The organism is Pseudarthrobacter sp. ATCC 49987 (genome assembly GCF_009928425.1).
In the GTDB taxonomy this organism is placed as follows: Bacteria; Actinomycetota; Actinomycetes; order Actinomycetales; family Micrococcaceae; genus Arthrobacter.
Window position 1 is genome coordinate 2,221,301 of record NZ_JAABNS010000001.1, and the last position, 57,671, is coordinate 2,278,971.

General features: G+C 67.3%; 43 protein-coding genes, 3 rRNA genes and 1 pseudogene (2 of these 47 running past the window's edge). 13 read left to right on the forward strand and 34 right to left on the reverse strand.

The genetic code is table 11. The features are described from left to right. Positions 1-1,134, reverse strand: partial view of a cation:dicarboxylate symporter family transporter gene (locus tag GXK59_RS10455; protein ID WP_160666572.1) — the 5' portion only. It extends 222 nt beyond the left edge of the window; the window shows 1,134 of its 1,356 coding nt (coding positions 1-1,134); the start codon lies at positions 1,132-1,134; the stop codon falls past the left edge of the window. Between the two features lie 138 nt (positions 1,135-1,272). Between GXK59_RS10455 and GXK59_RS10460 the strand changes: the two genes are divergently transcribed. Beyond that, entirely contained in the window at positions 1,273-2,985 is a 1,713-nt protein-coding gene (locus GXK59_RS10460; RefSeq protein ID WP_160666574.1) for a sensor histidine kinase, read from the forward strand. Continuing rightward, positions 2,982-3,701, forward strand: coding sequence for a response regulator (locus tag GXK59_RS10465; protein ID WP_160666576.1), 720 nt, complete (start codon positions 2,982-2,984; stop codon positions 3,699-3,701). Before GXK59_RS10460 ends, GXK59_RS10465 begins: the two co-directional genes overlap by 4 nt. On the opposite strand, the gene GXK59_RS10470 is transcribed toward GXK59_RS10465, so the two are convergent. Next, the gene (locus GXK59_RS10470; protein ID WP_160669095.1) at positions 3,698-5,599 is read right to left on the reverse strand and encodes an acetate--CoA ligase; all 1,902 of its coding nucleotides are present in this window, start codon (positions 5,597-5,599) and stop codon (positions 3,698-3,700) included. The two genes, GXK59_RS10465 and GXK59_RS10470, sit on opposite strands and share 4 nt — an antisense overlap. A 175-nt stretch (positions 5,600-5,774) precedes the next feature. On the opposite strand from GXK59_RS10470, the pseudogene GXK59_RS10475 reads away from it, so the two are divergent. From GXK59_RS10475 to GXK59_RS10490, 4 genes and pseudogenes are all read left to right on the forward strand, one after another. Continuing rightward, positions 5,775-6,436 (forward strand): annotated as a pseudogene (locus GXK59_RS10475) (GntR family transcriptional regulator); the annotation flags it as partial. Beyond that, positions 6,432-7,952, forward strand: a complete 1,521-nt coding sequence (locus GXK59_RS10480) for an MmgE/PrpD family protein (protein ID WP_160666580.1) — start codon at positions 6,432-6,434, stop codon at positions 7,950-7,952. The pseudogene GXK59_RS10475 and the gene GXK59_RS10480, both read left to right, overlap by 5 nt. Further along, positions 7,952-8,854 carry a methylisocitrate lyase gene (gene prpB / locus GXK59_RS10485; protein WP_160666582.1) on the forward strand — a complete coding sequence of 301 codons (903 nt, stop codon included), beginning with the start codon at positions 7,952-7,954 and terminating at the stop codon, positions 8,852-8,854. Before GXK59_RS10480 ends, prpB begins: the two co-directional genes overlap by 1 nt. A gap of 64 nt (positions 8,855-8,918) precedes the next feature. Further along, complete coding sequence (locus GXK59_RS10490; protein WP_160666584.1) at positions 8,919-10,058, forward strand: bifunctional 2-methylcitrate synthase/citrate synthase; 1,140 nt, start codon at positions 8,919-8,921, stop codon at positions 10,056-10,058. Positions 10,059-10,151: 93 nt separating this feature from the next. Here GXK59_RS10490 and GXK59_RS10495 read toward each other — a convergent pair whose 3' ends face one another. The 4 genes from GXK59_RS10495 to GXK59_RS10510 all read right to left on the reverse strand — a co-directional run bounded on the left by GXK59_RS10495 (position 10,152) and on the right by GXK59_RS10510 (position 12,978). Further along, a complete protein-coding gene (locus GXK59_RS10495; protein ID WP_160666586.1) occupies positions 10,152-11,045 on the reverse strand; it encodes a hypothetical protein in 894 nt (297 codons plus the stop codon). A 159-nt stretch (positions 11,046-11,204) separates the two neighbouring features. After that, positions 11,205-11,693 carry an 8-oxo-dGTP diphosphatase gene (locus GXK59_RS10500; RefSeq protein WP_160666588.1) on the reverse strand — a complete coding sequence of 163 codons (489 nt, stop codon included), beginning with the start codon at positions 11,691-11,693 and terminating at the stop codon, positions 11,205-11,207. A 35-nt stretch (positions 11,694-11,728) separates the two neighbouring features. After that, complete coding sequence (locus tag GXK59_RS10505; RefSeq protein WP_160666590.1) at positions 11,729-12,472, reverse strand: hypothetical protein; 744 nt, start codon at positions 12,470-12,472, stop codon at positions 11,729-11,731. Further along, the gene (locus tag GXK59_RS10510; protein WP_202129109.1) at positions 12,448-12,978 is read right to left on the reverse strand and encodes an RNA polymerase sigma factor; all 531 of its coding nucleotides are present in this window, start codon (positions 12,976-12,978) and stop codon (positions 12,448-12,450) included. Before GXK59_RS10510 ends, GXK59_RS10505 begins: the two co-directional genes overlap by 25 nt. 150 nt (positions 12,979-13,128) lie before the next feature. Here GXK59_RS10510 and GXK59_RS10515 point away from each other — a divergent pair, with 150 nt between their 5' ends. Then, a complete protein-coding gene (locus GXK59_RS10515; protein ID WP_160666594.1) occupies positions 13,129-13,614 on the forward strand; it encodes a bleomycin resistance protein in 486 nt (161 codons plus the stop codon). An 82-nt stretch (positions 13,615-13,696) separates the two neighbouring features. On the opposite strand, the gene GXK59_RS10520 is transcribed toward GXK59_RS10515, so the two are convergent. From GXK59_RS10520 to GXK59_RS10595, 16 genes are all read right to left on the reverse strand, one after another. Beyond that, positions 13,697-15,268, reverse strand: a complete 1,572-nt coding sequence (locus GXK59_RS10520; RefSeq protein WP_160666596.1) for an HNH endonuclease signature motif containing protein — start codon at positions 15,266-15,268, stop codon at positions 13,697-13,699. 238 nt (positions 15,269-15,506) lie between these two features. Next, positions 15,507-16,556: a site-specific tyrosine recombinase XerD gene (gene xerD, locus GXK59_RS10525; protein ID WP_443094281.1), complete on the reverse strand. Its 1,050-nt coding sequence runs from the start codon at positions 16,554-16,556 to the stop codon at positions 15,507-15,509. Beyond that, positions 16,556-17,218, reverse strand: coding sequence for an NUDIX domain-containing protein (locus GXK59_RS10530; protein ID WP_160666598.1), 663 nt, complete (start codon positions 17,216-17,218; stop codon positions 16,556-16,558). The genes xerD and GXK59_RS10530 overlap by 1 nt, the downstream gene beginning before the upstream one ends. Before the next feature lie 26 nt (positions 17,219-17,244). Beyond that, positions 17,245-19,020 carry a CTP synthase gene (locus GXK59_RS10535; protein ID WP_160666600.1) on the reverse strand — a complete coding sequence of 592 codons (1,776 nt, stop codon included), beginning with the start codon at positions 19,018-19,020 and terminating at the stop codon, positions 17,245-17,247. Positions 19,021-19,108: 88 nt separating this feature from the next. Continuing rightward, on the reverse strand, positions 19,109-20,848 hold the full coding sequence (recN, locus tag GXK59_RS10540; protein WP_160666602.1) for a DNA repair protein RecN: 1,740 nt from the start codon (positions 20,846-20,848) through the stop codon (positions 19,109-19,111). A 3-nt stretch (positions 20,849-20,851) separates the two neighbouring features. Then, the gene (locus tag GXK59_RS10545) at positions 20,852-21,904 is read right to left on the reverse strand and encodes an NAD kinase (protein WP_160666604.1); all 1,053 of its coding nucleotides are present in this window, start codon (positions 21,902-21,904) and stop codon (positions 20,852-20,854) included. Positions 21,905-21,926: 22 nt separating this feature from the next. Continuing rightward, positions 21,927-22,739 (reverse strand): TlyA family RNA methyltransferase, encoded by an 813-nt coding sequence (locus GXK59_RS10550; protein WP_202129110.1) that lies wholly within the window; start codon positions 22,737-22,739, stop codon positions 21,927-21,929. Next, positions 22,726-23,004: a hypothetical protein gene (locus tag GXK59_RS10555; RefSeq protein ID WP_160666608.1), complete on the reverse strand. Its 279-nt coding sequence runs from the start codon at positions 23,002-23,004 to the stop codon at positions 22,726-22,728. Before GXK59_RS10555 ends, GXK59_RS10550 begins: the two co-directional genes overlap by 14 nt. Before the next feature lie 27 nt (positions 23,005-23,031). Continuing rightward, a complete protein-coding gene (locus GXK59_RS10560; RefSeq protein WP_160666610.1) occupies positions 23,032-24,021 on the reverse strand; it encodes an HAD-IIA family hydrolase in 990 nt (329 codons plus the stop codon). Positions 24,022-24,027: 6 nt separating this feature from the next. Beyond that, the gene (locus tag GXK59_RS10565) at positions 24,028-25,980 is read right to left on the reverse strand and encodes a hypothetical protein (RefSeq protein ID WP_237393854.1); all 1,953 of its coding nucleotides are present in this window, start codon (positions 25,978-25,980) and stop codon (positions 24,028-24,030) included. Between the two features lie 374 nt (positions 25,981-26,354). Beyond that, positions 26,355-26,471 (reverse strand): 5S ribosomal RNA (rrf, locus tag GXK59_RS10570). Between the two features lie 188 nt (positions 26,472-26,659). Further along, a 23S ribosomal RNA gene (locus GXK59_RS10575) occupies positions 26,660-29,793 on the reverse strand. Positions 29,794-30,321: 528 nt separating this feature from the next. Next, positions 30,322-31,845, reverse strand: a 16S ribosomal RNA gene (locus GXK59_RS10580). The 16S, 23S and 5S rRNA genes sit together here, the layout of an rRNA operon. A gap of 524 nt (positions 31,846-32,369) precedes the next feature. Then, complete coding sequence (gene tyrS, locus GXK59_RS10585) at positions 32,370-33,683, reverse strand: tyrosine--tRNA ligase (RefSeq protein WP_160666612.1); 1,314 nt, start codon at positions 33,681-33,683, stop codon at positions 32,370-32,372. 110 nt (positions 33,684-33,793) lie between these two features. Continuing rightward, the gene (locus GXK59_RS10590) at positions 33,794-36,022 is read right to left on the reverse strand and encodes a HelD family protein (RefSeq protein WP_160666614.1); all 2,229 of its coding nucleotides are present in this window, start codon (positions 36,020-36,022) and stop codon (positions 33,794-33,796) included. Positions 36,023-36,195: 173 nt separating this feature from the next. After that, positions 36,196-36,747, reverse strand: a complete 552-nt coding sequence (locus tag GXK59_RS10595) for an adenine phosphoribosyltransferase (protein ID WP_202129206.1) — start codon at positions 36,745-36,747, stop codon at positions 36,196-36,198. A 173-nt stretch (positions 36,748-36,920) separates the two neighbouring features. Here GXK59_RS10595 and GXK59_RS10600 point away from each other — a divergent pair, with 173 nt between their 5' ends. Then, positions 36,921-37,538 carry a GNAT family N-acetyltransferase gene (locus tag GXK59_RS10600; RefSeq protein ID WP_160666616.1) on the forward strand — a complete coding sequence of 206 codons (618 nt, stop codon included), beginning with the start codon at positions 36,921-36,923 and terminating at the stop codon, positions 37,536-37,538. Between the two features lie 6 nt (positions 37,539-37,544). On the opposite strand, the gene GXK59_RS10605 is transcribed toward GXK59_RS10600, so the two are convergent. Then, positions 37,545-38,147, reverse strand: coding sequence for a hypothetical protein (locus GXK59_RS10605; protein WP_160666618.1), 603 nt, complete (start codon positions 38,145-38,147; stop codon positions 37,545-37,547). Between the two features lie 53 nt (positions 38,148-38,200). Continuing rightward, on the reverse strand, positions 38,201-38,869 hold the full coding sequence (locus tag GXK59_RS10610) for a DNA-3-methyladenine glycosylase (RefSeq protein ID WP_237393855.1): 669 nt from the start codon (positions 38,867-38,869) through the stop codon (positions 38,201-38,203). Positions 38,870-38,960: 91 nt separating this feature from the next. On the opposite strand from GXK59_RS10610, the gene GXK59_RS10615 reads away from it, so the two are divergent. Both GXK59_RS10615 and GXK59_RS10620 read left to right on the forward strand, forming a co-directional pair. Beyond that, the gene (locus GXK59_RS10615; RefSeq protein WP_160666620.1) at positions 38,961-40,490 is read left to right on the forward strand and encodes an AlkA N-terminal domain-containing protein; all 1,530 of its coding nucleotides are present in this window, start codon (positions 38,961-38,963) and stop codon (positions 40,488-40,490) included. Further along, positions 40,487-40,999: a methylated-DNA--[protein]-cysteine S-methyltransferase gene (locus tag GXK59_RS10620; protein ID WP_160666622.1), complete on the forward strand. Its 513-nt coding sequence runs from the start codon at positions 40,487-40,489 to the stop codon at positions 40,997-40,999. The genes GXK59_RS10615 and GXK59_RS10620 overlap by 4 nt, the downstream gene beginning before the upstream one ends. An 86-nt stretch (positions 41,000-41,085) precedes the next feature. Here GXK59_RS10620 and GXK59_RS10625 read toward each other — a convergent pair whose 3' ends face one another. The 10 genes from GXK59_RS10625 to argC all read right to left on the reverse strand — a co-directional run bounded on the left by GXK59_RS10625 (position 41,086) and on the right by argC (position 51,350). Further along, the gene (locus tag GXK59_RS10625) at positions 41,086-41,826 is read right to left on the reverse strand and encodes a maleylpyruvate isomerase family mycothiol-dependent enzyme (protein WP_160666624.1); all 741 of its coding nucleotides are present in this window, start codon (positions 41,824-41,826) and stop codon (positions 41,086-41,088) included. 53 nt (positions 41,827-41,879) lie between these two features. Next, on the reverse strand, positions 41,880-42,410 hold the full coding sequence (locus GXK59_RS10630) for a pyridoxine/pyridoxamine 5'-phosphate oxidase (RefSeq protein WP_160666626.1): 531 nt from the start codon (positions 42,408-42,410) through the stop codon (positions 41,880-41,882). A gap of 137 nt (positions 42,411-42,547) precedes the next feature. Next, positions 42,548-43,984, reverse strand: coding sequence for an argininosuccinate lyase (gene argH, locus GXK59_RS10635; protein WP_160666628.1), 1,437 nt, complete (start codon positions 43,982-43,984; stop codon positions 42,548-42,550). A gap of 5 nt (positions 43,985-43,989) precedes the next feature. Continuing rightward, the gene (locus GXK59_RS10640) at positions 43,990-45,195 is read right to left on the reverse strand and encodes an argininosuccinate synthase (protein ID WP_160666630.1); all 1,206 of its coding nucleotides are present in this window, start codon (positions 45,193-45,195) and stop codon (positions 43,990-43,992) included. A 47-nt stretch (positions 45,196-45,242) separates the two neighbouring features. Then, the gene (locus GXK59_RS10645) at positions 45,243-45,773 is read right to left on the reverse strand and encodes an arginine repressor (protein ID WP_160666632.1); all 531 of its coding nucleotides are present in this window, start codon (positions 45,771-45,773) and stop codon (positions 45,243-45,245) included. After that, positions 45,773-46,762 carry an ornithine carbamoyltransferase gene (argF, locus tag GXK59_RS10650; protein ID WP_160669099.1) on the reverse strand — a complete coding sequence of 330 codons (990 nt, stop codon included), beginning with the start codon at positions 46,760-46,762 and terminating at the stop codon, positions 45,773-45,775. Before argF ends, GXK59_RS10645 begins: the two co-directional genes overlap by 1 nt. A gap of 32 nt (positions 46,763-46,794) precedes the next feature. Then, the gene (locus GXK59_RS10655) at positions 46,795-48,165 is read right to left on the reverse strand and encodes an acetylornithine transaminase (protein WP_237393856.1); all 1,371 of its coding nucleotides are present in this window, start codon (positions 48,163-48,165) and stop codon (positions 46,795-46,797) included. Further along, a complete protein-coding gene (gene argB / locus GXK59_RS10660; RefSeq protein WP_024367042.1) occupies positions 48,162-49,118 on the reverse strand; it encodes an acetylglutamate kinase in 957 nt (318 codons plus the stop codon). The genes GXK59_RS10655 and argB overlap by 4 nt, the downstream gene beginning before the upstream one ends. A 37-nt stretch (positions 49,119-49,155) precedes the next feature. Further along, positions 49,156-50,322, reverse strand: coding sequence for a bifunctional glutamate N-acetyltransferase/amino-acid acetyltransferase ArgJ (gene argJ, locus GXK59_RS10665; RefSeq protein ID WP_160666634.1), 1,167 nt, complete (start codon positions 50,320-50,322; stop codon positions 49,156-49,158). Then, positions 50,319-51,350 carry an N-acetyl-gamma-glutamyl-phosphate reductase gene (gene argC / locus GXK59_RS10670; RefSeq protein ID WP_160666636.1) on the reverse strand — a complete coding sequence of 344 codons (1,032 nt, stop codon included), beginning with the start codon at positions 51,348-51,350 and terminating at the stop codon, positions 50,319-50,321. The genes argJ and argC overlap by 4 nt, the downstream gene beginning before the upstream one ends. Positions 51,351-51,586: 236 nt before the next feature. Between argC and GXK59_RS10675 the strand changes: the two genes are divergently transcribed. From GXK59_RS10675 to GXK59_RS10685, 3 genes are all read left to right on the forward strand, one after another. Further along, on the forward strand, positions 51,587-52,678 hold the full coding sequence (locus GXK59_RS10675) for a fatty acid desaturase family protein (protein WP_024367039.1): 1,092 nt from the start codon (positions 51,587-51,589) through the stop codon (positions 52,676-52,678). A 209-nt stretch (positions 52,679-52,887) separates the two neighbouring features. After that, positions 52,888-53,853, forward strand: a complete 966-nt coding sequence (locus GXK59_RS10680) for a quinone oxidoreductase family protein (protein ID WP_160666638.1) — start codon at positions 52,888-52,890, stop codon at positions 53,851-53,853. Positions 53,854-53,971: 118 nt separating this feature from the next. After that, positions 53,972-57,671 carry the 5' portion of a Pls/PosA family non-ribosomal peptide synthetase gene (locus tag GXK59_RS10685; RefSeq protein WP_160666640.1) on the forward strand. 275 nt of this gene lie beyond the right edge of the window, so the window shows 3,700 of its 3,975 coding nt (coding positions 1-3,700); the start codon lies at positions 53,972-53,974; its stop codon lies off the right edge, out of view.

The following is a 57,671-nucleotide window of genomic DNA, read 5'->3' on the forward strand; positions in this document are numbered from 1 at the left end:
GACGATCATGCCCACGCCGCCCAGAAGCTGCGGCGCATGCGCCTGGAGTCCCGCGGCCAGCGTGGCCAGGCCGGCACCGGTGACGCCTGCGGCGCCCTTGGAGGCAATGATCATGAAGATCAGCAGCGAGACCTGGGCGCCCAGGTCCAGCGGAGTGCCCATGGCGTTGGCCACGAACAGCGAAGCCATCGTCAGGTAGATGGCCGTACCGTCGAGGTTGAAGGAGTAGCCGGTGGGGACCGTGACGCCAACGACCGGCTTGGACACCCCGAGGTGCTCCATTTTCGCGATCAGCCGGGGCAGCGCGGCTTCGGAGGATGAAGTGGAGAAGATCAGCAGGTACTCGCGGCCCAGGTACTTCATCAGCCGGAAGATGCTGACGCCGGCGACGATCTTGAGCAGTCCGCCGAGGATCACGACGATGAACAAGGCGCAGGTGACGTAGAAGGCGACCATCAGGGTCGCCATGCTGAAGATGGCCTGCACGCCGGTGGCACCGACGACGGCGGCGATCGCGCCGAAGGCTCCGACCGGGGCCAGCCACATGATCATGACCAGGATGCGGAACACGAGGGCCTGGCCGTAGCCGACGGCCTTGAGGATCGGAGCGCCCTGTGCGCCCATCCGCTGCAGGGCGAAGCCGACCAGGATCGCGGCGAGAAGGGTCGGCAGGACCGGGATGTCGCCCGGGATGATGCCCAGCAGGAAGTCGACCGTGCTGTCCGTGGCCGCCTTCTTGTTCGGGTCGTAGGGGGCGAGCTTGAGGCCCTCTCCCGGGTGGATCAGGTTACCCACGACCAGGCCGATGGCCAGCGCGAACGTGGACATCACCATGAAGTAGCCCAGTGCCAGGCCGCCGACCTTGCCGACCGTGGCCGCCTTGGCGATGGAACCGATGCCGAGGACGATGGTGCAGAAGATGACCGGGCCGATCATCATCTTGATGAGTTTGATGAACCCGTCGCCCAGCGGCTTCAGGGACTTGCCCGCCTCGGGGAACATCAGCCCGACCAGGGCGCCGAGGACGACGGCCACGATGACCGCGATGTAGAGATAATGGGACTTGTCGAGCCGCTTGCGCTTCTTGACCGGTGTCGCGGCCAGCGCCGCTGACTCTCCTCGTTGAGAGGTCATGATGTTCTCCTTGGATAGGCTGGACGTCGGTGCGGCACAGGCTGTGGGCCTTTCGCGTCCGTTCTGCGTGTTCCACCATCATTGGGGATTCAGTGACGCGCATCACCGTTGCGTTCATATTGGTCATGGAAGGTATTGATGATCCACCGCTGGAGCATCGCCAGACGGCTGTTTGTGGCCCACCTGCTCTTTATGCTGGCGCTGACGGCCATCGTCGGCACCGCCACCTTCGTTGACGCGCGCGACCACGCGTATGACGAAGCCGGCCGGCGGATGGCCGCCGTCGCGACTGCGGTGGCAGATAATCCCCTCGTGCTGGGTGCGGCGGGCGCCGCAGATCCCACCGCCCTGCTGCAGCCGTATGCCCTGAAGGTGATGGCGGACGCGGACGCGGATTTCATCACGATCATGGCCCCGGACCGCACCCGTTGGACCCATCCCCGGGAGGAGGAACTCGGGAAGCCGTATATCGGCTCCATCGATGCCGCCCTCCAGGGCCGGGTGTTCACCGAGATGACGGCCGGCACTCTCGGCCCCTCGGTGCGCACCATCGCCCCGGTCAAGGATGCGGATGGCACGGTCCGGGCGCTGGTGGCGGCCGGCGTGACCGTCCGCACCGTGGACATCGCCGTCTCCGGCAGGCTGCCGGCGCTGGTGGCCATCGGGCTGGCCCTGCTCGCCGGCGGATCGGTGGCGTCCTGGCTGCTGGGGCGGTATCTCCGCCAGGTCACCCGGGGCTGGGGCCCGGAGCAGCTCGCCCAGCTCTTCGCCTACTACGAATCGGTGCTCCACTCGGTCCGTGAAGGCGTCATCCTGATCGATCCCAAGGGCAAGGTCGTCATGTACAACGACCAGGCCGCCGTACTGCTCGGACTCACACCGCTCTCGTCCGACGTCGGAGGTGCATCGGCCGACGGCGGCCGGCAGGAGGCGCCGTCGCTCGCCGAGCTCCCGCTGGACCCCAGCCTTCGGGAGCTGTTCGAGTCGGGCCGGACCGCGCTGGACGAGATCCACCTGACCGGCCCGCGGATCCTGGTGGTCAACCAGGGACCGGCCGTCGGGCCCGGCCCGGCCGGCGGCCGCGCAACCCCGGACGTCTACGGGACCGTGGCCACGATCCGCGACCGCACTGAGATCGAATCGCTGGGCAGCGAGCTGGAGACCATGCGCACCCTCTCCGATGCCCTGCGCGCCCAGACCCACGAACACGCCAACCGGCTGCATACGATCGTCTCCCTGATGGAACTGGGACGCGGCCCTGAAGCGCTGGACTTCGCCACCCAGGACCTCGAGCTGAGCCAGCGGCTGACCGATGACGTGGTGAGCTCCATCGACGAGCCCGTGCTCGGTGCCCTCATCATGGGAAAGGCCGCCGAGGCCCACGAGCGCGGCGTCGAACTGACCCTCAACACCGTGGGAAACGGGACTGGACCGTCCGCCGTGACCGGCCTGGCCGTGCAGGACCTCGTGGCGATCCTGGGCAACCTGCTGGACAACGCCATCGACGCCGCGGCTGAGGCTCCGGCCCCGAAACTCGTGGAGCTCACGGTGGAAGCATCCGCCGGGTCCCTGGCGATCACGGTGGAGGACAGCGGGCCCGGGATCGACCCGCAGGCCGTGGAGGACATCTTCCGGCATGGTTTCAGCACCAAGACTCCGGGGCCGTTCGGGCGGGGACTCGGCCTGGCCCTGGTCCGCCAGGCGGTGCAGCGGCTCGGCGGTACCATGACAATCACGAGCCCGGCCGGGGCGCTGTTCCGCGTTACGCTGCCAACGGCTTCGGCTGCATCGATGCCGGCATCAACAGCGGCATCGCCGTCTGCATCACTGACCACAGAGGGACAGCTATGACCGACATCCGTGTACTCGTCGTCGAAGACGAGCCCATTGCGGCGGCAGCCCACGCCGCCTATGTCGGCCGGCTGGAGGGATTCACGCTGGCCGGCTCCGCCCCGGACGGACAGTCCGCGCTCCGGCTGATGACGGACTTCGCGGCGGCGGGCACCCCGGTGGAGCTGGTGCTGCTGGACATGAACCTGCCGGACCTTCACGGCCTCGACATCGCCCGGCGCATGCGTGCCGCGGGGCTGTTCGCGGACATCATCGCCATCACCGCAGTCCGGGAACTGACCATTGTCCGCAGCGCGGTGGCCACCGGGGTGGTCCAGTACCTGATCAAGCCGTTCACCTTTGCCACCTTTGCGGACAAGCTCACCAGCTACCGGCTCTTCCGGCAGCAGCTGGCCTCCCCCGCCGCCGGACAGGCCGGTCCCGGTGCGTCGCAGAGCGATGTGGATCAGGCCTTCGCGAGCCTGCGGGCCCCCTCGGAGCTGCCCTTGCCCAAGGGGCTGGCCGTGTCCACCCTGGAATCGGTGCAGGACTTCATGAAGCGGCAGTCCGGGGCAGTGTCGGCCAGCGAAGTGATGGACGCGCTGGGCATGTCCCGGGTGACCGCACGGCGCTACCTGGAATACCTCGCCGACGCCGGCACCGTCTCCCGGACGGCACGCTACGGCGCGCCCGGGCGGCCGGAGAACGAATACCGCTGGACCCGGGCGGGGGCTTAGGCCCCGACCGCCCCGGGCCGCAAGGTCCCGATGAGCTGATCGATTACGCCGGAGTCCTCAATCGTCGAGGGCACCACGTAGTCCTCGCCGTCGGCAATCTGGCGCATGGTCTTGCGCAGGATCTTCCCGGATCGGGTCTTGGGCAGGGCCTCCACCACGGTGACGTGCTTGAAGTCCGCGACGGCGCCGATGTCGCGCCGGACCAGGGCGATCAGGTCCTTGACCAGGATCTCCTCGGGCACATCGACCCCGGATTTCAGCACCACGTAGCCGCTGGGTCGCTGGCCCTTCAACGGGTCCGCGAGTCCGATCACGGCGCACTCGGCCACGGCCGGGTGCTGGCCGATCACCTGTTCCATGGCGCCGGTGGAGAGCCGGTGGCCGGCGACGTTGATGATGTCGTCGGTGCGGCCCATGACGAAGAGGTAGCCGTCCTCGTCCCGGTAGCCGGAGTCGCCGGTGGCGTAGTAGCCCTCGAACGCCTGGAGGTAGGAGGATATGTAGCGCTCGTCGTCGCCCCAGAGCGTTGTCAGCGTGCCCGGCGGCAGCGGCAGCGCCAGGACGATGTTGCCTTCGGTCCCGGCCTCGACGTCGTCGCCTGATCCGTCGACGATGTTCAGCTTGAAGCCGGGCATCGGCACACTGGGCGAGCCCGCCTTGATCGGCAGCCCGTCCAGCCCCCGCGGGTTGGCGCAGATGGCCCAGCCGGTTTCGGTCTGCCACCAGTGGTCCACCACGGGGACTCCCAGGATCCGGGAGGCCCAGTGGAAGGTGTCCGTGTCCAGCCGTTCACCGGCGGCAAACAGGGTGCGCAGGCTGGAAATGTCGTACTGCCCGAGCAGTGCGGCCTCGGGGTCGGCCTTCCGGATGGCCCGCAGGGCGGTGGGCGCGGTGAACAGCACGTTGACCTTGTGGTCCTGGATGACCCGCCAGAACGCGCCGGCGTCGGGCGTGCCCACGGGCTTGCCTTCGTAGATGACGGTCGTGGCGCCGGCCAGCAGCGGGCCGTAGACGATGTAGGAGTGCCCCACCACCCAGCCGACGTCGGACGCCGTCCACATCACGTCGCCGGGGCCGATGTCGTAGATGTTCTCAAGGGTCCAGCTGAGGGCCACGGCATGGCCGCCGTTGTCCCGCACGACGCCCTTGGGCGCGCCGGTGGTTCCCGAGGTGTAGAGAATGTACAGCGGGTCAGTGGCCTTGACGTCAACCGGGGCGGCCGGCGCGGCGGTGGCCATCTCGGCCTCCCAGTCCAGCCAGCCGGCGTGGTCGGCCACCGAGGAGGCGAAGCCTTCCCGGCCCTTGACCAGGACCGGAGTGTCGGGCGTGCCGGCCAGGGCGAGGGCTTCCTTGACGGCGGGGAGGTACTCGATCCGGCGCGAGGGCTCGATGCCGCCGGAGGCCGTGACCACCGCGGCAGGGGCGGCGTCGCGGATCCGGGCGGCGAGTTCCTTGGGGGCGAAGCCGCCAAAGACGACGGAGTGGACGGCGCCGAGCCGGGCCGTGGCGAGCATGGCGATGGCTGCCTCGGGGATCATCGGCATGTAGATGACGACGCGGTCGCCCTTGCCGACGCCCTGGCGGCGCAGGACCCCGGCGAACCGGGCGACGAGGTCCGTCAGTTCGGCGTAGGTGTAGCGCTTTTGCATGCCGAGCATGGCGGAGTCGTAGATCAGGGCATCCTGACCGCCCCGCCCCTCCTCCACGTGCCGGTCCAGCGCGTTGTAGGACGTGTTGAGCACGCCGTCGGGGAACCAGCCGTACAGCGGTGCCCTGCTGGAATCGAGGGCATGCTGCGGCGGGGTAGTCCACGAGATCTTCCCGGCAGCTTCCAGCCAGAATGCTTCGGGCGTATCCAGGCTGCGTGTGTAGCTGTCCCGGTAGTTCTTGGTAACCATGAAAATGAGTCCCGTCCACGACAATGTGATGGAGCTCATGGTAGCCCCGCCGGGGCGGCCGGCACAAGGCTTGTGTATACACAGACACCCAGTCGAACGCCAATATTAGGCAAATGCTGGGCAAATGGACCTTGCGTGTATACACTGGACAGCGTCAGCCAACGAAGGAGTCAGGATGCGCGCGAGCGACAAGGCCTATGCGGCCCTGCGCGACGACATCATCGAGTGGCGCCTCCTCCCGGGGACGGTGCTCGCGGAAGTGGAGCAGTCCGAACGGCTCGGCATCTCCCGCACCCCGCTGCGGGAGGCCCTGAGCCGGCTCACCGCGGAGGGACTGACGACGACGACGGGCGGCCGCGGCGGCGTCGTCGTCACTGACATCTCGTTGGAGGACATCGACGAACTCTTCGAACTGCGCGAAACCCTTGAGGGCAAGGCTGCCGCGCTGGCCGCCGAACGCGGCGACGCCGCCACCTTCGAACAGCTCCGCAACGAACTGCGCCGGGCACCGGCGCTGATCAGCGGCGAGGATCCCGCGCGGCACGACTACTACGGCCTGGTCGGACGGCTTGACGCAGCCATCGACGCCGCAATCCACAATTCCTACCTCGCCCAGGCGATGCGCAGCCTGCGCGTCCATCTGGTCCGGGTCCGCCGGCTGGCCGCCGACGACGCCGAACGGCTCACCGCCGCCGCAGCCGAGCACGCCGCCATCGCCGAGGCGATCGCCGCCGGCAACCCCCGGCTGGCCGAGGCCGCCACGACGCTCCACCTGCACCGCAGTCTTTCCCATGTCAAAGCCACCCACGTACCTCACTAACTAAGGAGCACCATGGTCAAGGAACACCACGTCCGCGTTTACAAGAGCGAGGAAAACCTGCCCCGCGAGGACCAGCTCGCCTTCAAGATTGCCAAGGTGGCCGCGGACCCCGTTGCCGTCTCCGACGAGGTCACCGACATGGTGATCAACCGGGTCATCGACAACGCCTCGGTGGCGATTGCCTCGCTGAACCGCGCGCCGATCGTCGCGGCCCGCGCCCAGGCGCTGACCCACGGCCCCACCACGGGCGGCAAGGGCTCCAAGGTCTTCGGCATCGAAGATCGTGCGGCGCCCGAATGGGCGGCCTGGGCCAACGGCGTCGCCGTCCGTGAACTGGACTACCACGACACGTTCCTCGCCGCGGAATACTCCCACCCGGGCGACAACATCCCGCCGATCCTCGCCGTCGCCCAGCACGTGGGCTCCACCGGCCAGGACCTGATCCGCGGCATCGCCACCGGCTACGAGATCCAGGTCAACCTGGTCAAGGCCATCTGCCTGCACAAGCACAAGATCGACCACGTCGCACACCTCGGCCCGTCCGCCGCCGCCGGCATTGGCACCCTGCTGGGACTCGACGTCGAGACGATCTTCCAGTCCATCGGCCAGGCCCTGCACACCACCACCGCAACCCGGCAGTCCCGTAAGGGTGAGATCTCCACCTGGAAGGCCCACGCCCCGGCGTTCGCCGGCAAGATGGCTGTGGAGTCCGCGGACCGCGCCATGCGCGGCCAGACCTCCCCCGTGCCGATCTACGAAGGCGAAGACGGTGTGATCGCGTGGATGCTGGACGGCCCCGACGCCTCCTACACCGTGCCGCTGCCGACGCCCGGCGAAACCAAGCGCGCCATCATGGACACCTACACCAAGGAGCACTCGGCCGAGTACCAGGCCCAGGCGTGGATCGACCTGGCGCGCAAGCTCCACGGCGAGCACCCGGAGGTCACCGACCCGGCCAACGTGGAGTCCGTGCTGATCAAGACGAGCCACCACACGCACTACGTGATCGGCTCCGGCGCCAACGATCCGCAGAAGTACAGCCCCACGGCGAGCCGCGAAACGCTGGACCACTCCATCCCGTACATCTTCACGGTCGCCCTGCAGGACGGCGCCTGGCACCACGTCGATTCCTACGCCCCGGAGCGCGCCGCGCGCCCGGACACCGTGGACCTGTGGCACAAGGTCACCACCGTCGAGGATCCGGAATGGACCCGCCGCTACCACTCCCTCGACATCGCCGAGAAGGCCTTCGGCGGCACGGTCGTCATCACGCTCAAGGACGGCACCGTCATCACTGACGAGATCGCCGTCGCCGACGCCCACCCGCTGGGCGCCCGGCCGTTCGCGCGGGAACAGTACGTCAACAAGTTCCGCACCCTCGCCGCCGGCCTCGTGGCCGAAGAGGAAATCGACCGCTTCCTGGCCGCCGCGGCCCGCCTGCCCGAGCTGGCCGCCGGGGAACTGGACCAGCTCAACATCAAGGCCGCCGACGGCGTGATCGATCTGGCCGCCGCACCGAAGGGACTCTTCTAATGCTGTATTCGAAGGTCACGCCGGAGCAGAAGCGGATCCGCTTCCGCGAACTCCTGGCATCCGGCACGATCCAGCAGTTCCCGGGCGCGTTCAACCCGCTCTCTGCCCGGCTGATCGAGGAGAAGGGCTTCGCCGGGGTCTACATCTCCGGCGCCGTCCTGGCCAATGACCTCGGATTGCCGGACATCGGGCTGACCACCCTCACCGAGGTGGCCACCCGCGCCGGGCAGATCGCCCGGATGACGGACCTGCCCAGCATCGTCGACGCCGACACCGGCTTCGGCGAGCCGATGAACGTCGCCCGTTCGGTCCAGGAACTCGAGAACGCCGGCCTCGCCGGCCTCCACATCGAGGACCAGTTCAACCCGAAACGCTGCGGCCACCTCGACGGCAAGAACGTCGTGGACCTGGACACCGCCACCAAGCGCATCCGGGCCGCGGCCGATGCCCGGCGGGATCCTAACTTCCTGATCATGGCGCGGACGGATATCCGTGCCACCGATGGCCTCAAGGCCACCCAGGACCGCGCCAAAGCGCTGGTCGAGGCCGGGGCTGACGCCATCTTCCCGGAGGCCATGAAGGACCTCAGCGAGTTCCAGGCGATCCGCGACGCCGTCGACGTGCCGATCCTGGCCAACATGACCGAGTTCGGCCAGAGTGCGCTGTTCACGGTGGAACAGCTCGCCGGCGTCGGGGTCAACATGATCATCTACCCGGTGACGCTGCTCCGTAGTGCCATGGGCGCTGCGGAGCGTACGCTGGAATCGATTAAGGCTGACGGTACCCAGGAGGCCCAGGTCGGGAACATGCTGACCCGGGCGCGTTTGTATGACCTCGTCGACTACGAGGCCTACAACAGCTTCGATACCGGGGTTTTCAATTTCCAGATCCCGGGTCAGTAAGCCCCCGCATCGGACTTCCGGCTCCGGCCGGCTCAACAGGCGACAGGAACAAAGGAGTTTCAGCATGGCTGAACAAGAGATCAAAAAGGGCCTCGCCGGCGTCGTGGTGGATTACACCGCGGTCTCCAAGGTGAACCCGGACACCAATTCACTGCTCTACCGCGGGTATCCCGTGCAGGAGCTGGCCGCCAAGTGCAGCTTCGAGGAAGTCGCCTACCTGCTCTGGAACGGCGAGCTGCCCACGCCGGAGCAACTGGCGGAGTTCACGGCCCGCGAACGCGCCGGCCGGGCGCTGGACCCGGTCGTCAAGCAGGTCATCGATGCGCTGCCGACCACCTCGCACCCGATGGATGTCTGCCGCACGGCAGCTTCAGTCATGGGCGCCCGGCATCCGCTCGCTGAGGATTCCTCCCGCGAGGCCAACATGGCCAAGGCCGCGGATCTGTTCGCTGCGATGCCGGCGGTGGTGTCCTACGACCAGCGCCGCCGCCACGGCCAGGAGCTGGTGGAGCCCCGCGGGGACCTGGACTACTCGGCCAACTTCCTCTGGATGGCCTTCGGCGAGGAGCCGGTCCAGGAAGTCGTCGAGGCCTTCAACGTCTCGATGATCCTGTACGCCGAACACTCCTTCAACGCCTCGACGTTCACGGCCCGCGTGATCACCTCGACCCTCTCGGACCTGCATTCGGCCGTGACCGGGGCGATCGGCGCGCTCAAGGGCCCGCTGCACGGCGGCGCGAACGAGGCCGTGATGCACACCTTCGACGAGATCGGCATCCGTCCGGAGGAGTCGCTGGACGAGGCCGCCACCCGCGCGAAGGCGTGGATGGAGGATGCCCTGGCGCAGAAGAAGAAGGTCATGGGCTTCGGCCACCGGGTCTACAAGCACGGAGACTCCCGGGTGCCCACCATGAAGGCCGCCCTGGACAAGATGATCGCGCACTACGGCCGGCCGGAGCTGCTGGGGCTATACAACGGTCTGGAGTCGGCGATGGACGAGGCCAAGGCGATCAAGCCAAACCTCGACTACCCGGCCGGACCCACATACCACCTCATGGGCTTCGACACCCCGACCTTCACTCCCCTGTTCGTCGCCAGCCGCATCACCGGCTGGACCGCGCACATCATGGAGCAGCTGGACTCGAACTCCCTGATCCGCCCCTTGAGCGCCTACAACGGCGTGGAGGAACGGCACCTGGCGTAGCCTGCAGGACACTACGTACGACGGCGGGCCGGTCACCTTGTAAAGGTGGCCGGCCCGCCTTTTGCTGCTGGGCGCTGACTGGGGAGACGGCCGCTAGCCCGCGCTGATCTTCAGCGAGGTGATCATGCGCTTCGCGTTCACGAATTCGGGGGTCTGCATGTAGGCCCGGGCGGCGTCCATCGAGGGGAACGTCTTGGCACCCTGGCGGTTGGCGACTTCCTCCGTGCCTCCGGCTATGACCTGGAAGGCGTCGGCGAAGGAGTACATCGGCGTCTCGGCAGGGCCGTTGACGACGTTGTAGAACATGCAGGTGGTGCCGTCCTGCCCGGCCAGGGTGCTGGTCAGTCCGAAGGACGCCGTGACCTGCCCCGTTTCCTGGAGGGCCCGGAAGGCGAACCTCGGCGTGACTGACCCCTTCGAAGGCTGGTACGGAAGACTGACTTCGACCACATCCAGAACCGTGTAGGGAACCGCGCCCTGGCAGGCGCCGCCGAGTCCGCCGTACGGCCCGAGGTGCAGCGACGCAACCACCACACCGGCTTCGTTCGCGACGTCAACATCCACGGCCTCGGCACCGAACGCCCCGGCTGGAGTGGCAACACTCCAGGAGCCCGGGTAGTCGAAGCTGACTTTCGTGTCGGGGCTGGTGTACGTCCGCCAGGCCCCGGAGGAAGGTGGCGGCGTGGCGGTCCCGGACGTTGCGGACGCCGGCGGGGGCACGGGTGCCGACGTCGCAACGCTGGGCGACGGCGCCGTCGTCAGCGGGGCGGAAGCTGTAGGCGCCACCACTCCGGCCGTCGAACCGGCCGCGGGGGCCGGGTCCGCGGACCCCATGGTGCCGGCCACGGCAACGCCGCCGGCGACGGCCGCCACGGCGAGGGCAACGACGGCGGCCGCCCAGGGCCAGCGCCGGCGTCTCCCGGCGTCGCTCGCCGGTTCGTCGTCATATGGGTCGCTGCCCGGAATGTCGTGACTGCCTGAGCCCATGCCCTGCCCCCATTAAAGGTCCGTGTGCCGCTGGCCGGGGACCACTGGAAGTGCGTGGACCGCCGCGGCGCAATGTTCGAGCCTCAGGCTACTCCCCCGGCCGCGGCATTCCCCGCCCCGCGATGTCGAGTCGCGGAATGTGTCGGCGTGGGGCCCGGCTCACCCCGGCTGGGCGGGATACCGGACCGAAGCCACCGTTTCGTTGTCCTCGTTCAGGACCACGACGACGTCGATCGTTTCACCTGCCAGCGCGGGAGGCAGCCAGTGCTCCGCATCCTGCCACATGCGGTGCAGCGGCAGCGCTTGGACGTCGAACCATTCGGGCGTGATCTCCGGACTCTCGGCGGGTTCGCCTTCCCACTGCCGGACAGTGAACAGCCTGCACGACATGTTCCACTCGGTCCGGGCGGGAAAGATGAACTCGACGACGCCGGCGTGCGCCAGATCCTCCTGGCGGACGATGACTCCGGCCTCTTCCCAGACTTCGCGGACCACGGCCTCGGCGTCGCTCTCCCCCACTTCGACGTGGCCGCCGACCCCCACGATCTTGCCCGTGCCGAACCCGGTCCTTTTCAGCCCCAGCAGCACCTCGGTGCCGGAGCCCGCTTCGCGGAGCAGGAAACACAGTGTGACAGGAGTGGAAGCCATGAATGCAAGCCTATAGCTGGCGCCGGATGCCGACGCTATCCGGCCGCCGGACCGTCGCCGACCAGCTGCGGCCGCAGCCCGACCGGAATCCCCTTTTCCACGAATTCCTTATCCATGGCCTGCTGCGGCGTGAGGCCCTGGTTGTTCAGCGCCTGGAACTCCCAGGTGAAGACGCTGGACCACTCCTGCCGGTAGTCAGAGAGGAACCGCCCGTTCTGCAGTTTGGCCATCAGGTACCAGGCGTTGCCGCCGTCGAGCTGGAGTGCCCGGACACCGTCGTCGGAGATGGAATAGGCGAGCCAACCATCTGCACAACCCAGCACGGTGTAATAGGCATGCTCGGCGGCCGGAATCGCTTTGATGGCCCGTTCCTGGTCGTTGCGCTGCTGGTCGACGTTGGCCATGGTGCAGTCGACACCGCCGGTGCTCAGGGCTCCGGCGGAGGTCCCCGCTTGAGAGGCGGCGGGCGTGGGCGCATCCGGGGCACTCGGCGCGGGGCTGGCAGAGGGCGCCGGAGTTCCCGTTTGGGCCGGCCCGGGCGCAGGTTGCAGCATCAGGTTGCCGCCAACAAGGAGGGCCCCAACGACAGCCGCGGCGGCTACTAACGTCGCGGCCGCCGTCCGCACGCCAAAGCGCCGTACCGGAGCGCCCCCAGTCGTGCTCACAACGTTTGGATCCGTGGAAAATACGATCGAGCGGGCGGAGGCGCTTCCCGGGGCTGTGTCCGGTGCTCCCACCTGTGGTTTGGCATCCTTCATGAGCTGTTCGATGCGGTCCATGGATAGTCCTTCCGTTCGGTCATGAGATGTGGGGGCGCTGCATTCGCGAAGGCCCGCCGTGCCCGGTGCAGACGGACCGCAGCGGCCGAAGGGGAACACCCCAGGGTCTGGGCTGGTTCTGCGGAGGTCAGTTCGTCCCAGTAGCTGAGCATCAGGACCTCGCGGTCCCGCTCCCTGAGCCGCACCAGCACCTCCACCACGGCGGCCCGCTCTTCTGTGTTTGACCCGGGGACCTGGCTGCGGGCCTCATCCTTCAGCCGTTCGACAAGTTCCTGGGCGCGGCGTCGTCCCCTGTACTCATTGCCGATCACGTGCCGCGCGGACGCCAGCAGCCAGCCGATGCCGGGCGGCTCCGGCACCTGCTTTTCCCAGGCAATTCTGAAGACGTCCGCAGCAAGTTCCTCGGCACGGTGCCGTTCACTGATACGGCAGGCAATGTAGCGGTATACCCGCGCGGAATGCTGAGTGTGCAGGTCAATGAACGCCTGCTCTTTGGCAGCCAACATGGTACTTCCCCCGGACATCGGATGACTTCTTCCTGAAGACTAAGTGTCGCGTGAAGGGCTTTTTCTTACACTTGTCAGCAAGAAAATTCACCGGTTGCTTCCGGTCGCAAGTCCGACACCAGCAAACTGGAAGGCACCATACTGAGAGGCGTGAACTCCGCAGCAAAGACGGCAGCATCGGTTTCTCCCGGCCTCGTCCCCGAACTTCTGATCACCGACCTCACCACTAGCCTCAACTTCTGGGTCACGCTCTGCGGATTCGAGATTCTCTACGACCGCCCGGCAGAGGGTTTCGCGTATCTTCACTCGGGCAAGGCACATGTCATGCTCGAGCAAATCGGCGTCGGGAGAAATTGGATCCCCGGCACCCTTCAGCGTCCGCTCGGCCGCGGGGTGAATTTTCAGATCGCTGTGCCTGCGGTAGAGCCCTTGGTGGAACGCATCATCGCCGCTTCCTGGCCGCTGTTCATGGCCCCCGAAGACAAGTGGTACCAAACAGGCGGGACGATGGTTGGTGTTTCACAGTTCCTGGTTCAAGACCCCGACGGGTACCTCATTCGATTCTCCTCACGGCTAGGGCACGTCCCACCGGTCCGGGCGGAACAGCCCTGCCCGGACCCAGCAGGAGAACGCTGAGCGAGTCCGGCAGCGCGTTCAGACATATTGGCGCAGGAGGTCTTCCGGGAGCGGGTCCTCGAAGGGATCCGCCCGGGCCGGGTCATCCGTGTCTTGGGGGGGGCCATGGGTGCCCGGCCGTGAACAGGTGCCAGTCCGGGAACGGGTCCGGCGGCAGTTCCTGTTCGGGATCAGGGCCAGGGTCCTCGGGTACGCCTTCGGCAAGGAGTGTCACCATGGCCTGGAGGCGGTCCGGCCAGTGGGGTGGTTCCCAGTCCTGCTGTTCGCTGGGGTAGTGCCTTCCGGATGGTGAGGTCCAGCCGGGCGGTGCGTCTTTGCTGGCTCCGGCCGGTGTCCAGGCCGAGCTGTGTTTCAGGCCGTGGTGTTTGCGGCAGGGCTGGCCGAGGTTGCTGATCCCGGTAGTGCCTCCGTCGGCCCAGGCCAGGAGATGGTCGGCGTCGTTGTCCAGGGACTGGTTGTTGCAGCCCGGGAAGGGGCACTTCCCGTCGCGGAGCCGCAGCCACTGCCGCACTGCCTTCGGCACCCGGTAGCTGGACCGGCCGATTTCCAGCGGCGCCCCGTCCCGCGGGTCCACCAGGACCCGGTAGAAGGAATCCGCGCCTTCGGCGATGAGGCGGCGGGCCATCGAGGGCGGGATCGGCCCGTACCCGTCCAGGACCGCCGGTTCCTCACCCGCGCCGAGCAGCGACAGGACCGGAACGGTGACCAGGACCTGCGCCCGCGGCGACGGCACACCCCCGCCCGCGCCCGTGCCGGTCCCGCCGCCCGCCACTTCGCCGTCGGCGAGTCCGCTGGTGAGCAGCCAGGTCGCGGCGATGTCGGCGCGGAGCTGGGTGAGGGTCCGCACCTCGTCCGGGCCCTGGAGGGCGCGGGCGGCGGCGGTGGTCCGGTCCCAGATCCCCGCCGCGGTATCGGCCGGCAGGTACGCGGAGAACCAGGCCATCCCGTCGGAGTCCGGGCGGTACTCGACCCGCCGGTCCGCAGCGCTCTTGGTGTGGCGTGTTTCGATGCTGTCCCGGTGGTGGCGTTCCCGCCAGGTGCGGGCCTTGGCCCGGAACCGGGACGGAACCAGTTCCCCGGCCGGGCAGCCACGGGCCGGGTCCGGTGCGTCAGAGTCCAGGAAGTGCGCTTCCAGCCCGGCCGCCCCGTCCGGGTCCAGGCCGGAGGTTTCGTCGACGATGATCCGGGCATGCGCCCAGGAAATCCTCCCGGCCGCCAGCGCGGCCAGGGTCAGCGGCAACGCCGTCGTGAGGGCCTGGCAGTCGGACAGGAAGGCCCCTGCGGCCCGTTCGCCCACGGTCAGGACACACGCGACCTCAGCCGTCACCGCCATCTCCTGGCACTTGGCGTCGTGCGGTGCCATCGCCGGTGCCGCCATGGCATCGGTGGCCCGCAGATAGGTCGCGCCCAGCCGCACCTTCAACGCCGCGGCCCGCGCCTCCCACCGGGCGACCTCGGCCAGGCCGTCCAGGCAATCATCGGCAAGATCCCGCAACGGATCGTCCGCCAACGGACCAGCATCCCGGCCGTCGCCGGCCCCGGACGGACCACCGCCGTCAGCGCCGGCCCCGGTGACGGAATCCAGCGCCACAGTCAACACCCCGACGCCCGCCAGGGCCTCCCTGCCATCCGCACTCCAGTCCGTGCTTTCCATACACCCAAACTAGCGCGCACCTCCGACACTTTTCACGAACCGGCCCCGGGCAGCGTGACGGGCGCCGGCAGCGGCCGGCGACCCGGACGTGGATGGTCTTCAAAGCACAATCGCGTTCCCGGCCAGGACAATGTCCAGGGCCGTCGGCGCAAACTTTCCGCGCCGCCGACGGTCAGCGACACCCTGCTGCCAGGCACCTGTCTTCGCGCCCGCGTTCACCTGGTTCCTTACGGTGGCTCTAGCCCAGCGCCCGGGGATGCGCGGCGGCGTAGATCTCCCGCAGGGTGTCCGCCGTGACCAGGGTGTAGACCTGCGTAGTGGTCACAGACGCATGGCCCAGCAGTTCCTGGACCACCCGGACGTCGGCCCCTCCCTCGAGCAGGTGCGTGGCGAAGGAGTGCCGCAGAGTGTGCGGCGAGACGTCCTTGGTGATGTTGGCTTTCTCTGCGGCCGTCTTGAGGATGGTCCAGGCGCTCTGCCGGCTGATCCGTCCGCCGCGGGCGTTCAGGAACAGCGCCGGGGTCCCCTTGCCCTTGGCGGACAAAAGCGGCCGGCCGCGGACGAGGTAGGCGTCGAGGGCGCGGGCACCGAACGATCCCAGCGGGACCAGCCGTTCCTTGGAACCCTTGCCGAACAGCCGGACGATCGCTGGCCCGGCGTCGGACCGTCGGTCCTGCTCTGGCGTATGGAGCGAAATGTCGTCGACGTCGAGGCCCATGGCTTCGCTGATGCGGGCGCCGGTGGAATAGAGGAACTCCAGCAGTGCCCTGTCCCGCAGGCCGGTGGCGGTGTCGGTGCCGACCGCTTCCAGGATCCGCGTGACCTCGTCGACGCTGATGGCCTTGGGCAGGCGTTTGCCGGGCATGGGCGGGTGAACGTCGCTGGCCGGGTCGGTGGGGGTGACGCCCTCAAGTGCCCAGAACTTGTGGAGCCCGCGCACGGCGACCACGGTCCGCGCCGCCGAGCGGATGCCCAGGGCCGAGCCGCCGTCGGACCCGTCGGAGAGGGCCTGGACGAAGCCGGTGACGTCATGCCGGGTGATCTCGGCGGGGCGCTGGCGGCCCGTCTGGGCGAGGTGCCGCGCGTAACGAACGAGGTCCCGCCGGTACGCGGAGAGGGTGTTGGCCGCGAGCCCCCGTTCCACCCCCATGTGCTGCAGGTAGTCCGTCATGGCCCGGTCGATCGCTGTGAGCGGCCGGGCAGGGGCCTCTGCGGGGGCTGCCTTCGCCGGGGCTGGAGGCACGGGATGCGCAGGAGCGGGCGGCTCGGCAGTCAGCGGTTCCGTCATCAGCGCTGGCTGGGATGCGCCGGCCACGGCGCGTCGCCCGGACGGAGGCTCGTGAAGTTGTCGGCACGGGCGGCCGCGGCCGCCAGGACGCCGACGACGGCGGACGGGTTGTGCAGGCGCCCCTCCAGCACGGCCAGGACGGCCGCTTCGAGCGGGATCCAGTGCAGCTCGATTTCCGCTTCCTCGTCGGTGCGGACGTGGAGTTCGTGGCCGGGCACGTCGCTGAGATCCCGGGCGAGGTAGATACGGATGGCCTCGCTGGAGGAACCGGGGGAATTGAAGAAGTCGGCCAGCACGTTCCACGTGCCGGCGACGAGGTCGGCTTCCTCGGCGAGTTCCCTGGCCGCGCCGGCCACAAAGTCCTCGCCTTCGACATCGAGGAGCCCGGCCGGGATCTCCCACAGGTCCATGCCGACGGGGTGCCGGTACTGCTTGATCAGCAGCACTTCGCCGGCGTCGTTCATCGGGAGGATGGCCACCGCGCCGGGGTGGTCGATGTAGTCGCGGACGAGCGGATCGCCGTCGTCGTTGAGTTGGAAACTGTCACTGACGACGTCCCAGATCCGGCCTTCGTAGACCGTCCGGGACGACAAAAGACGGCGCGGGCTCGGTTCGTCCGAAACCTGCCGTGCAGCATTGGGGGTCTCAGGGTTACCGGGCATCGCGCCGTCCTTTGATTCAGTTGGAGTTACTTCGACACTGCCGGGGAAGGCTTGGTGGCGGCTGGAGCCTTGGCTGTGGCGGCTGTGGAGGCGGTGCTCCCGCCGCCCTTCTGGTGCTCCAGGGCCGCCTTCACCAGTCCCGTGAAGAGCGCGTGCGGCCGGGTCGGGCGTGAGCTGAGTTCCGGGTGCGCCTGCGTGGCCACGTAGTACGGGTGGACCTCGCGGGGAAGTTCCACGTACTCCACCAGTTTGCCGTCGGGCGACGTTCCGGAGAACACCAGTCCCTGGGCGGCGATCTGCTCGCGGTACTTGTTGTTGACCTCGTAGCGGTGGCGGTGCCGTTCGCTGACCTTGGTGGTGCCGTAGGTCTCGGCGACCACTGAACCCTCGTCAAGCTTGGCTTCGTACAGGCCCAGGCGCATGGTGCCGCCGAGGTCGCCCTTGCCGTCGACGATGTCCAGCTGCTCTTCCATCGTGGCAATCACGGGGTACTTCGAATCCGGCTCGAACTCGGAAGAGGAAGCGCCCTCGAGGCCGACCACGTTGCGGGCGTACTCGATCACCATGCACTGCAGGCCCAGGCACAGGCCCAGGACGGGGAGCTTGCTTTCGCGGGCGTACTTGAGCGCGCCGAGCTTGCCTTCGAGTCCGCGGATGCCGAAGCCGCCGGGGACACAGATCGCGTCGACCCCGTCGAGGGACTTGACCGCACCCTCGTGGGTTTCGCATTCGTCCGAGGGGACCCAGCGGATCTTGACCTTGGTGTCATTGGCGAAGCCGCCGGCGCGCAATGCCTCGGTCACTGACAGGTAAGCGTCCGGCAGGTCGATGTACTTGCCGACCAGGGCGATCTCAACCTCGTGCTTGGGGTTGTGTACCGCGTCCAGGAGCTTGTCCCAGCTGGTCCAGTCAACGTCCTTGAAAGGCAGGTCAAGGGCGCGGACGATGTAGGAGTCCAGGCCCTGGGAGTGCAGGGTCTTCGGGATGTCGTAGATGCTCGGGGCATCCGGGCAGCCGATGACGGCGTCGATGTCGACGTCGCACATGCGGCCGATCTTGTCGCGCATGGGCTGCGGCACTTCGCGATCCGAACGGATCACGATCGCCTCGGGCTGGATGCCAATGGAGCGCAGCGCGGCAACGGAGTGCTGCGTCGGCTTGGTCTTCAGTTCCTGCGACGGGCCGATGTACGGCACGAGGGAGACGTGCAGGAAGAAGACATTTCCGCGGCCGATGTCCTGGCGGACCTGGCGGGCGGATTCGAGGAACGGCTGGGACTCGATGTCGCCCACGGTGCCGCCGATTTCGGTGATGATCACGTCGGGGGCGTTCTTGCCCTCGGCGGGGAGCCGCATGCGCCGCTTGATTTCATCGGTGATGTGCGGGATGACCTGGACGGTGTCGCCGAGGTATTCGCCGCGGCGTTCCTTGGCGATAACCGTGGAGTAGACCTGGCCGGTCGTGACATTGGCCGAGCCCTCGAGGTTCTCATCGAGGAAGCGCTCGTAGTGGCCGATGTCGAGGTCCGTTTCGGCGCCGTCGTCGGTTACGAAGACTTCGCCGTGCTGGAAGGGGTTCATCGTGCCCGGATCCACATTCAGATAGGGATCGAGCTTTTGCATTGTTACAGACAAGCCGCGTGCCCGCAGGAGGTGACCGAGGCTCGAAGCCGTCAGTCCCTTACCGAGCGAGGACGCCACACCACCGGTAACGAAGATGTGTTTGGTCGTCTTGGACGAGCCCGGAAACCGGGAATTTACACGGGAATTTGATCGCTGCACCACGGAGTTCGAGCCTATCATCAATTGAGCCCTCCAAGGGTCTGTTCGCGGCAACCCGCTGTGATTGTCGTCCCAGTACGGGCCGGCCGCTGGCAGTCGGAGAACCTGCTCAGGCCTGCTGCGGCAGGAGCCTGGCGTCGTCCAGCAGTTCCTGGGCGTGGGCCTGGGCGGATTCGGAATCCTCCTGGCCGGCGAGCATGCGGGCCAGCTCCCGGACGCGCTCCGCTTCGTCGAGGAGTTGGACGTCACTGGAGGTGAATCCGGTCGCGGTGGCCCCGTCGGCGCCGCGCACGGAGGTCTTGGTGACCCGGATGTGCTGGTCGGCGAAGGCTGCCACCTGCGGCAGGTGGGTCACCACGAGCACCTGGACGTGGCGGGCGAGCATCGCCAGCCGTCGGCCGATCTCGACGGCGGCACGGCCGCCCACGCCGGCGTCGACCTCGTCGAAGACGAACGTGGGGACCGGGTCGACGGCGGCCAGCACCACTTCGATGGCGAGCATCACGCGGGACAGTTCACCGCCCGAGGCGCCCTTGCCCAGCGGGCGGGCTGGGGCGCCGGAATGCGGCTGGAGCAGGAAGGAGATCTCGTCCGCGCCGAACGGTCCCGGCTGCCCGCCTGATTCGACGTTGATCACCAGGGTGGCGTCCGCCATGGCCAGGGCCTTGAGTTCCGCGCTGACCCGGGCGGAGAGGTCCTTGGCGGCCTTCTTCCGCAGCTTGCTGATCCCGGCGGCCTGTTTGGCCAGCTCGGCCCCAGCGCGGGCCACCTCGGCGTCCAGCGCCTCGATCCGGGTGGTGTCGTCCTGCAGTTCCAGGAATCGTGTCCGGGATTCCTCAGCCCACACCAGCACTTCGTCGATGCTCGGAGCGTACTTGCGCACCAGCTTGGCGAGGGCTGCCCGGCGGTCCTCGATCTCGGCGAGTCGTTCCGGGCCCTCGGTGTCGAGGGCGGCCTGGTAGCTTGCGAGTTCGGTGGCGATGTCGTTGAGCAGGAAGCCGACCTCGGCCAGACGGGCGGCCGCGGACCCGAGTTCCTCGTCATGTTCGGCGACGTGCTCCAGGGTGCGCTTGGCGGCGTCGACCAGTGCCGTGGCGTCATTGCCGTCGCCGAAGTCCTCGGCGATGAGCGCCTGATGCGCGGTGGTGGCCGCGATCCGCAGTTCCTCGACGTTGGCGAGCTTGACGGCCTCCGCCTTGAGCGATTCGTCCTCGCCCGGCTGCGGGTCGACGGCGTCGATCTCGGCCAGGGCAGCTTCCAGCGATTCGGCCTCGCGGAGGCGTTCCCGGGCGGCGCTGCGGAGCTCATCGAGTTCGGCCTGGCTGGACTTCCAGTGGGCGTGGAGCTCCTGGTAGGTCCCGAGCGTCCCGGCGAGGCCCTCCCCCGCAAACTTGTCGAGGGCGCCGCGCTGCGCGACCGGGCTCTTGAGCCGGATCTGCTCGGACTGGCCGTGGACCACCACGAGGGTTTCGCCGATCTCGCCGAGTACCCCCACGGGCGCGGCGCGTCCGCCGAGGTAGGCGCGGCTGCGGCCGTCCGCACCCACAGTGCGGGCGAGCAGCAGCTCTGCGCCGCCGTCGACGTCCTCGATGTCGGCCCCGGCCTCCCGGGCGCGGGCCACGGCCGGGTGCCCGGCGTCGAGCTTCACGGTGGCCTCAGCGGAGGCGCTCTTCGCGCCGCTGCGCACGGCGCCGGCGTCGGACCGTGCGCCGAGCAGCAGCCCGACGGCGGTCACCACCATGGTCTTGCCGGCGCCGGTTTCACCGGTCACGACGCTCAGGCCAGGGCCGAGGGGCAGCGTGGCGTCGGTGATGACTCCGAGGTCGCGGATTCTCAGTTCTTCAAGCATGGGTCACTTCGCAGTCGATGGATCAGGGGTCCCGCCGGGACCTGCGTACGGCGGCCCAGCCTGCGGCGGAGTTGGCAGCGGAGTTGGCAGCGGAGGCATCGGCCGGGGCGTGCGGATCACGGGCACCGGCCCGGTATGGATCGCGGCGGTATGCGGCATGGGTCCGCGCCAGCCCTGGATGGGCAGTTCGAACTTGCGGACCAGGCGGCCGGAGAACGGCGTCTGGTGGGTGCGGGCCAGCCGGACGGGCGTGGCGGAACGGGTGACTTCCACGCGCGCTCCGGGCGGGAGGTCCACCGAGCGCCGGCCGTCGCACCACAGGACGCCCTGGGCGTCGGTCCGGTTCAGGATTTCGACGGCGAGCCGGGACCGGGGTGAGACCACCAGTGGCTTGGCGAAGAGCGCGTGGGCGCTGATCGGCACGATCAGCAGCGCCTCGACCTCAGGCCACACCACCGGGCCGCCGGCGGAGAAGGCGTAGGCCGTGGAGCCGGTGGGGGTTGCCAGGACAACGCCGTCGCAGCCGAAGGAGGTCAGCGGGCGTTCGTCGACTTCGGTGACCACCTCGAGCATCCGTTCCCGGTTGCCCTTTTCGATCGCGGCCTCGTTGAGGGCCCAGGTGTGCCAGATCTTCTGGCCGCGGACCCAGACCTGGACGTCAATGGTCATCCGTTCTTCCACCGTGTACTCGCGGCTCGCGATCCATTCGACGGTCTGGGCGAGGTCTGCCCGCTCACTCTCGGCGAGGAAGCCGACGTGGCCGAGGTTGACGCCGAGCAGCGGGACGTCGACTTCGCGCACCAGTTCCGCCGCGCGGAGGATGGTCCCGTCGCCGCCGAGCACCATCACGAGCTCGACGTCGGGCAGCATCACGTGGTCATGGAGGATCTCGACCGGCTGGTCGAGGCGACCGAAGAAGCGGACCATGTCGCCGAGCTCGGACTTCAGCATCACGGGAACGATGCCGGCGTCGTGGAGCCGGGCGCACGCTTCCCAGGCAGCCTTGAGGGACTCCTCACGGCCGGTGTGGGCAAGGATGAGGACACGCCTGCTCATCGGGTTCCGCCTTCTGGTGCTTCTAGTACTTGGGCCAGATCGTTCCGAGTAACGCAGCAACGGCTGCGTCCCGCTCTTCGATCTTAGGCAGGTCTGTTCGGATCCCGCGCTTTATCCACAGGAAGTACTCGACGTTTCCGTCCTGGCCGGGCAACGGGCTGCTGGCGAGGCCCTTCAGTTCCAGCCCCGTATCCATGGCTTCCGCCGCGACTTTGCCCACCGCGAGGCGGCGTTCCCACTCCGAGGTGACAACGCCGGTGCGGCCCAGCCGGTCCTTGCCGATCTCGAACTGCGGCTTGACCATCAGGACCAGGTCGCCGCCTGGCACTGTGCACGCTGCGAGGGGCGCCAGCACAAGGGTGAGGGAAATGAACGAGAGGTCAGCCACCGTCAGCGCCACGGGTCCCCCGATCTCAGCCGGTGTCATGTAGCGGACGTTGAGTCCTTCGTGGACGGCGACGCGGGGGTCATTCCGGATCACGGGGACCAGCTGGTCATGGCCGACGTCGACGGCGACTACGTGGTCCGCGCCGCGCCTCAGCAGCACCTCGGTGAATCCGCCGGTGGAGGCGCCGGCGTCCAGGCAGCGCTTGCCCTGGACCTCGACGGCGGGAAAAGCGTCCAGCGCGCCGGCAAGCTTGTGCCCGGCACGGCTGACGTAGTTGTCCTCATCGGCGGCCGCAACGTGCAGGCTCGTGTCGTCCTGCACCTGGAGGGAGGCTTTGGCGAGCACTTCCCCCTTGGAGCTGACTTTGCCTTCGGCGATAAGGCGTGCGGCATGGGTGCGGGACCTCGCCAGCCCGCGGCCGACGAGGGCCTGGTCAAGCCTGCTCATGCGTGGCATCCCTTGGTGACGTGGTGGTTCCGGACTCGTTCAGGGCGGCCAGCAGTTCGTCATGCAGGCCGGCGTAGACGTCCCCGTGCAGGGCAACCGGCAGGCCGGGCAGTTCATTCAGGCGGTCCAGCAGGGCGGCGACTTCGGGGTCCGTGGAGGGGACATGCCCATCGGCTTCGCCGGGTTCCGCCGCACGCACCGGCCAGCTGACCTGGGCTTCTCCGCCGTCGGGGTCCGTTTCGGTGATGTGTTTCTGCTCGGTCATGGTCCCCAGTCTAGTGATCCAGCAAGGCTAGTGATCCAGCCATTCGAGCACCGGTGCCAAGGCAGTCGCGGTGTCGGGGTTGGCTGTCCACCAGGCCGAGCAAGCGGCCCGCCAGGAGTCAAGGTCGCCGGGATCACCGCTGACGCGGACTGTCTGTCCGTGCACGACGGCGGTGGCCGCGCCGCAGCGGTGCTGCCCGGCGTCGACCTCAATTTCCGGGTAGGGGCGGTAGAGGTCCGTGAGGTCGTTGATGAGGAAGTCGGGCCGTTCCAGGGTGCGGGCGGCCAGGATCGATTCCTTCGTGTCGACGCCGGTCAGGACGGCGACAGTGGCGAAGCCGGCGTTGTTGCCGCCGAGGATGTCGGTGTCCAGTCGGTCGCCGACGACCAGCGGCCGGTCGGCTGCCAGGCGCTTGGCGGCGGCGTGGAACAGCGGCGCTTCCGGCTTGCCGGCGACCAGGGGCTGTTGACCGGTGGCGGCGGCCACGGCCGCGACCAGGGTCCCGTTGCCGGGCGCCATGCCGCGGGCCTGGGGAATGGACATGTCCGTATTGGTGGCCACCCACAGGGCCCCGCCGGCAACAACGTACGCCGCTTCCGCGAGGTCTTTCCACCCGAGGTCCGGATGGAACCCCTGCACGACGGCGACAGGCTGCTCCGATTCGCTGCGGACCGGCACCATCCCCGCGAGTTCAATCTCCTGGGCGAGGGAGTCCCCGCCGGTGATCAGGACGCGGGCACCGGCCGGCAGCAGGGAAGCCAGCAGCTCCCCTGCCGCCTGCGAGGAGCTGACCACCTGGTGGTCCTCCGCCGGGGCGCCCAGATCGCGCAGGTGCTGCGCCACCTGGGAGGGAGTCCGGGAGGCGTTGTTCGTGACGTAGCCCAGCCCGACGCCGATCCCGACGAGCCTGCGAAGGGACTCCACGGCGCCCGGTATGGCGTGCGGGCCCGCGTAGACGACGCCGTCGAGATCGGCCAGGAGGGCGTCGAAGGTTGAGATCAGCTCCGCTGCAGCCATTCCTGCTCAGCCCTCGGAGCGTTCCGGCTCGCGGGAGTCGGCGTCGAGGGAATCCACTTCGTGGGAGCCGTCGTCGTGGGAGGCGTGTCCGGTCGCGCCAGAGTCGTCACCGGAGAGTACCTCCGAGCGGTCCAGGGCGTCCTTTTCCACCGAGTCGTCATCGGACTCAGCGTCGTCGGACTCCCAGAAGTCGGATTCGGCGTCGTCGGACCCTTCATCAACGGCGTTCGCTGAGGTTTCAGTTGATTCCTGGAGACCGGCAACGGCCTCGGCGCTGGCAGCACGCGGTGCGTGCTCCCCGGCAGCCGCGGCGGACCGCTGGGCAGCCTGCTCGGCAAGGAGCCGGCGCTGCTGCGCTTCCTCACGGGCTTCCTCTTCCTCGTCCCAGCCGAGGTCGATGATGTCCGGGTCCTCCTGGACATCAAGGCCGAGGGCGTTCTCGGCGACCGTGGCCTGGCGCTGCCACTTCTCCGCTTCGGCCGTGCGTCCCACCGCGGCCAGCGCCTCGGCGTAGGCACGGAAGAGGCGCGGGCTGTAGGAGAAGGCGCGGTTGATGTCGAGCTGGACGATTTCCAGTTCGGAGACGGCGGCGTCAAGCTGGCCGAGATCTGTCCGGGCGCCGGCCGCCACGATGGCGAGCTCTGCCTTGCCGGGGGCGTCGAGGTCCTTGGCTTCTTCGGAGCGGGCCATTTCCAGGGCGCGGTCGGGCCGGCCGAGTCCACGTTCGCAGTCAGCCATGACCGGCAGGTGCATGTTGGAGCCACTGATCCGCCGGTAGGTGCGGAACTCGCGCAGGGCTTCGCCATAGTGGCCGGCGGCGTAGGCGGTCAGGCCCACGGCTTCACGGACGGCCGCGAGGCGGCCACCGCGGCGGCTGGCCGCGAGGGCGTGCTGGAAGGCAAGCTCCGGCTCGTCGTCGATCAGGCGCCCGGCCATTACGAGGTGGCGGGCCACCCACTCGGCACTGTTGTCCTCGAGCGTCTTAATCTGGTGCTGCGTGGCGCGGTCAAGTTCCTTGCCAGTGACGTCGTCGTCGATCTGCGGTGAACGCTCGCGGTCGGGACGGTTGGCGCTGCGGAGATCGCGGGCGTTGGGGACGCGGACCGGGCGGTCTTCGGGCCGGTCCCGGCCGAACTGGCGGGGACCGGAGTCGCCGCGGTCAAAGGTGCGGGCAGGCCGGTCGTCACGGTCAAAGCCGCGGGCAGGCCGGTCGTCACGGCTGCCGAAAGGCTTCCGATTCTCGCCACCACCGCTGTACGGCGGCTTACGATCGCCTGCACCGGCACCGAAGCTGCGACGCTCCCCGCCACCTTCACGAGGGGCACGGTCACCATACGGCTTACGATCACGATCGCCACCACCGCTGTACGGCGGCTTACGATCGCCCGCACCGGCACCGAAGCTGCGACGCTCCCCGCCACCTTCACGAGGGGCACGGTCACCATACGGCTTACGATCACGATCGCCACCACCGCTGTACGGCGGCTTACGATCGCCCGCACCGGCACCGAAGCTGCGACGCTCCCCGCCACCTTCACGAGGGGCACGGTCACCATACGGCTTACGATCACGATCGCCACCACCGCTGTACGGCGGCTTACGATCGCCCGCACCGGCACCGAAGCTGCGACGCTCCCCGCCACCTTCACGAGGGGCACGGTCACCATACGGCTTACGATCACGATCGCCACCACCGCTGTACGGCGGCTTACGATCGCCCGCACCACTGAAGGGCTTGCGATCGCCTTCTCGTGCCGGACGGTCGCCGAAAGGCTTGCGGTCACGATTGTTGGAGGAAGGCCGCTCCCCCTGGGCCCCACGGTCATCGCGGGCACGGTACCCGCGGGGGTCGCCGCCGGAATTGTTGGTGCCGCGGAATCCTCCGCCGCCCGAACTGCGTCCGCCGCCAAAGTTGCCGCGGTCGTTGCCGCCGCGATTTCCGTCGTTGTGCTCAGCCATGCTGGATTCCTCCTGTTGTGAGCTGACCACTGGCGCAATCGCAGCCGCTCTATTCCGTGTTTCGTTCCTACGCAACCCGAAATCAAGCGCTTCGAAGTCCGTACATCTCATCCAATTCTAAGCGAGTCCCCTGCGCCCGGCTAACGGCAGGGGCTGTTTGGGCCGCCCCGGTGTCAAGCCTCACAAGCCGGCGCGCGCTCTGGGTATTTTCGGCCCCGAACTGCGGGAGGGTTCCGGATTTTACGTCGCGATCTGCGGGAGGGTTGACGGCTGGGCCACCGGGGGTGAGGGTGGGTCTGTGTTTTTTGTGAAGGAGGGTTAAATGCGGGAGAGCCCCAACCGTGGTGGTTGGGGCTCTCGACCGTTTAATGATGTTCCGGCGGTGACCTACTCTCCCACACCCTCCCGGGTGCAGTACCATCGGCGCTGTGGGTCTTAGCTTCCGGGTTCGGAATGGGACCGGGCGTTTCCCCCACGCTATGACCGCCGTAACCTTTTGTCCCGTTCCCCCTGGGGGGTGGGAAGTCTGGTGTTACAACTGTGGTGTTATTCAGTTGGTTTGGTTCCTCGAACAACGGGTTTGTTGTTTGGGAACCACATAGTGGACGCAAGCAGTCTTGTTTCTTTGTACTCTCTTCATGGTGTGAACGTCTTTTGAATCCGTTCACGAAGAGAGTGTGTGGTGTAAGTTATCGGCCTATTAGTACCGGTCAGCTTCACGAGTCGTTAGTCCTCGCTTCCACATCCGGCCTATCAACCCAGTGGTCTGGCTGGGGGCCTCTCACACACAAGGTGTATGGAAATCTCATCTCGAAGCGAGCTTCCCGCTTAGATGCTTTCAGCGGTTATCCCATCCGAACGTAGCTAATCAGCGGTGCACTTGGCAGTACAACTGACACACCAGAGGTTCGTCCGTCCCGGTCCTCTCGTACTAAGGACAGCCCTTCTCAAATTTCCTGCGCGCGCAGCGGATAGGGACCGAACTGTCTCACGACGTTCTAAACCCAGCTCGCGTACCGCTTTAATGGGCGAACAGCCCAACCCTTGGGACCTACTCCAGCCCCAGGATGCGACGAGCCGACATCGAGGTGCCAAACCATGCCGTCGATATGGACTCTTGGGCAAGATCAGCCTGTTATCCCCGAGGTACCTTTTATCCGTTGAGCGACGGCCATTCCACAATGTACCGCCGGATCACTAGTCCCGACTTTCGTCCCTGCTCGAGATGTCTCTCTCACAGTCAAGCTCCCTTGTGCACTTACACTCGACACCTGATTGCCAACCAGGCTGAGGGAACCTTTGGGCGCCTCCGTTACTTTTTAGGAGGCAACCGCCCCAGTTAAACTACCCATCAGGCACTGTCCCTGACCCGGATTACGGGCCGAAGTTAGATGTCCAAAGTGACCAGAGTGGTATTTCAACGATGACTCCACCCGAACTGGCGTCCGGGCTTCAACGTCTCCCACCTATCCTACACAAGCCACTCCGAACACCAATACCAAACTATAGTAAAGGTCTCGGGGTCTTTCCGTCCTGCTGCGCGTAACGAGCATCTTTACTCGTACTGCAATTTCGCCGAGTTTATGGTTGAGACAGCGGGGAAGTCGTTACTCCATTCGTGCAGGTCGGAACTTACCCGACAAGGAATTTCGCTACCTTAGGATGGTTATAGTTACCACCGCCGTTTACTGGGGCTTGAATTCTCAGCTTCGCCTTGCGGCTAACCGGTCCTCTTAACCTTCCAGCACCGGGCAGGAGTCAGTCCGTATACATCGTCTTGCGACTTCGCACGGACCTGTGTTTTTAGTAAACAGTCGCTTCCCCCTGGTCTCTGCGGCCCCTGCACGCTCCGGACAGCTTGTGTCCATCACGATGGGGGCCCCCCTTCTCCCGAAGTTACGGGGGCATTTTGCCGAGTTCCTTAACCATAATTCTCTCGATCGCCTTAGTATTCTCTACCTGATCACCTGTGTCGGTTTGGGGTACGGGCGGCTAAAACCTCGCGTCGATGCTTTTCTAGGCAGCATAGGATCACCGAATCCCCCCTTACGGGAGTCCCATCGGGTCTCAGGCATCATGAACGGCGGATTTGCCTACCGTTCGCCCTACATCCTTAGACCGGGACAACCATCGCCCGGCTCGGCTACCTTCCTGCGTCACACCTGTTAATACGCTTGCCTCCCAGGATCAGGTCCCGCGCTCCACCAAAACCCTTCACCCACAAGGGGTGTCAGGCAGGCTTCGGGCGGTTAGTATCCCCTGTTCAGCATGGGCGGTTTTTCGCCGGTACGGGAATATCAACCCGTTGTCCATCGACTACGCCTGTCGGCCTCGCCTTAGGTCCCGACTTACCCAGGGCAGATTAGCTTGACCCTGGAACCCTTGATCATTCGGCGGACGGGTTTCTCACCCGTCTTTCGCTACTCATGCCTGCATTCTCACTCGTGTAGGCTCCACCGCTGGTTTACACCGCGACTTCACTGCCCACACGACGCTCCCCTACCACTCCAGACGCCTGAACCAACCCACAAGGGGCGGCTTAGCTAATATCTGAAATCCACAACTTCGGCGGTGTACTTGAGCCCCGCTACATTGTCGGCGCGGAATCACTTGACCAGTGAGCTATTACGCACTCTTTTAAGGATGGCTGCTTCTAAGCCAACCTCCTGGTTGTCTTCGCAACTCCACATCCTTTCCCACTTAGCACACGCTTAGGGGCCTTAGTTGGTGGTCTGGGCTGTTTCCCTCTCGACTATGAAGCTTATCCCCCACAGTCTCACTGCTGCGCTCTCACTTACCGGCATTCGGAGTTTGGCTGACGTCAGTAACCTTGTAGGGCCCATTAGCCATCCAGTAGCTCTACCTCCGGTAAGAAACACGCAACGCTGCACCTAAATGCATTTCGGGGAGAACCAGCTATCACGAAGTTTGATTGGCCTTTCACCCCTACCCACAGCTCATCCCCTCCATTTTCAACTGAAGTGGGTTCGGTCCTCCACGACGTCTTACCGTCGCTTCAACCTGGCCATGGGTAGATCACTTCGCTTCGGGTCTAGATCACGCCACTGCAACGCCCTATTCAGACTCGCTTTCGCTACGGCTTCCCCACACGAGTTAACCTCGCGACGTAACACTAACTCGCAGGCTCATTCTTCAAAAGGCACGCCGTCACAACTACAAGGTTGCTCCGACGGATTGTAAGCACACGGTTTCAGGTACTGTTTCACTCCCCTCCCGGGGTACTTTTCACCTTTCCCTCACGGTACTGGTCCGCTATCGGTCATTAGGGAGTATTTAGGCTTATCAGGTGGTCCTGACAGATTCGCACGGGATTTCTCGGGCCCCGTGCTACTTGGGATACTCCCCGGGCGGTACACAACATTTCGGTTACGGGGCTCACACCCTCTCTGGCCGGCCTTTCAAGACCGTTCACCTATGCCTGCACTACACACCCCACTGTCCCGGCAGAGACAGAATGGGAAGTCCCACAACCCCGACCATGCAACGCCCGCCGGCTATCACACATGGAACGGTTTAGCCTGATCCGCGTTCGCTCGCCACTACTGACGGAATCACTATTGTTTTCTCTTCCTGCGGGTACTGAGATGTTTCACTTCCCCGCGTTCCCTCCACGCACCCTATGTGTTCAGATGCGGGTCACCAGGCAGCTCGCGCCCCTGGCGGGGTTTCCCCATTCGGACACCCTGGGATCACAGTCCGGTTATCGACTCCCCCAGGCTTATCGCAGATTCCTACGTCCTTCTTCGGCTCCTAATGCCAAGGCATCCACCGTGTGCTCTTAAAAACTTGACCACAAAAGATCAAAAACGCTAATTTTCGAGAGAACCATGAAAACCACACCGCCACCCAAGCCACACCCCAAAGGGCACAACCAACGCAACGGCACAGATCCAGGTTCATATTCTTGGAAATTGCTTCTTATAAAAGATGCTCGCGTCCACTATGTAGTTCTCAAACAACAACCCCATACCACACACCCCACACACACGTGTGCGCTCGGTGCAGCCAGGAAACCAGAAACACAAGTCCCGGACACCACAGCCAAAGCCGCGGACCCCGGTCCTGTTGCCTCAGGACCCAACAGTGTGCCAAACACTAAACCGCCCGTACCCCCCGGACACCGTTCCAGGAACCCCGCACTTCCAAAGAAGCACAAAAGGATCCGTACTGGGTGCCGCAGGAAAAACCAGCGGCCGCTATTTGTTGATATTCCACCCGTGAGCACCCGCCGCAGAACTAGCGTCTGCGCAACGGGCGTACTCCTGACAACACCACCACACAGACATAACGCCTGGCGAGGTTGTTGTAGGTGCTCCTTAGAAAGGAGGTGATCCAGCCGCACCTTCCGGTACGGCTACCTTGTTACGACTTAGTCCCAATCGCCAGTCCCACCTTCGACAGCTCCCTCCCACAAGGGGTTAGGCCACCGGCTTCGGGTGTTACCAACTTTCGTGACTTGACGGGCGGTGTGTACAAGGCCCGGGAACGTATTCACCGCAGCGTTGCTGATCTGCGATTACTAGCGACTCCGACTTCATGGGGTCGAGTTGCAGACCCCAATCCGAACTGAGACCGGCTTTTTGGGATTAGCTCCACCTCACAGTATCGCAACCCTTTGTACCGGCCATTGTAGCATGCGTGAAGCCCAAGACATAAGGGGCATGATGATTTGACGTCGTCCCCACCTTCCTCCGAGTTGACCCCGGCAGTCTCCTATGAGTCCCCGCCATAACGCGCTGGCAACATAGAACGAGGGTTGCGCTCGTTGCGGGACTTAACCCAACATCTCACGACACGAGCTGACGACAACCATGCACCACCTGTAAACCGACCGCAAGCGGGGCACCTGTTTCCAGGTATTTCCGGTTCATGTCAAGCCTTGGTAAGGTTCTTCGCGTTGCATCGAATTAATCCGCATGCTCCGCCGCTTGTGCGGGCCCCCGTCAATTCCTTTGAGTTTTAGCCTTGCGGCCGTACTCCCCAGGCGGGGCACTTAATGCGTTAGCTACGGCGCGGAAAACGTGGAATGTCCCCCACACCTAGTGCCCAACGTTTACGGCATGGACTACCAGGGTATCTAATCCTGTTCGCTCCCCATGCTTTCGCTCCTCAGCGTCAGTTAATGCCCAGAGACCTGCCTTCGCCATCGGTGTTCCTCCTGATATCTGCGCATTTCACCGCTACACCAGGAATTCCAGTCTCCCCTACATCACTCTAGTCTGCCCGTACCCACCGCAGATCCGGAGTTGAGCCCCGGACTTTCACGGCAGACGCGACAAACCGCCTACGAGCTCTTTACGCCCAATAATTCCGGATAACGCTTGCGCCCTACGTATTACCGCGGCTGCTGGCACGTAGTTAGCCGGCGCTTCTTCTGCAGGTACCGTCACTTTCGCTTCTTCCCTACTGAAAGAGGTTTACAACCCGAAGGCCGTCATCCCTCACGCGGCGTCGCTGCATCAGGCTTTCGCCCATTGTGCAATATTCCCCACTGCTGCCTCCCGTAGGAGTCTGGGCCGTGTCTCAGTCCCAGTGTGGCCGGTCACCCTCTCAGGCCGGCTACCCGTCGTCGCCTTGGTGAGCCATTACCTCACCAACAAGCTGATAGGCCGCGAGTCCATCCAAAACCACAATAAAGCTTTCCACCCCCCACCATGCGATGAGGAGTCATATCCGGTATTAGACCCAGTTTCCCAGGCTTATCCCAGAGTTAAGGGCAGGTTACTCACGTGTTACTCACCCGTTCGCCACTAATCCCCCCACAAGTGAGGTTCATCGTTCGACTTGCATGTGTTAAGCACGCCGCCAGCGTTCATCCTGAGCCAGGATCAAACTCTCCGTTGAAGTAAAACAGACACAACACGCGCCCCCGGGAAAACGGGATGCACGCGCTGCACAAAATTTGAAACCAGCTGTAAAAACCAGACCACACCACGGGGTGGCGGACCTGGTCAATTCAACCAATTCAATACAATAAATTGGTATCAACAAACTTGGCACACTATTGAGTTCTCAAACAACAGACACATTCGAATTACTTGCCGAAACAATTCAATGTAATTGAATTCTTTTGTTTCGCTTTTCCTTCGCTGCGATATTTCAAGCTTATTTCATTCATATCCACATTGCAAATCCGGATTTTCAACCGAAATTCACTTGGTCGAGTGAATGCGCCCAGCAAAATGTGAAGCAACTTTTCATTCCTGCGTCACGTACTCCGGGGAGCCGAAAGCGCTAGAAGAATTGCTTCTCTATTTTTGTTGGGGTTGGTCGCCACTCTGCGGTGGCGACTAGAAAAACAATACACGCTCCGCCTCGACCTTGCAACTGGATCGTGGCGGAGCGTGCAGATGACGCGGGGTGTCGCGTTAAGACGCGCTGACTTCCACGGTGGCCAGGTTTTTCTTGCCCCGGCGCAGCAGCAGATAGCGGCCGTGAAGCAGCTGGCCGCGTTCGATCAGGGTGTCAGGATCGGACACTTTGGCGTTGTTGACGTAGGCCCCGCCCTCCCCCACGGTGCGGCGGGCGGCGGACTTGCTCTCGGAGAGGCCGGTTGCCACGAGCAGGTCGATGATGCCCAAGCCGGCCGCATCGACCGTGGCCGACGGCAGTTCGGACGTGGCCGCCTTGAGCGTCGCCTCGTCCAGGACAGTAAGGTCGCCGTTCCCGAACAGGGCAGCGGAGGCGGCGATGACCTTTTCGGTGGCGTCCACCCCGTGCACGAGGGAGGTGACTTCGTAGGCAAGTTTGCGCTGTCCCTCGCGGGCGAACGGCCGCTCGGCAACCGCGACCTCGAGGGCCTCGATCTCGGCCCGGCTGAGGAACGTGAAGACCTTCAGGCGTGCCGCTACATCGCTGTCCGCCGTGTTGAGCCAGAACTGGTAGAAGGCATACGGGCTGCACATCTCCGGATCCAGCCAAATGGCGTTGCCCTCGCTCTTGCCGAACTTCGTGCCGTCGGAGTTGGTGATGAGGGGCGTCCCCAGTGCGTGGACGTGTTTGCCCTCGACCTTGCGGATGAGGTCGGTGCCGCTGGTGAGGTTGCCCCACTGGTCCGAACCGCCGGTCTGCAGGACACAGCCGTAGTCGCGGAAAAGCTGAAGGTAGTCCATACCCTGGAGGATCTGGTAGCTGAACTCCGTGTAGCTGATGCCCTCATCGGAATTCAGGCGGTTGGCAACAATGTCTTTTTTGATCATGGTGCCGACGCGGAAGTGTTTGCCGATCCCCCGCAGGAAGTCGATGGCACTTAGTGGCGCGGTCCAGTCGAGGTTGTTGACCATCCGGGCCGCGTTGTCGCCCTCGAAGCTGAGGAAACGCTGGACCTGCGCCTGCAGTTTTCCGACCCATTCCGCGACGGTTTCGGGGGTGTTGAGCACACGTTCGGCGGTCTGGCGCGGATCTCCGATCAGGCCGGTGGAGCCGCCGACAAGACCGAGGGGCTTGTGGCCGGCGAGCTGGATCCGGCGCATCAGCAGGAGCTGGACCAGGTTGCCCAGGTGCAGGCTCGGTGCGGTGGGATCGAAGCCGCAGTAATACGTTGAGGGATCACCGGCGAGCAGCTTTTCCAGCTCCGCCTCATCCGTTGAGACGTGGACCAGGCCTCGCCATTTCAGCTCCTGCCAGACGTTGGCGAAGCTGGGGTCATTCTGCTGGGAACGGAGATCATTTAGCTGGGACACGGAATCTAAGTTAGCAGGATCAGGGCACCCTCAGCGCGTGTGACCGTCAGCCGACCCGCCGCCGGACGGCAGGCGCCGGGCGGCGGGCGGCTGCCGCCGGGCCGCAGGTCCTACTCTTCGATGCCGGCCGGCACCCCGGCGGCGGCGATGAGCCGCAGCCGCTGGGTGGGCCGGGTCATGGCGACGTACAGGTCGCCGACACGGCCGTGCTCATGGTTGAGCATGGCAGAGGGCTCCAGCACCACAACGCCGTCGAACTCCAGGCCCTTGGCCTCGCGGGGGCTGATGACCACAATGTCCTGCACGTAGCTGCCGGCATCGGTGCCGACGCGGCGGCCGTAGACGGCGCGCAGCGCCGCGGTGGCCGCCGGGAGGAGATCGCCGTCGGCAATTACCGCCAGCAGACCGCCCTCCAGCGCCTCAAGTTCCTGCGGCAGGACCTCCACGAGCTTGCTGATGATCTGGCCGGGCTCGACGCGGTCGATCACCGGCGTCCAGCGGCCTTCTCGGACAGCCTTCGGCGCGGAGACGACCAGTCCCGCTGCGTTTGCCATCCGGGCGGCCGCCTCGGCAATCTGGGAGGGCGTGCGGTAGTTGACCGTGAGTTCCTCGAGCTGCCAGCGGTCCCCGAACATGGGCGCCAGCGCACCCTGCCAGGAATTGGCGCCGGCCACGGAGCTTGTCTGGGCGATGTCGCCCACGATGGTGAAGGACTTCAGCGGGCAGCGGCGGACCAGCAGGCGCCACTGCATCGGCGAAAGCTCCTGGGCCTCGTCCACCACGATGTGGCCGAACGCCCAGCTGCGGTCCGTTGTGGCACGCTCGGCTGCGGTGAGCCGGGCTTCGCGTTCCTGGTTCTGGTCCACGAGCTCTTCCGCGGAGATCAGGACGTCCACGCCGGCGGTTTCCATGTTGACGAGAGTCTGCTTGGCATTGGCGAGGTCGCGGGCGCGGTCGTTTTCCTGTTGGGCCAGTCCCCTGCCGGCGGCGGCGTCGAGTTCGCCGAGGAGCTCGGCGGCCTCGTCGAGCAGCGGAACGTCGGCTTCGGTCCAGGGAGCATCGGCGGGCCGGAGCAGCAGTTGACGCTCGGCCGGGCTGAGATCCGGGGTGCAGGCTTCCAGGATCGCGGGCTTGCTCAGGAGTTCACCGATGAGCTTCTCCGGCGTCATCGGCATCCAGCATAGGTTCAGGGCGATGCGGACGTCCCGGGCGGAGCGGACATCCTCGGCCAGGTACGAGCGGTCGGCGTTGTTGCCGATGCTGCCGGCTTCGACAAGTTCCGTCATCTGCTCGGTCAGTTCGCGCAGCAGGATCTTCACGAACGAGACACGGGCCTCGTTGTGCGGCTTGCCGGTGGAACGGGCCCTGTCCCTGGCGCGGCGGACCTGCCGGGGAGTCAGGAGAAGTTTGCGTCCGTCGACTTCGAGGACGCGGTTTTCGGCCGGTATGCGCTGCCGGTTGGCCACGGCGTTCGCCACGACCTCGGCCATGTCCAGCCGCCCCTTGATGGCCGCGACCTCGGACTCGGGCTCGGCGACCGCATGGATACCGGGCATCAGGCGGCCAACGCTCGCCATCACGACGCCGGTTTCACCGAGCGACGGCAGCACGCGCTCAATGTACTTCATGAACGACGACGACGGTCCCACGAGCAGGACGCCGGCGGTCTTGAGCCGGTCCCGGTGGGTGTAGAGCAGGTAGGCGGCGCGGTGCAGCGCGACGGCGGTCTTGCCGGTGCCGGGACCACCCTGGACCACGAGGGCGCCGGAGATCGAGGAGCGGATGATCCGGTCCTGCTCGGACTGGATGGTCCCGACAATGTCTGACATCCGTCCGGTCCGCTTGGAATTCAGGGCTGCCAGCAGCGCGCCCTCGCCCTGGAGGGAGTCGTTGTCGGCGAGCAGGTCGGCGTCGAGGACGTCATCCTCGATCGCTTTCACCTCGCGGCCCTGCAGGATGAGGTGGCGCCTGCGGCGTACACCCTGCCGGTCGAACGCTGTGGCCTGGTAGAAGTGGCCGGCTTCCGGCGCGCGCCAGTCCAGCATGAGGCGCTGGAGGTCCTCAGTGGTCAGGCCGATGCGGCCAATGTACTGGGCCTCCCCGGAGTCGAGGTCGAGGCGGCCGAACACCAGCCGGTCGTCGACGGCGTCGAGCTGGGCGAGGCGGTCCTCGTACAGTGCCGCGAACGCGTCCCGCTCGGAGACGTTCTGCATGGTGCCCACCGCACCGGCGCGCCGTACCTGCGCCAGCTGGGCGCGCTTTTCCGCCCGCAGCTCATCCAGCCGGGCGTAAAGTCCGGCCACATAGTCGCGTTCATGGGCCAAATCAGCGTCGTGCATCGAACGTTCCCCTATCGAAAAAGACAGACCAACCATTCTACAACCATTTCGGTCTCCCCACTGGCACATGCCAGTTTTTGCAGGCATTCTACCCAGCAAAACGCAATCGTCCATTGCTTCCCGGAGGCACGCCCCGACCTGCTGGCGCGGCAGGGAACCCGGCAGGGAACGGGTTATAGGCGCAGCAGTGAGCTGACCCGGTGGCCACCGAGGGCCGAGCGGCCACCGAGGTCGCCGAGTTCCATGACCACACCCACACCGGCGACCTCCACGCCACAGCGTTCGAACAGACGCACGGCGGCGCCGAGCGTGCCCCCCGTGGCGAGGACGTCGTCGAGGATCAGGACGCGGCTGCCGGGAGCGAGGTCGGTGGTGTGCAGCTCCAGGGTGGCGTTGCCGTATTCGAGGGCGTAGTCCTCGGAGACCACTTCCCGCGGCAGCTTGCCGGCCTTGCGGACGGTGATGACGCCCGTGCCGGTGGCGTACGCGGCAGCGGCAGCGAGCAGGAAGCCGCGGGCCTCCACCCCGGCGACGGCGTCGAACTGGCCCGTGAAGGGCGCCACCAGGGCGTTCACGACAGCCTTCAGTGCCGCGCCGTCGGCGAAGACGGGGGTCAGGTCCTTGAAGACGATGCCGGGCTTGGGGTAGTCGGGGATGGTGGCGCACAGGCTGCTGATCAGCCCGGCCACCTGCGCGGCGGTCTCATCCGCGGTGGTCTCATTCATGGTCATCGTGGTCTGGTGGAGCTCGCTGGGATTCACCCGTCAACCTTACTGGCTGGTCCTGCGGCGTCCGGCACGTCCGCTTGATCCCCGGCAACCTGGCAGTCAGCAAATGTTCATTTCAGCGGCGCCGGATTCGACCGCTCCGTCCACTCCGGCGGTGATTGAATGCTCCAATGCGACACGACATCGTCCTCTCCGGCCACGGGGTGCACCTGGTTCCGCTCGCCCCGGACCACGCGGAAGGTCTCTTTGATTTTGTGGATCCCTGCATGTGGGCGGGCATGGCCGCCCCGCTGCCCGGGACGGTTGGCGAGCTGGCAGCACTGTTCCAGTCCCGGCTGGATGATCCCGCCACCATCGCCTTCGCTGTGACGGACAGCCGGACCGGCGCCCTCCTGGGCACCACCTCCCTTCGTGACTTCGTCCCGACCCAACAGCGCCTCGAAATCGGGGGGACGTTCTTCGGGCGGCAGTTCTGGGGCAGCCACGTCAACCCTGCCAGCAAGCACATGCTCCTGGCCCACGCCTTTGACGTCCTGGCAGTCCACCGGGTGGCGTTCCGCTGCGACACCCGCAACACCCGGAGCGCGACGGCGATCGAACGGCTCGGCGCCCGCTTCGAGGGGGTCCTCCGCGGCCACCGCGCGGCGCCCTGCGGGGGCCGCGCTGACACCGCCGTCTACTCGATCCTCTCGCAGGAGTGGCCGCACACGCGCGAAGACCTCCGGCGCCGCCTTGCCCCGTTCGCCCTCGGAGCCGAGGGCGCGGTCCCCACCCTCGCCGCGTCCTGAAACTCCCTAGGTCTCCGCCGGGGGCCCGGCGTCGTCCGTCGGCACAGCGGGAGAGCGCAGGAGGCCGTTCGCGAATGCGTACCTCACGACGTCGAGCGCTGTGCGGAGCGCTTGCTCCGCGTCGAACCGTTGGGCCGCCGCGGCACTGAGGCGATTGTTGTCCTGTGCCCATGCCGAGCGGTGGAACCGGTCGGCATCGCCGTGCAGAAGCCGCCCGTAGAGGACGTCCTCGAAAGTGTCACGGCCATGATCCGGGGCCGGTTCCGGCGTCACGTGCCGTCGTCCCTGGACCATCTCAGGGGTGAACATGCCGGCCACTGCCTCGGTCGCCTCCACGAGCAGGGGGTCTGCCGTGTAGTTGCACAGGCGGAGGGCCCGCACCACGAGCTTGAGGGACACGTGTTCGTCACGGACGATGAACTTGCGCAACAGGGCTGCCCGGAAAAGTTCCATCCAACGCCGGCGCTCCCCCTCGAGGGAGTCCATCGGGACCGGCCCGCCATCCGGCCGGAAGAGCTCGACCACGCGGAAGTACTCGGCGGCCAGCTGCTCAAAGATCTCAAGCCGTTCGAGCTCGCTGCGCGGCTTGCCCCGCTTGCCCTCACCCATAAGAACTCATCATCCCCCCGCGACCGGATGCCAGGGAACCACCGCCGCGGCCGCTAGCCCGGGCGCACTTTCGCCGCCTTGTAGCGCGAGACGGTCGGGTCGCCGTTCAGCCAGAAGCGCCACGGGTAGTCGTGGGTGCCCCCTGCGCCGGAGACACCGACGCGTGGTCCGGCGCTGACGTCCACGGCCTGGAGCGCCGGGAGTTCCAGCCGGAACGGGGCCCCGAGCGCGTCCCGGCCGCTGTCCGCCGTCGTGATGCCGAGCGCGGTGGCGAGCCGGGCAGGGCCGCTTGCCAGGTCCGTGGAGGCCTTCGACGTCGGCCGCCGGGTGAGTGCCAGGTCCTCCCCGGCCACGATCTCGCCGGCCCGCAGCAGCACGGCGGAGGCCACCCCCGCCGGCCCGCACACGATGTTGGCGCAGTGGTGCATGCCGTAGGTGAAGTAGACGTACAGATGGCCGGCCGGGCCGAACATCGGGGCGTTGCGGGCGGTGGCGCCGCGGAAAGTGTGCGAGCCGGGATCCGGGTGCGGTGAGTCGTGCGGGCCCAGGTAGGCCTCCACCTCGGTGATCCGCACGGACACCAGGCCGTCGCGCCCCTCGTGCGTCAGCACTGCGCCGAGCAGCAGCGGCGCCACCTGCCGGGCGTCTGCGGACAGGAGCTCCCGGAGCCCGCCGGCAGAGAGTCCACTGCCGGGCACGCTGGCCGGAGGCGTCATACTCATGCTCCGACTTTAACAAACCATCCGGATCCCCCTCCACGGCCGTGTCCGATTTCCGCTAGCAGCAGTACCGTGAAGCTGGCAGGATGAAGTCATGGACTTCTGGCAGCGCTACCGGGCAATCGATGCCCGGGACACCCGGTTCGACGGGCAGTTCTACACCGCCGTCCGCACCACGGGCATCTACTGCCGGCCGTCATGCCCGGCCCGGACCCCCAAGGCGGGGAACGTCTCGTTCTACGAAACCTCCGCTGCCGCGCACGACGCCGGTTACCGGGCCTGCAAACGCTGCCTGCCCGAGGCCGTCCCCGGCACGCCTGCCTGGAACCTCCGCTCGGACATCGCCGGGCGGGCCATGCGGCTGATCAACGACGGGGTGATCAACCGCGACGGCGTGGAAGGGCTCGCCGCCCGCCTCGGGTACTCCTCGCGGCAGCTCAACCGGATCCTGAGCCACGAACTCGGCGCGGGACCGCTGTCCCTCGCAAGGGCAAGCCGGGCCCAGACCGCCCGCACCCTGCTCGTCTCCACCTCCATGAAGGCCGCCGACATTGCCTTCGCGGCCGGCTTCAGCAGCGTCCGCCAGTTCAACGAGACGATCGGCGAGGTCTTCGCCATGACCCCCTCGGCGCTGCGGGCCACCGCCCGGCACCACCGGTCGCCTGCCGTGACCGCCGTGTCGTCGACAGCCCTGACCCTGAACCTGCCATACCGCGAGCCGTTCGATCCGGGGGTCTTCAATTTCCTCGCGGTCCGGGCCATCCCCGGCATCGAGGAAGGCTCGTCGACCTCCTATGCCCGGACCCTTCGCCTGGCCCACGGCGACGCCCGCTTCCGGGTGGACTACGACGCCGGTACAGCGGGCCGCCCGCTGGTGCTGACCATCGGCGCCGTCGACCTCCGGGACCTGCCCTCCCTGCTCAGCCGGGTCCGCCGGCTGCTGGATCTCGACGCCGACCCCGTCGCCATCGACGCTGCGCTGGGGTCCGATCCGCGGCTGGCAGCCAGCGTCGCTGCTACGCCGGGCATGCGGATGCCGGGCGCCGTCGACCCGCAGGAGCTGCTGATCCGGGCCATGATCGGCCAGCAGATCACCGTCGCCGCGGCCCGGACCGCGCTCGTCCAACTGTCCGCCGCCGGGAGCGGGAGCCTGGTTCCGGCCGACGGCCTGGACCGGATCTTCCCGACCGCGGCCGAAATTGCGGAAACCGGGTTCCAGCTGCTCCGCGGCCCGCAACGCCGCATCGGCTCGGTCCGGGGCGCTGCCGCCGCAATGGCGTCGGGAGCGCTCGACTTCGGCTACGGCGATGACCTGCCCGGGCTGGAGTCCAAACTTCTGCCCCTTTCCGGCGTCGGGCCGTGGACGGTTGGCTATGTGGCGATGCGGGTGATCGGCGCCCCTGATGTCTTCCTGGCCAACGATGCGGCGGTGCGCAATGGCATCCGCGCGCTCGCCGTGGATACTGGCGGCGCGGCCGTGTCCGCCGAAGCCCCCCTGAGTCCTGACTTCCGTGAGCTCAGTCCCTGGCGCTCCTATGCCACGATGCACCTGTGGCGCGCGGCGGCCGCCGCCCAGGCCACGGCGCGCAGGCCGTCCGCTCCTCCGAAGAAAGTGAAATCATGAAAGCCCAGTTGTTGACCATGTCCACCCCGGACGGCCCCTTCACCATCATTGCCCGGGGCGGGTCTGTGCTTGCCTCAGGGTGGACCGCCGTTCCCGGCGAGCTGACCGGGCAGATCCACGCGGACCTGCTGCCCGGTGAATACGAAACCGTCACAGGGCTGGGCGCCATCTCGGACGCCGTCGAGGAGTTTTACGCCGGTAACCCCGAACCGGCGATGGGGGTGCCTGTGCTGCAGAAGTCGGGTCCGTTCCGCGGCCATGCCTGGGACATGCTCCGCACCGTCGCGCCGGGACACCCCGTGACCTACACCGAATACGCGGAGTTGTCCGGAAACGTGAAGGCCGTGCGCGCCGCGGCCAGCGCCTGTGCCTTCAACGCGGCGGCGCTCTTCGTACCCTGCCATCGTGTCATCCGCACCGACGGCAGCCTGGGCGGCTTCCGCTGGGGGCTGGCTATCAAGGAGAGCCTCCTGGACCGGGAACGCCAGCTGGCCCCCGCCGTGAAGTAGCGCCGGCCCTTAGACGGCGCCGAGGTGAGATTTCGCGCCCATGTCGTGAAGGATCATGGGCGCGAAATCTCACCTCGGCGGAGGTCTCAGCGGGTGGCGGGCACCCCGGCCGGCCACGGCAGCAGCGCGGGGAGGTCGACGCCGTCGGCCGCCGCAGTGGCGCGCAGGCTGCCGAGGGTCGGCGTGCGTCCGGCGAGCCAGGCCGCGATGTCGGTCAGCATCCCGTTGATGGCCGTCGACCGGCCGCCGGGGGCCCCGATGGCCACGGCAGGCAGGCCGAGCGGCTGGAGGACGAACCGCTCCCCCTCCGGCACGCGCGCGGCCAGGAACTCGAAGAGGTGCTCGCAGAAGGCCCGGCTCCAGGTTTCCGGGCCGCGGCCCGTGCCGAGGTCGGTGGCGTGGATGGTGAGTTCGCGCCAGAGGGCCAGCCCGCCATCGAGCACGACTCCCCCGCGGTAGCTGATGGGTACCTGCCAGCCGGCGGCGTCGAGCGTTTCAAAATCCTGCAGGGCCCGGCCCAGGGCGGCGTCCACATCGGCACGGTGTTCGGCCAGGGTGTGTCCGGCTGCCATGTCGATGGCGCGGGTCCGGCCTTCGAAGCCGCCGTCGTAGAGTTCGATGCTGTCGCCCCGGGCGGCGAATTCCAGCTGGCGGGCCATCGCGTTGGCGATGCCGCTCAGGTGGGCCAGCACGTGGCCGCGCGTCCAGCCCGGCAGTTCCGAGGGCGCCTTGACGTCCTCTTCGGACAAGGCGGCAGTGATTCCGGCGACGACGCCGGCGGCGCGGTGCAGTTCTTCGAGGAGGTTTTCCGGCGTGATGGGGGTCATGGCGAACATCCTAACCGAGCGCCCTGAATACATCCGGATTAGCTGAAAGAGGATTAACTGAAAGACTCCGGGCCGTAGCGGTGGCGGATGTGCCGGCGGTCGTGCCGGGCCTGCCAGAACTCGATCTCGCGGGGCCGGAGGGCGTACAGCTGCCAGTCCGGGTTGTCGCTGCCGTCAGCGGCCGGCCGGGCATGCCAGTCCGACGCGGACGCCGCCGCGGAGAGCTCCACAACGCCGCCGGCGACGCGGACCTGCCGGCCCTGCTGCTGCCAGTAGAAGTTCAGGGCCGCCTGCGGATTCGCCGCGAGTTCCCGGCCTTTCCGCGACGCTCGGGACGTGGCGAAGTGCCAGCCGTCGTTGTCGAGGTCCTTCAGGATCAGCATCCGGGAGGAGGGACCCCCGAGCCCGTCCACCGTGGCAAGGCTGCAGGCATTGGGCTGCGGGACGCCGGCGTCCAGCGCCTCCCCGAGCCACTGCCGGAACAGCACCGCGGGATCCGCGGGGGCGCCGGCCGGGTCAAACTCCGGGAGCACATCAGGGAAATCGGGCAGGCCATGCAGCAATTGGCGGAAGGTTTCGCTCATGCCGCAATGCTAGCGGGGAGTTTTCGGCGGCAAACACACCACGCTCCCTCACTTTTGGCAGCAAATCCGCCGACGCTCCTGCAGGCAGTGCGGGAGCGTCGGCGGAAATGCTGCAGGACGTGAGAGAGCGTTTGTTACTAGCCCGCGTACCCGCGGACGCCGGCGAGCTCGCCCTCGAGGGCCAGCAGCTGGCGCTCGACGGCGGCCGGCGCGGTGCCACCCTGGGAGTTCCGGCTGTTCAGCGACCCTTCCGTGGACAGGACCGTGCGTACCTCCGGGGTCAGGTGCTCCGAGATGGCGGCGTATTCCCCGTCCGTCAGGTCCCAGAGTTCGACGCCGCGGCTTTCAGCCTGCTTCACGGCGGCACCGGAGAGCTCATGCGCCTCGCGGAACGGGACACCCTGCCGGACCAGCCATTCGGCGATGTCCGTGGCCAGCGCAAAGCCCTGCGGAGCCAGGGACTCCATCCGCTCGGTGTTGAACGTCAGCGTCGCGATCATGCCGGAGACGGCCGGAAGCAGGACTTCCAGGGTGTCGGCAGCGTCAAAGACCGGTTCCTTGTCCTCCTGCAGGTCGCGGTTGTACGCGAGCGGCAGGCCCTTGAGCGTGGCCAGCAGCCCGGTCAGGTTGCCGATCAGCCGGCCGGCCTTGCCGCGGGCCAGTTCCGCCACGTCGGGGTTCTTCTTCTGCGGCATGATCGAGGAGCCCGTGGAGTAGGAATCGTCCAGGGCCACGAAGGAGAACTCCTTGGTCGCCCAGAGGATGACTTCCTCCGAGACCCGGGACAGGTCCACGCCGATCATGGCGGTGATCCACGCGAACTCGGCGAAGACGTCGCGGGAGGCGGTGCCGTCGATCGAGTTGTGCGTGGCGGAGAAGAAGCCCAGTTCCGCGGCCACGGCCTCCGGGTCCAGGCCCAGCGAGGACCCCGCGAGGGCCCCGGAGCCGTACGGCGAAACGCCGGCACGCTTGTCCCAGTCCTGAAGCCGCTGCACATCGCGCAGCAGCGCCCAGGCGTGGGCCAGCAGGTGGTGGCTGAGCAGGACCGGCTGGGCGTGCTGCAGGTGCGTGCGGCCGGGCATGGCCACGCCGTGGTGCGCCTTGGCCTGCCCCACGAGGGCATCGATCGTGGCGAGCACACCGCGGGCGATGATCCGGGCGTGGTCGCGCAGGAACATCCGCCCCAGCGTCGCCACCTGGTCGTTGCGGGACCGGCCGGCGCGGAGTTTGCCGCCCAGTTGGGTCCCGGCGCGCTCGATGAGCCCGCGTTCCAGCGAGCCGTGCACATCCTCATCCGACTCCGCCGGTGTGTACGCGCCGGAGGCGACGTCCGCATCCAGCCGGCCCAGGGCGTCGAGCATGCCCTCGAGCTCGGCGTCGTCGAGCAGCCCGGCCTTGTGCAGCACACGCGCGTGCGCCTTGGACCCGGCGATGTCGTAGCGGGCCAGCCGCCAGTCAAAGTGCGTGGACTTGCTCAGCGCGGCGAGGGCGTCCGCGGGGCCTCCGGCGAACCGGCCGCCCCACAGTGCGCCCGTGTTGGTCGCCTCGGACTTGGTGGTTTCCTGCTCGGCCACAGAGGCTACTTTCCTGCGACGCGGATGTCGCGGCCGGAGGCAACCTTGGCGGACATGCCCCACAGCTCGATGAAACCCCGGGCCATCGACTGGTCGAAGGTGTCGCCGGTGTCGTAGGTGGCGAGGTCGAAGTCGTAGAGCGAGGTCTCGGAGCGGCGTCCGTTGACGATCGCCTGGCCGCCGTGCAGCACCATGCGGATGTCGCCGGTGACGTAGCGCTGGGTGTCCTCGATGAAGGCGTCGAGGGACCGCTTGAGCGGGGAGAACCACTGGCCGTCGTAGACCAGTTCAGACCAGCGCTGGCCGACCGTGGCCTTGAAGCGGGCCTGCTCGCGCTCGACCGTGATGTCCTCGAGGTGCTTGTGCGCGGTGATCAGCGCCATCGCTCCCGGCGCCTCGTAGATTTCACGGGACTTGATGCCAACAAGGCGGTCCTCGACGACGTCGATCCGGCCGACGCCCTGGGCGCCGGCACGGCGGTTGAGTTCCTTGATGGCCTGCAGCGGGGTGACCTTGACGCCGTCGATCGCGACCGGCACGCCGGCCTCGAAGGAGATGGTGACCTCATCGGGCGCCGGCGGGAATTCCGGCGTCGCGGTGTAGTCGTAGATGTCCTTCGTGGGGGCGTTCCAGATGTCCTCGAGGTAACCGGTTTCGACGGCGCGGCCCCAGACATTCTGGTCGATCGAGTACGGGTTCTTTTTGGTGGTCTCGATCGGCAGTCCCTTTTCCTCGGCGAAGGCGATGGCCTTGTCGCGGGTCAGGGCGAGGTCGCGGACCGGTGCGATGCACTTCAGGTCGGGGCCGAGGGTCTGGATGCCGACTTCGAAACGGACCTGGTCGTTGCCCTTGCCCGTGCAGCCGTGGGCCACGGTGGTGGCGCCGAATTCGCGGGCGGCCTTGACCAGGTGCTTGACGATCACCGGGCGGGAGATCGCCGAGACCAGCGGGTAGTGGCCCTGGTAGAGGGCGTTTGCCTTCAGCGTGGGCATGCAGTACTCGTTGGCGAACTCGTCGGACGCGTCGGCCACGTAGGCCTCGACGGCGCCGCAGCCCAGGGCGCGCTGGCGGATCGTCTCCAGCGATTCGCCGCCCTGTCCGACGTCGACCGCCACGGCGATAACCTCGGCGCCGGTCGCTTCACCGATCCAGCCGATGGCTACGGAAGTATCCAGGCCACCGGAGTAGGCCAAAACAATACGCTCAGTCACTTCAAATGCTCCTTAGTTGTTGGGGTTCTTGGTTGTCTGGTGCAAGTTCATTGAACGGCCTCTTCGGCCAGCTGCAGGAACCGCGCGGCCACGTCAGCCCCGCCGAGGGGGTCCCGGGTGACCAGCAGCACGGTGTCGTCCCCGGCGATGGTGCCGAGAATGGAGGGCATCACGGAGTGGTCGATCGCCAGGGCCAGGAAGTTGGCCGCGCCCGGAGGGGTCCGGAGCACCACGATGTTCGCGGACGCTTCGGCGGTGACCAGCAGTTCGCCGCAGAGCCGGGCCAGCCTCGCATCGAGGATCTCCTGGGTGACGCCGCTCTTGGCCGCGCGCTCCCCGCCCTCCCCCGGCACCGCGTAGACGAGGACGCCTTCCTTCCCGCGCACCCGGACCGCGCCGAGCTCCACGAGGTCCCGGGACAGCGTGGCCTGGGTGACCTGGACGCCGTCGTCCGCGAGCAGCGCCGCCAGTTCCGCCTGCGAGCGGACGGACTCGCCGGTGAGGATCGCGGTGATGCGCGCCTGCCGGGCCGTCTTGGTGGCCGGGCTGGCCCCCGGGGAGGCAGGCTGGACGGACACTATCCGAGTCCTTCGACAACGGCGAGCCCGGAGCGGTGCATCAGCCAGGCCATCAGGGCCTTCTGGGCGTGCAGCCGGTTCTCGGCCTCGTCCCAGACGATGGACTGCGGGCCGTCGATCACGGCCGCGGCGATCTCGTAGCCGCGGTAGGCGGGCAGGCAGTGGAGCACGACGGCGTCCGGCGCCGCGAGCTTCATCGCCGCTTCGTCCACGGCGTAGCCGCGGAACAGCTGCAGCCGGGCTTCCTTCTCGTCTTCCTGGCCCATGGAGACCCAGGTGTCGGTGGCGACGACGTCGGCGCCGAGCAGCGCCTCGGCAGCGTCCACCGTGACCAGCACCGAGCCGCCGGTCTCCGCCGCCCGGTCCTCGGCCGCCGCAATGATTTCCGGGGACGGCAGGTAGCCGTCCGGGCCGGCGATGCGGACGTGCATGCCCGCGGTGACGCCGGCCAGCAGGTAGGAGTTGGCCATGTTGTTGGCGGCGTCGCCGAGGTAGCTCATGGTGAGGCCTGCCAGGTCGCCCTTGTGTTCCTTGATGGTGAGCAGGTCGGCGAGGAGCTGGCAGGGGTGGTAGTCATCGCACAGGGCGTTGATGACCGGCACGCGGGAGTTCCTGGCCATGGCGACGAGCCCGGAGTGGGCCCCGGTGCGCCACACGATGGTGGACACCATGCGCTCCAGGACCCGGGCGGTGTCCTCGACAGACTCCTTGTGCCCGATCTGAGCCTCGCCCGGGTTGATGATGAGCGCGTTGCCGCCCATGTCGGCCACGCCGGTGGCGAAGGAGACCCTCGTCCGGGTGGAGGTCTTGTCGAAGATCACGGCGACGGTCTTGCGGCCGCTGCCCTCCGCGGCGAAAGGCTGCACGCTGTAGGGGGCGGCCTTCATCCGGACGGCGAGGTCCAGAACCTCGGCCTGTTCGGCCGGGGTGAGGTCGGTGTCCTTGAGGAAGTGGCGGGTCCGGCTGGTCGAAGTCGCGGTCGACGTCACGGTCGAAATGTCGGTCGAAATGTCGGGCGTGGTCACTGGGCGTCCTTTGCGGTCCGGAGGAGTGCGGGCACTGCCGCGAGGAAGCGGTCGGCCTGTTCGGTGGTGAGGATCAGCGGCGGCGCGAGCCGGATCGTGTGCGGGCCGGGGCTGTTGACGATGAAGCCCGCGTCGAGTCCCGCGGTGACAACTGCGGGGGCGACGTCGGCGTCGAGGTCGAAGCCGACCAGGAGCCCCTCGCCGCGTACTTCGGTGACGCCGTCGATCGCGGCGAGGCCTGCACGCAGGTGCTCCCCCACCTCCCGGACGTGGTCCAGCACGTGCTGGTTCTCCAGGACATGCAGGGTGGCCAGGGCCGCCGCGGTGGCCACCGGGTTGCCGCCGAACGTCGTGCCGTGCTGGCCGGCGGTCAGCAGCGAGGACGTTTCCGGGCCGAAGGTGACGAGGGCGCCGATCGGGAAGCCGCCGCCGAGGCCCTTGGCGAGGGTGACGGCGTCGGGCACAATCCCGGCGTCTTCGCTGGCCAGCCACTTGCCGGTGCGGCCGATGCCGGTCTGGACCTCGTCGAGGATCAGCAGGGCACCAGCGGCGCTCGTGGCCTCCCGCGCGGCCGCCAGGTAGCCGGCGGGCAGCGGCCGGACACCGGCCTCGCCCTGGATCGGTTCGAGGAAGACCGCGGCGGTGGTGTCGTCCACCGCGGCCCGGAGCGCGTCAATGTCACCGAAGGGGATGTGTACGACGCCGCCGGGCAGCGGGGCGAACGGCGCCCTGTAGACTTCTTTCGCGGTGAGGGCCAGGGCTCCCATGGTGCGGCCGTGGAAGGCGCCTTCGAGCGCGATGATCTTGGTGCGCTGTTTGCCTGTGCTGTCCGGGCTGGCGCTGTCCGCTGCCGCGGCCTGGCTGGCGCCCGTGTTCCGGCGCGCCAGCTTGAACGCGGCCTCGACGGCCTCGGTGCCGGAGTTGGCGAAGAACACCTTGGAACCGGCCGGTGCCTTGGTGATGTCCAGCAGTTTCTCGGCCAGCGCGATCTGGGTGGGGCTCGTGAAGAAGTTGGAGACGTGGCCCAGGGTGGCGAGCTGGCTGGAGATCACCGAGGTGACGAAGGGGTGCGCGTGGCCCAGGGCGTTGACTGCGATTCCGCCCAGCAGGTCCAGGTATTCCTTGCCGTCGGCGTCCCAGACGAGGCAGCCGGAGCCGCGGACCAGGACCCGCTGCGGGGTGCCGAAGACGCCAAGCAGCGACGACGCATAACGGGCCAGCCATTGGGCGCCGGTGGCGTGCGAGTGGACAATCCCCAGCAGCTCCCCCTCCTCGCCAGCTCGGTCGGGGACCCCTGCCGCTGTGGGCCCATCCCCCACCGGGGAGTGCTCGAGGTCCGTGGATGGTGCAGTTTCGATCTGGTTCATTTGTTTTCCTCGTCCGGGACGACCTGGGTGCCGATACCCGCCGTCGTGAAGGTTTCCAGCAGCATCGAGTGCGGCAGCCTGCCGTCGACGATGTGCGCGCGTTCGACGCCGCCTTCGACGGCTTTGAGGCAGGCTTCCATTTTCGGGATCATGCCTGACTCCAGCCGCGGCAGCAGCTCCCGCAGTTCCGACGCGGTGAGCGAGGAAATCAGCGAGGAGCGGTCCGGCCAGTTGGCGAAGAGTCCCTCGACGTCGGTGAGGATGACCAGCTTGGAGGCGCCGAGTGCTTCCGCCAGGGCCGCAGCGGCGGTGTCAGCGTTGACGTTCAGCACCTGGCCGGTGGTCTGCGCCTGCTTTGCTCCCGGGTCGCCGCTGCCGTCATCGAAGATCTCCGGTGCCACCGTCGAAATCACCGGGATCCGGCCGGCCGCCACGATGTCCAGGATGCCTTCGGGGTTCACCCCGACGACTTCGCCGACCAGGCCCAGGTCCACCTCTTCGCCGTCCACCACCGTGCCGGTGCGGACGGCGCGCAGCAGTCCGCCGTCCTCCCCCGACATGCCGACGGCGTAGGGTCCGTGCGAGTTGATCAGGCCCACGAGTTCGCGGCCGACCTGGCCGGTAAGGACCATCCGGACGACGTCCATGGCCTCGGGTGTGGTGACCCGCAGCCCGCCCTTGAACTCGGATTCGATCCCGAGCCGGCTGAGCATGGCGTTGATCTGCGGGCCGCCGCCGTGCACCACCACGGGGTGGATGCCGACGTGGTGAAGGAAGACGACGTCCTCGGCGAAGGCGCGGCGGAGCTCGTCGTTGACCATGGCGTTGCCGCCGTACTTGATCACCATGGTGGTGCCGGCGAAGCGCTGGATCCAGGGGAGTGCCTCGATCAGGGTGCCGGCTTTGCCCTGGGCATCGGACATGGACGTGGTCTCGCGGGTCTGGGTGTTCATGCTGTTCGTCCTTACTGCTCGTCCCTCCCGGAACGGCCTAGCTGGAGTAGGCGCTGTTTTCGTGGACGTATTCGTGGGTGAGGTCGTTGGTCAGGATGGTGGCCTCGGCGTCACCGGACTGGAGGTCGATCTCGACGAGCACCTCCCGGGGTTCCAGGTCCACGAGGCTGCGGTCATCGCCGATGCTGCCGTTGCGGCAGATCTGCACGCCGTTCATGGATACGTTGAGCTGGTCGGGCTCGAAGGCCGCGTCGGTGGTGCCCACGGCGGAGAGCACGCGGCCCCAGTTGGGGTCCTTGCCGAAGATCGCGGTCTTGAAGAGGTTGGAGCGGGCGACGGCCCGGCTGACCACTTCGGCGTCCTTTTCGCTGGCGGCGTTGAAGGTGCGGATGGCGATGTCGTGGCTGGCGCCCTCGGCGTCGCCGATCAGCTTCCGGGCCAGTTCCGCACAGACCTGGCCCAGGCCCCGGCCGAACTCGACGGCGGACGGCACGGCGCCGGAAGCTGCGGAGGCGAGCAGCACCACGGTGTCGTTCGTGGACATGCAGCCGTCCGAGTCCGCCCGGTCGAAGGTGACCCGGGTGGCGTCGCGGAGCACGACGTCGAGCATGTCCGGCTGGACGTCCGCGTCGGTGGTGAGGACCACCAGCATGGTGGCGAGTCCGGGGGCGAGCATGCCGGCGCCCTTGGCCATGCCGCCGATGGTGAATTCCTTGCCGTCCGCGTCGACCCCGGTGAAGACGGCCTGCTTGGACACGGAGTCCGTGGTCATGATGGCGGTGGCGGCGCCGGATCCGCCGTCGGTGCTGAGCGCTGCGCTGGCGGCGCCGATCCCGGCGAGGATCTTGTCCATCGGGAGCTGCTCGCCGATCAGGCCGGTGGAGCAGACGAAGACGTCGGTGGCGGAGAGGCCGAGGGCTTCGGCGGTCTTCTCGGCGGTGGTGTGGGTGTTCTGGAAACCCTGCGGCCCGGTGCAGGCGTTGGCACCGCCGGAGTTCAGGATGACGGCGTCCACGCGGCCGTCCTTGACCACCTCGCGGGACCAGTGCACGGGGGCTGCGGCCACCCGGTTGGAGGTGAACACGGCCGCGGCGGCCTTGGAGGGGCCGTCGTTGACCACGAGGGCAAGGTCCGGGTTGCCGGAGGTCTTGAGGCCGGCGGTGACACCGGCGGCGCGGAACCCCTGGGGGGCGGTGATGCTCACGGTGCAACTCCCTGCAGATCGAGGCCGGCGGTTTCCGCCAGGCCGAGGGCAATGTTCATGGACTGCACGGCCCCGCCGGCGGTCCCCTTGGTCAGGTTGTCGATGGCGCACGTGACGATCAGCCGGCCGGTGTGCCCGTCGAGCGCCAGCTGCATCACGGCGTGGTTGGATCCCTGGACCGATTTGGTGGAGGGCCAGCGGCCTTCGGGCAGCAGGTGCACAAACGGCTCATCGTCGTAGGCCTCGGCCCAGGCACGGCGGAGTTCCTCGGCGGTGACACCGGGACGCACCTTCGCCGTCGCGGTGGTGAGGATGCCCCGGCTCATGGGGGCCAGTGTGGGGGTGAAGGATACGGTGACCGGGGCGTTCAGGGCCGCCGAAAGTCCTTGCTCAATCTCGGGCGTGTGGCGGTGTCCGCCGCCCACACCGTACGGGCTCATGGAGCCCATCACCTCGGCGCCGATCAGGTTGACCTTGGCGGCTTTGCCGGCCCCGGACGTACCGGACGCGGAAACGATAACGACGTCGTCGGCCTGGAGCAGGTGGTTGCTGAAGCCCGGGGTGAGGGCCAGCAGGGCCGACGTCGGGTAGCAGCCCGGGACGGCGATCCGCTTGGCGCCGCGAAGCGCCTCGCGCTGGCCGGGAAGTTCCGGCAGTCCGTAGGGCCACGTGCCGGCGTGCGGGGAGCCGTAGAACTTCTCCCACGCGGCCGCATCCTCCAGCCGGTGGTCGGCGCCGGCGTCGATCACGACGGTGCCGGCCGGCAGCTGCGCGGCGATCTCCGCGGAGGCACCGTGCGGCAGGGCCAGGAACACGACGTCGTGTCCGGCCAGGTTCTCCACCGTCGTGTCTTCGAGGATACGGCTGGCCAGACCGTGGAGATGCGGCTGCAATTCCCCTAGTCTGGAACCGGCGTTGCTGTGGGCCGTGATGGCGCCGATCGTGACGTCGGGGTGGCCGGCGAGGAGCCGCAGCACCTCGCCGCCGGCATAACCGCTTGCGCCGGAGACGGCAACAGAAATAGTCATACCAAGAACTATACAGCAATAGTATGCATAGATGCCGATATTTATGCAGTCGATCCCGCGTGCCTTGTCCTCGTGCCCTGTCCTACCGCCGGGCGCCCGGTTCGGTGCGCGGCAGGCGCCGGGCCGGGAGGGGCCGGGATTGGCCGGGGGCGTATGCTTGGTTAAGGGTGATCCAGACCGTGCAGTCCGAATGTCGGCTGCAGCGTTGCCCGTAACAGTTACGAGGCACGCGCTCCATGACCCCCACCACTGCTACGCCGGAACGCCCGAGATCGCGCGTCCGCCAGCCCAACGCCGTCGTCCTGAGCTATTCGGAACTCCTTAAGACCGTCAAGGCCGCAGGCCTGCTCGAACGCCGCGTCGGCTTCTACATCACGGTGTTTTCCGTCCTGGTCCTCCTGATGACGGCCACCTGGTTCGGTTTTGCCCTCATCGGCGACAGCTGGTTCCAGCTCCTCATCGCCGCGGCCCTGGGCATCCTCTGCACCCAGCTGAGCTTTCTGGCCCACGAGGCCGGACACCGCCAGATCTTCGCCTCCCGCCGGGCCAATGACTGGGCCGCACGGCTGCTCGCCACGTCGGTCGCCGGGATCAGCTACTCCTGGTGGGAGCAGAAGCACGGCGCACACCACAACCACCCGAACGTCATTTCCAAGGACCCGGATATCGCCACCGGCGCCATCGCATTCTTCCCGGAGGCCGCCGCCACCCGGCAGGGCCGGTTCTCGTTCCTCACGCGCAAGCAGGGCTGGCTCTTCTTCCCTCTGCTGTTCCTCGTCGGTCTGGGCCTGCAGATCGATTCGATCAAGTTCATCTTCCAGCGCGCCAAGGTCACGCACCGCTGGGTTGAAATCCCGATCCTCGTGGTCCGCCTCAGCCTCCTGCCGGTGCTTGCCTTCACGTTCCTGCCCTGGGGCATGGCGCTCGCGTTCATCGCGGTCCAGCTCGCTGTCTTTGGGTTCTACATGGGCGCTTCCTTCGCGCCGAACCACAAGGGCATGCCGGTCCTGCCGGCGGACAGCCGCGTGGACTTCTTCAGCCGCCAGGTCCTGACGTCCCGGAACATCTCGGGCGGCCGCTTCATGGACATCCTGCTCGGCGGCCTCAACCGCCAGGCCGAACACCACCTCTTCCCGGACATGGCACGGCCCCAGCTCGACAAGGCCGCCGTGATCGTCCGCGAGTTCTGCGCGAAGCACCAGGTTCCCTACACGGAAACCACCTTGCTGCAGTCCTACGGCATCATCGTCCGCTACCTCAACGACGTCGGCCTCTCCGCCGGGCGCCACTTCGAGTGCCCGATGGCCACGGTGACCCGCCGCTTCTAGGCGGCCGGGCGGCTCCGCGAACGCGGAGGGTTTCGCCAGCGGCCCTGATACTCCTGTTTGACCCGAAGTGACGGCCGGATACCGGCCGTCACTTCGTCGTTGGCGCCGGTGTCCCTAGGATGGGTGCAGGATGAGGGCCAGGAACCCGCAGCCCGGAATCCCAGCCCAACACCTTCAGACCAACACCTTCAGACCAGGCAAGGATACACATGATGCACGCAATCGTCGCCCGCCAGGCAGGCGGCCCCGAGGTTCTCACACCGGCAGAGGTCGAGCGCCCGGTTCCGGGTCCCGGCCAGCTGCTCGTCAAGGTCGCCGCCGTCGGTGTGAACTTCATTGACACCTACAAGCGCAGCGGCAGCTACAAGGTGGCCTACCCCTTCACCCCCGGCTCCGAGGCCTCGGGAACCGTGGAGGAACTCGGCGACGGCGTGACCGGGTTCTCCCCCGGCGACCGGGTGGCCACGGCTGAAGGCATCAACTGTTACGCCGGCTACGCCCTGATCGATGAGGACAAAGCGCTGCCGGTCCCCCAGGGCGTGGACGACTTCACCGCCGCCGCCCTGCCGCTGCAGGGCATCACCGCGCATTATCTGATCAATTCCTCCTTCAAGGTGGAGCCGGGCCACACCGTCCTGTTGCACGCAGGAGCGGGCGGCGTCGGTCTCCTGCTGATCCAGCTGCTCAAGGCCAGGGGCGCGCGCGTCCTCACCACCGTCTCCACCGATGAAAAAGAGCAACTGGCCCGCGAGGCCGGTGCGGACCATGTGCTGCGCTATGACGGCTTCGCCGCCAGGGTCCGTGAACTGACTGACGGGGCCGGCGCGGACGTCGTGTACGACGGCGTTGGCAAGGACACGTTCGACGGCTCCCTCGCTTCCCTGCGCATCCGCGGCACCCTCGTGCTGTTCGGCGCCGCGTCCGGGCCCGTGCCGCCGTTCGACCCGCAACGGCTCAACGCCGGGGGCTCGCTGTACCTGACCCGGCCAACGATCGCCCATTTCCTGCGCGACGCCCAGGAGCGCCGCTGGCGCTCGGACGAGCTGTTCGCCGCGGCGGCCAACGGAAGCCTCAAGGTCCGGGTTGGCGCCCGCTATGACCTCGCGGAAGCCGCCCGGGCCCACGACGACCTGGAGCAGCGGCGCACCACGGGCAAGGTCCTCCTGGTTCCCTGAGCCCGGTCCGGGCACACCCCTGGAGGTAACAGTGTGCGCACGTCCGGACAGAGGCGGAGTATTAACACGAAGCGACCGCGGACACCTTCCGTTCACCTAGGCCGGAGATGATTCCCCCGTGACTGAGCACCAACCCCCAAACGGCGACCTTTCGCAGGCCACCGCCACCGTCAGCCCGGCCTTCGGGGCGCAGCTTTCAGGGTCCCTGGTCACACCGCCGGAACGGACCCTCGTCGACATCCTGCTGGACACGGCCGAGCGCTTTCTGGATGCCTCGGCGCTCGACGACGGCCACCAGTCGCTCAGTTACGCCCAGCTTGTGGCGGCGGTCAGGGCCAAGGCGAGGGAGCTGCACGCCGCAGGCCTGGGTGCCGGGGACAAGATCGGCGTGCGGATTCCCTCCGGCACCAATCATCTCTATGTCTCAATCCTGGCCATCCTGATGGTCGGGGCGGCGTATGTCCCGGTGGACGCGGACGACCCGGAAGAGCGTGCCAGGCTCGTGTTCGGCGAAGCACGGATCGCCGGGACGCTACGCGGAGCCGGGGAGGTTGTGACGGAGGGCCAGCGGCCCCTCCCGTTCCCCGCCCCGCGGCTTCCCGGCCCGGACGACGACGCCTGGGTGATCTTCACGTCGGGGTCCACCGGAACGCCGAAAGGCGTCGCCGTGCAGCACCGATCCTCGGCCGCTTTCGTCGACGCCGAGGCCCGGCTCTTCCTCCAGGACGATCCGATCGGCCCGCAGGACCGCGTCCTGGCCGGCCTGTCGGTGGCCTTCGACGCCTCCTGCGAGGAAATGTGGCTTGCCTGGCGGCACGGCGCCTGCCTCGTCCCGGCGCCGCGGGCCCTGGTCCGGACCGGCATGGACCTCGGTCCGTGGCTGATCAGCCACGGCATCACCGTCGTTTCCACGGTGCCTACCCTCGCCGCGCTCTGGCCCGTGGAGTCCCTCGAGAGCGTCCGCCTGCTGATCTTCGGCGGCGAAGCGTGCCCGCCGGACCTCACCGAGCGGCTGGCCGTCGAAGGCCGCGAAGTCTGGAACACCTACGGCCCCACCGAGGCCACCGTCGTCGCCTGCGCTGCCAGGCTGGGCGGCCCCGGACCCATCAGGATCGGCCTCCCGCTGGACGGCTGGGACCTCGCCGTCGTCGACGCCAACGCCCTGCCGGTCGGAGAAGGGGAAATCGGCGAACTGATCATCGGCGGAGTCGGACTGGCCCGGTACCTGGACCCGGCGAAGGACGCCGAGAAATATGCCCCCATGCCGTCGCTGGGCTGGGCACGCGCCTACCGCTCCGGCGACCTGGTCCGCTACGAAGCCGAGGGACTGGTCTTCCAGGGCCGCGCCGACGAACAGGTCAAGCTCGGCGGGCGCCGGATTGAGCTGGGTGAGATCGACGCCGCCCTGCAGTCGCTGCCGGATGTTGCCGGCGCGGCCGCGACCGTGCAGACGACGGCGGCTGGAAACCAGATTCTTGTCGGGTACCTGGCCCCGGCCGGTGGCCGGGATCTCGATCTGGCCGCGGCACGGGAGCTCCTTGGCCAAAGCCTGCCGGCCCCGCTGATCCCGCTGCTGACCGTGGTCGATTCGCTGCCCACCAAGACCAGCGGCAAGGTGGACCGGCACGCACTGCCGTGGCCGCTGCCGGGGGCCGGTGCCGCCGACGCCGCCGACGCCGCTGCGGCCCCGCTGAACCTCCCGGACGATGCTGCCTGGATCGTCGAGCAGTGGAGCGCGGTGCTGGGCGGCTCCGTGGCCAACCTGGACGCCGATTTCTTCGCCTACGGGGGCGGGTCCCTCGCTGCCGCGCAACTTGTCTCCGCCCTCCGCGTGCGGTACCCCACCGTCACGGTGGCCGACATCTACGCCACCCCCCGAGTCGGGGCGCTCATCGACACCGCCCGCCAGTCGCTGCCCGAGGGCGGGGCCGGGCCCGCCCCGGAGCGCACGGTCCGCCGGACCGCCCGGAAGTCACAGGTCTTCCAGACCCTGATGGGTGTCCCGCTGCACCTCCTGGTGGGCATGCGCTGGCTGACCTACCTGATGGCGGCGAACAATCTGCTCTCCTCCCTTGCCGGCTTCACGGCGGCGCCCACCGTGTCCTGGTGGTGGGTCGCGGCCTCGTGGCTCGTCTTCGTCAGCCCATTGGGGCGGATGCTGATCTCCATCGCCGCCGCCCGCCTGCTGCTCCGCAAGGTGGTGCCCGGAACCTACCCGCGCTCCGGCCGGGTGCACCTGCGCCTGTGGCTGGCCGAACAGATCCAGGACCTGGCCGGCGCAGTCAGCCTGGCCAGCGCCCCCTGGGTGCCGTACTACGCCCGGGCCCTCGGGGCCACAATCGGCAACAATGTCCAGCTCCACTCGCTGCCGCCTGTCACCGGCCTGCTCTCACTCGGCAGCGGCTGCAATATCGAGCCGGAAGTCGACCTGTCCGGCTGGTGGATCGACGGTGACATTGTCCATATCGGCGCCATCCATATCGGCCCCGGCGCAACGGTCGGTGCCCGCAGTACCCTGATGCCGGGCGCCACGATCGGCGCCGGAGCCCAGGTGGAACCCGGCTCGGCCGTGCTGGGCAAGGTGAAGTCCGGGCAACTCGTCGCCGGATCCCCGGCCGAGCGGCGGGGCAAGGCCAAACACTCCTGGCCGGACACTCCCCCCGAGCACCCGCTGATCGGCCGGCTCTGGTTTGCCGGCTTCGCGACCGCCTCGGCCGTCCTGGCCCTGATTCCCTACCTCTCCGCCGCCGCCGCCGCCCTTGTGGTCTTTGGCTTCATCCGCGGCAGCGAATCGCTGACCGCAGCACTGCCGCAGCTCCTGCTGTCCCTGCCGCCGGCGGCCCTGGCCTGGTTCCTGTCCAACCTTGTGCTGATCCTCCTCACCACCCGTCTCCTCGGTGTGGGGCTGGCCGAAGGCTACTACCGGGTGCGCAGCAGGATCGGCTGGCAGGTCTGGGCCACCGAACGGGTCCTGGACCTGGCCCGTGACCTGCTCTTCCCCCTTTACGCCAGCCTCTTCACACCGGTCTGGCTGCGCCTGCTCGGCGCCAGGATCGGCAAGAACGTGGAGGCCTCGACCGTCCTGCTGATCCCCAAGATGACCACGGTGGGTGAGGGCGCCTTCCTGGCCGACGACACCATGGTGGCCTCCTATGAGCTCGACGGCGGCTGGTTGCGGATCGCCCCGGCGAAAATCGGCAAACGCTCCTTCCTCGGCAACTCCGGCATGACCGCGGCGGGACGCAATGTGCCCAAGAACTCCCTGGTCGCGGTGCTGTCGGCAACTCCCGCGAAGGCGAAGTCCGGGACGTCCTGGCTGGGCAGCCCGCCGGTCAGGCTCCGGCGCACCGCCATCGCCTCCGATGACACCAGGACCTACCAGCCGCCGCTGAGGCTCAAGATCGCCCGCGCGCTGTGGGAACTGTGCCGCTTTGTCCCCGTCGTGGCGACGGTCGCGATCGCCGCCGGCGTGTTCCTCGCCTTCGACTGGCTTGCCACGGTCTTCAATTACGGCATCGCGGCGCTCCTGGGCGGCGTCGTGATCCTGCTCGCCGGCGCCGTGGCGGCCGGCAGCGCCGTAGTGGCGAAATGGCTGCTCGTGGGACGCATCAGGCCCGGCGAGCATCCGCTGTGGAGTTCCTTCATCTGGCGCAACGAGGTAGTGGACACCTTCATCGAAATGGTCAGCGCCCCGTGGTTCGCCCGTGCGGCCACCGGGACCCCGGCCCTGGTCTGGTGGCTCCGGGCCCTCGGCGCCAGGATCGGCGCCGGCACGTGGTGCGAAAGCTACTGGCTACCCGAAGCGGACCTCGTGACCC

Coding starts and splice junctions, on each gene's coding strand:
- GXK59_RS10460 (WP_160666574.1), top strand. CDS start 1,273: ATGATCCACCGCTGGAGCATCGCCAGACGGCTGTTTGTGGCCCACCTG.
- GXK59_RS10465 (WP_160666576.1), top strand. CDS start 2,982: ATGACCGACATCCGTGTACTCGTCGTCGAAGACGAGCCCATTGCGGCG.
- GXK59_RS10470 (WP_160669095.1), bottom strand. CDS start 5,599: ATGGTTACCAAGAACTACCGGGACAGCTACACACGCAGCCTGGATACG.
- GXK59_RS10480 (WP_160666580.1), top strand. CDS start 6,432: ATGGTCAAGGAACACCACGTCCGCGTTTACAAGAGCGAGGAAAACCTG.
- prpB (WP_160666582.1), top strand. CDS start 7,952: ATGCTGTATTCGAAGGTCACGCCGGAGCAGAAGCGGATCCGCTTCCGC.
- GXK59_RS10490 (WP_160666584.1), top strand. CDS start 8,919: ATGGCTGAACAAGAGATCAAAAAGGGCCTCGCCGGCGTCGTGGTGGAT.
- GXK59_RS10495 (WP_160666586.1), bottom strand. CDS start 11,045: ATGGGCTCAGGCAGTCACGACATTCCGGGCAGCGACCCATATGACGAC.
- GXK59_RS10500 (WP_160666588.1), bottom strand. CDS start 11,693: ATGGCTTCCACTCCTGTCACACTGTGTTTCCTGCTCCGCGAAGCGGGC.
- GXK59_RS10505 (WP_160666590.1), bottom strand. CDS start 12,472: ATGGACCGCATCGAACAGCTCATGAAGGATGCCAAACCACAGGTGGGA.
- GXK59_RS10510 (WP_202129109.1), bottom strand. CDS start 12,978: ATGTTGGCTGCCAAAGAGCAGGCGTTCATTGACCTGCACACTCAGCAT.
- GXK59_RS10520 (WP_160666596.1), bottom strand. CDS start 15,268: ATGGAAAGCACGGACTGGAGTGCGGATGGCAGGGAGGCCCTGGCGGGC.
- xerD (WP_443094281.1), bottom strand. CDS start 16,556: ATGACGGAACCGCTGACTGCCGAGCCGCCCGCTCCTGCGCATCCCGTG.
- GXK59_RS10530 (WP_160666598.1), bottom strand. CDS start 17,218: ATGCCCGGTAACCCTGAGACCCCCAATGCTGCACGGCAGGTTTCGGAC.
- GXK59_RS10535 (WP_160666600.1), bottom strand. CDS start 19,020: ATGATAGGCTCGAACTCCGTGGTGCAGCGATCAAATTCCCGTGTAAAT.
- recN (WP_160666602.1), bottom strand. CDS start 20,848: ATGCTTGAAGAACTGAGAATCCGCGACCTCGGAGTCATCACCGACGCC.
- GXK59_RS10545 (WP_160666604.1), bottom strand. CDS start 21,904: ATGAGCAGGCGTGTCCTCATCCTTGCCCACACCGGCCGTGAGGAGTCC.
- GXK59_RS10550 (WP_202129110.1), bottom strand. CDS start 22,739: ATGAGCAGGCTTGACCAGGCCCTCGTCGGCCGCGGGCTGGCGAGGTCC.
- GXK59_RS10555 (WP_160666608.1), bottom strand. CDS start 23,004: ATGACCGAGCAGAAACACATCACCGAAACGGACCCCGACGGCGGAGAA.
- GXK59_RS10560 (WP_160666610.1), bottom strand. CDS start 24,021: ATGGCTGCAGCGGAGCTGATCTCAACCTTCGACGCCCTCCTGGCCGAT.
- GXK59_RS10565 (WP_237393854.1), bottom strand. CDS start 25,980: ATGGCTGAGCACAACGACGGAAATCGCGGCGGCAACGACCGCGGCAAC.
- GXK59_RS10590 (WP_160666614.1), bottom strand. CDS start 36,022: ATGCACGACGCTGATTTGGCCCATGAACGCGACTATGTGGCCGGACTT.
- GXK59_RS10595 (WP_202129206.1), bottom strand. CDS start 36,747: ATGAATGAGACCACCGCGGATGAGACCGCCGCGCAGGTGGCCGGGCTG.
- GXK59_RS10600 (WP_160666616.1), top strand. CDS start 36,921: ATGCGACACGACATCGTCCTCTCCGGCCACGGGGTGCACCTGGTTCCG.
- GXK59_RS10605 (WP_160666618.1), bottom strand. CDS start 38,147: ATGGGTGAGGGCAAGCGGGGCAAGCCGCGCAGCGAGCTCGAACGGCTT.
- GXK59_RS10610 (WP_237393855.1), bottom strand. CDS start 38,869: ATGAGTATGACGCCTCCGGCCAGCGTGCCCGGCAGTGGACTCTCTGCC.
- GXK59_RS10615 (WP_160666620.1), top strand. CDS start 38,961: ATGGACTTCTGGCAGCGCTACCGGGCAATCGATGCCCGGGACACCCGG.
- GXK59_RS10620 (WP_160666622.1), top strand. CDS start 40,487: ATGAAAGCCCAGTTGTTGACCATGTCCACCCCGGACGGCCCCTTCACC.
- GXK59_RS10625 (WP_160666624.1), bottom strand. CDS start 41,826: ATGACCCCCATCACGCCGGAAAACCTCCTCGAAGAACTGCACCGCGCC.
- GXK59_RS10630 (WP_160666626.1), bottom strand. CDS start 42,410: ATGAGCGAAACCTTCCGCCAATTGCTGCATGGCCTGCCCGATTTCCCT.
- GXK59_RS10655 (WP_237393856.1), bottom strand. CDS start 48,165: ATGAACCAGATCGAAACTGCACCATCCACGGACCTCGAGCACTCCCCG.
- argB (WP_024367042.1), bottom strand. CDS start 49,118: ATGAACACCCAGACCCGCGAGACCACGTCCATGTCCGATGCCCAGGGC.
- argC (WP_160666636.1), bottom strand. CDS start 51,350: ATGACTATTTCTGTTGCCGTCTCCGGCGCAAGCGGTTATGCCGGCGGC.
- GXK59_RS10675 (WP_024367039.1), top strand. CDS start 51,587: ATGACCCCCACCACTGCTACGCCGGAACGCCCGAGATCGCGCGTCCGC.
- GXK59_RS10680 (WP_160666638.1), top strand. CDS start 52,888: ATGATGCACGCAATCGTCGCCCGCCAGGCAGGCGGCCCCGAGGTTCTC.